The sequence below is a fragment of the Mycobacterium xenopi genome (genome assembly GCF_009936235.1).
GTDB lineage: Bacteria > Actinomycetota > Actinomycetes > Mycobacteriales > Mycobacteriaceae > Mycobacterium > Mycobacterium xenopi.
Map to the genome: position 1 here is coordinate 2,234,053 of NZ_AP022314.1, position 57,334 is coordinate 2,291,386.

Below are 57,334 nucleotides of genomic sequence, written 5' to 3' on the forward strand. Positions count from 1 at the left end.
TGGCCGCGCCACAGTGCGTCGATCGCGGTGGCGGTGCGGTCGCGCAGCCTCGCGGCGCTTTCGTAGCGACGCCGCTCGGCCAGTGCGGCGACCTGTTCGACGGCCGCGGCCAGCGCGCTGTTGTCCGAGCCGTCGATCAGGTCGGCGGCGCGACGGGCCGCCGGGGCGTACTGCTCGGCAGTGATGTCGCGGCCGGCCGGGCACGGCGACACCTCACGCCGCGGGCAGGCCGGTCCGTGCCGCGCGGAGCGCGCGAGGCGGCGGGTGCAGGTGCGGATCCCGGTGAACCGTGCCAGCAGGGCGGCGGTGTCGGCGGCGTCGGCGCGGGACCGAAACGGGCCCACCGCGCGGTCGTCGCGGGGGCCCGCACCACCGACAGCCGCGGGAACGCCTCGTCGGTCAATACCACCCACCACCAGCGGTGCGGGAACCGTGAGCGGCGGTTGTAGGGCGGGGCATGCGCGGCCAGCAGCCGCAGCTCACGCACGCCGGCTTCCAGCGCGTGCGCGCACTCGACATGGTCGATGCGGCCGGCCAGCGCGACCAGCTCCCTGGTCCGTGCACGCCGGTCCGCGCCGTTGAAGTACTGAATCACCCTGCGGCGCAAGTCGATTGCCGTGCCAACGTAGAGGACCTCGCCGGAAGGTGCCCGAAACAGGTAGACCCCGGGCCGGTGCGGCAAATCCTCGGCGAGGGTGCGTTTGCTGCGTTGAGCCGGGGTGAGGCCGGGCAGATACGCGCGCAGGTCGGCGTAGGTGTGCACACCCTGGTTGCCGACCCGCTCGAGCAGCGCATGCAACACCTCGACGGTGGCGCGGGCGTCGGCGAGGGCGCGGTGCGTGGGCTGGCTGGCGACGGCGAACAGCCGCGCCAGCGCGGCAAGCTGCACGCTGGGTGCTTCCTCGCGGCTGAGCACCCGGCGCGCCAGCCCCACCGTGCACAGCACCGGCGGCCGCGGCCAGGGGATGTGTAAGCGCTCGGCGGCGGCACGCAGGAACGCCAGGTCGAAGCGGGCATTGTGGGCCACCAGCACCGCGCCGCGGGCGAAGTCGAAAAACATCGGCAGCACCGCGCCGATCGTGGGCGCGTCGCACACCATGGCCGTGGTGATGCCGGTGAGCCGCACGATCTGCGGCGGGATGTCGCGCTGCGGGTCGACCAGCGTGGCGAACTCGCCCAGCACCGCGCCACCGCGGACCTTCACCGCTCCGATCTCGGTGATCGCGTCGGCCGCTGTCTCCGCGGCACCGGTCGCACGTCCCCCCGTGGTCTCCAGGTCGACCACGACGAACGTTGTCTCGCGCAACGGCACCTCGGCGGCCGGATCCAGCTCGGCGAAGCTCAGCTGCGTGGCACCCACAGTTGCGCACGTTAGGCACCGGCACCGACGTTTACCGGTTCCCGCGCCGGCACCGCCGCCACCGCGGCCCGCTCGTCACCAAGAAATGTCGGTGCCCGCGTTTAGCGTGCAGGTAGCCGCGGGCGCACAGACTCGAAAGGACCGACTGTCATGGCCCAAACCAGCAGAATCAGCCACATAACCAGCGCGCCACCGGAACAGTCCGGACCGGTCGTCATCGACTGCGACGCGTGCGCGGTCCGCGGCCGCGGATGCCGCGACTGCGTCGTCAGCGTGTTGTTGGGTGTGCCGGAAACGCTGCTCGCCGACGAGCGCGCCGCGTTGGAGGTGCTCGCCGACGCCGGCCTGGCACCCAGGCTGCGGTTGGTGCCGGTTCAGCGGGACTTCGGGGGCCGCCGCGACGAGGGTCCGAAATCTTGCTGATTTCTTAATGTTCCGTTGTTGGCCAATGCCTATACCATTTCGTAACCTGTCTGAGACCTAAAGCAGACTCGACGTTCTCGTCGACGGGTTAAAGGATGCGAAATTTTGGGGTCGGGGCTCGACGGTAGACGCTGGGGTACATGCGGTATCAAGCGCTCCGCCGTCGGCGTGATAGCCGGCTTCGTCGCCCTCTCCGGTGCTCTCTCCGCTAATGTGCTGGCTGACCCTTCAGATGACGCGCTAGCGAAGCTCAATGAACTGTCGCGCCAGGCCGAGCAGACCACTGAGGCCATGCACAGCGCCCAGCTCGACCTGAACGAAAAGCTGGCTGCGCAGCGCGCTGCCGAGAAAAAGCACGCCGACGCTCAGGCCGACCTGGAGGCTGCGAAGGCACGACTGGCAACCTTTCAGGCGTCTGTCAACAAGTTTGCTGCCGCGATGTATATGGGTGGTCGCACCGACGGCATGGAGGCCATCCTGACCGCCGAGTCGCCGCAGCAGCTGATCAGCAAGCTGGCCGTGCAGCGGGTGATATCGACCGAGATGGCGACCCAGATGGCGAGCTATCGGGCGGCCGGAGAGGCTGCCGCTAAGGCCGAACAGGCATCGGCCAAATCGGCGGCCGACGCCAAGACCGCCGCCGAGCAGGCCGCCGCGGTGCGGGCCAGCCTGCAATCCAAGCAGAGTCGGCTGCAGCTGCAGATCGCCGTCGTCAAGTCGCAGTATCAGTCGCTGACCCCGGGGCAGCGCGCCGCGCTGGCCGATCCCGGGCCGGCCCCGCCGCCGACGGCATTGGCCGCCGCCACCGCACCGCAGGCATTGGCACCGGGTGGTTCGCCGGCCGGCGGGGCAGCCGGAGCAGGCGTGCCCGACGCGTTACCGCCGGGCGGTTCCGGCGAGGGCGCGGCGGCGATCGCGGTGCAGGCGGCCCTCACCCAGGTCGGCCAGCCCTACGCGTGGGGTGGCGCCGCGCCCGGCGGGTTCGACTGCTCCGGCCTGGTGATGTGGGCGTTCCAGCAGGCCGGCATCCCGCTGCCGCACTCCAGCCAGGCACTGGCGCACGGCGGGCAGCCGGTCGCGCTGTCGGACCTGCAGCCCGGTGACGTGCTGACCTTCTACTCCGACGCGTCCCATGCCGGCATATACATCGGCGACGGCCTGATGGTCCATTCGTCGACCTATGGCCAGCCGGTACGGGTGGTCCCCATGACCTCGTCCGGCCCCATCTACAACGCGCGCCGCTACTGAAAATCCTGAGCGCTCTGGCCTGGTCGTTTCGCCACCGGTGGCAGCCGGCGTTACTGGCGAGCGCACTTGTCGTCGAACTGAGCCTGTCGGCAACGGTGGTGGCCACCCCCCGCGACCACCCGGCGTCCGCCACAGCCGGGGACACCGTCTCGACGCTCGTCGTCGCGGGCGAGCGCACGGTGCGACTCGTCGCCCGTGGCGGTTCGAACACCGACCGGCTTTTGAGCCGCGTCGCGGCTGGCATCGGCGCGGCCGTCGACGCCGTGGAGGCGTTTTGGGGAAAGCAGTGGACGCGTGAAATCACCGTCGTGGCAACCGGTTCGCAGCGGGAGTTTGTCGCCGCAGCCGGCGCCGGGACCGGGTCGCAATGGGCTGATATCGCGGCGGTCACCGTTGCCGACCGGGTTGACCCCGATCACCGGGTCGCGGTCGGCCAGCGCATCGTGTTCGCGCCCGGCGCCGCCGCGATGAGCGACGCGGCGTTGCGAATCGTATTGCGCCACGAGCTTTTCCACTACGCGGCGCGCGCCGACACGGCGCTTGACGCGCCGCGCTGGCTCACCGAGGGGGTGGCCGACTTCGTTGCGCGGCCACCGACGTCGGCGGCGGGGGCTGCGGCACTGGCCACGACGTTGCCGTCGGACGCCGACCTCGACGCACCCGGGCCACAGCGCTCGCTGGCCTATGACAGGGCGTGGTGGTTCACCCGCTTCGTGGCCGACGCATATGGGGCGGCGACGCTGCGTCGGCTCTATGTCGCTGCCGGCGGCGCTGGACATGTCGACGCCGTCGCCGCGATGCGCACGGTGCTGCGCGGTGACCCCGCCGACCTGCTTGCGCGCTGGCAGCGGTGGCTTACCGGCTAGCCTTTCCCGGTGGCCCGGGTCTTGCTGGTGACCAACGATTTTCCGCCGCGGCGTGGCGGCATTCAGTCCTACCTGGAGGAGCTCGTGCGCAGGATCGTCGGCACCGGGTCGCACGCGGTGACGGTGTATGCGCCCCAGTGGAAAGGCGCCGACGCCTTCGACGCAGGGGCGACCGGCTATCGGGTGGTGCGTCATCCGGGCACGTTGATGCTGCCCGGACCGGCCGTCGATACCCGCATGCGCCGGCTGATCGCCGAGCACGACATCGACACCGTGTGGTTCGGCGCGGCGGCGCCGCTAGCGCTGCTGGCGGATCGGGCTCGGCAGGCCGGGGCGACTCGGGTGCTGGCCAGCACCCACGGGCATGAGGTGGGCTGGTCGATGCTGCCGGTGGCCCGCTCGGTGTTGCGGCGCATCGGCGACAGTACCGACGTCGTCACGTACGTCAGCCGCTACACGCGCGCCCGGTTCGCCTCGGCGTTCGGGCCCACGGCCGCACTGGAATACCTGCCGCCCGGGGTGGACACCGACCGGTTCCGGCCCGACCCGGCCAGTCGTGCCAGACTGCGGGCCCGCTACGGTCTGGGCCGACGGCCCACGGTGGTATGCCTGTCGCGGCTGGTCCCGCGCAAGGGTCAGGACGTCCTGATCCGGGCGCTGCCGTCGATCCGCCGGCGGGTCGACGGCGCGGCGCTGGTCATCGTCGGCGGCGGTCCCTACCTGTCCGCGCTGCGGCGTCTGGCCCAGCGCTACCGGGTGACCGAGCACGTGGTCTTCACCGGCGCAGTATCGGGCGCCGAGCTACCCGCGCATCATGCGATGGCGGACGTGTTCGCGATGCCCTGCCGCACCCGCGGCGCCGGGCTGGACGTCGAAGGGCTGGGCATCGTGTTCCTGGAAGCGTCCGCGACCGGCGTGCCGGTGGTTGCCGGGTGCTCGGGTGGAGCGCCGGAGACGGTGCAGCACAACACAACTGGGCTCATTGTCGACGGTCGGTCGGTGGATAAGGTTGCCGATGCGGTTGGTGGGCTCCTGGCCGATCCGGGTCGGGCGGCCGTGATGGGCGCTGCCGGGCGGGACTGGGTGACGGCCAACTGGCGATGGGACACGCTGGCTGCCCGCATGGCCGCGCTGTTGGCGGGCTAAATGATGCCGCAGACGCAAAAGCCCTCAAATGCCACCAGTTTTGGGTACCTTGACGCTTCTCGCGGATCTAGGTGGCGTAGATGGCTTCGATGTCGGAGGCGAACTTCTCCGTCACCACCTTCCGTTTGACCTTCATCGTCGGGGTCAGCTCACCGGTGTCTTCGGTGAAGTCGACCGGCAGAATGCGGAACTTGCGGATCGACTCGGCATGCGAGACAGCCAAATTGGCTTGTTTGACTGCCGCGTCCACCTCGGCGACCAAGTCGGGATCGGTGGCCAGGTCACCCACCGACATGTCAGCGGCCTTGCTGTTGCGCTGTTTCCAGCCCTCGAACGCCTCAGAGTCGATGGTGATCAACGCCCCGACGAACGGCCTGGCGTCGCCGACGACCATCGCCTGGCTGATCAACGGATGAGCCCGCAACTGGTCCTCAAGTATCGCGGGGGCGACATTCTTACCGCCCCCGGTGACGATGATCTCCTTCTTGCGGCCGGTGATGGTCAAAAAGCCGTCTTCGTCGACGGCGCCGAGGTCGCCGGTTTTGAACCAGCCGTCGGTGAATGATTCTGCGGTGGCTTGCTCGTTGTGCCAGTAGCCGCCGAACACGACGCCGCCGCGAACCAGCAGCTCGTTGTCGTCGGCGATGCGCATACTGTTGCCGGGCAACAGTTTTCCGACGGTACCGATCTTCAAGTCGCCCACCCGGTTAACGGTGATGGCCGCACTGGTTTCGGTCAATCCATAGCCCTCGTAGACCGTCAGGCCGACCCCACGATAGAAGTGGCCCAGCCGGGCGCCCAATGGGGCGCCGCCCGAGATGGACGCCCGACAGTCGCCGCCCAGCGCCGCACGCAACTTGTGATACACCAGCCGATCGAATACCGCATGTTTGGCCCGTAGCAGCAGGCCCGCTCCGCCGCGGTCCTGGGCCTCACTCCAGTCGATGGCAGTCTGAGCGGCGATGTCGAAAATCCGTCCCTTGCCTTCGTTGGCGGCATTTTGTGCAGCGGTGTTGTACACCTTCTCGAAGACCCGCGGCACCGAGACCACGATCGTCGGTTTGAACACCCCGAACATCGGCACGAGATTCTTGATGTCGCTGGTAAAACCGACCGTGACCTTATTGACGAACGCGGCCATCGTGATGGCACGGGCGAGCACGTGAGCCAGGGGCAAAAAGACCAGCAGCCGCTCGCCCTTGGTCAGCAGTGTGGGCAGGACTTCTTTGGCGCCGCGGGTCTCATAGACGAGGTTGGAATGGGTGAGTTGGCAACCCTTGGGCCGCCCAGTAGTTCCTGAGGTGTAGATCAGCGTCGCCGGGTCGGCGCTGCGCAACGCCGCGACCCGACTGGAAACTTCATCAGGGTCGACCGAGGCGCCTTCCTCCGCGAGTTGGTCGAGCGCCTTGCGGCCCGAGCCGTCGATGTGCAGCACCCGACGCAATGCCGGCAGCTGTCCGGTGAGCTCGGTGACCATCGCTGCGTGCGCGTCGGTTTCCGCGAAGGCCAGCACTGCCTCGGAGTCCTGCAGCACCCAGCGCACCTGCTCGGCCGACGACGTTTCATAGATCGGAACGGTGACAGCGCCGACGGACAGGATCGCGAAATCAAGGATCGCCCACTCGTAGCGGGTGGCCGAAAAGATGGCTACCCGATCGCCAGGCTTCACTCCTAGTGCTATCAAACCGCTCGCAGCAGAACGGATTTGGGTTGCGACAGCGGAACAGGTGACATCTGTCCAAGCGCCGTCGACCAGCCGCTGGAAGATTACGTAATCGGGGTCGTCACGCTCGTGTTCAAAGATTGACGCCACGATGCTGTCGTGTTCGCCGACGGTAAATGGGGCGGGAACACTGAACTCACGCACTCTTTTGACCTCGCTTTGACCTCGCATGACGTGTCCGGCCACGCCGGTTCGATGCCACCCAGCCTAGTGGCGATCGCAAGCGCGGCGGAGCCGGGCGCGGCGGGTCGCCACCGTAGGTCTAGTGGCGATCGCAAGCGCGGCGGAGCCGGGCGCGGCGGGTCGCCACCGTAGGTCTAGTGGCGATCGCAAGCGCGGCGGAGCCGGGCGCGGCGGGTCGCCACCGTAGGTCTAGTGGCGATCGCAAGCGCGGCGGAGCCGGGCGCGGCGGGTCGCCACTGTAGGTCTAGTGGCGATCGCAAGCGCGGCGGAGCCGGGCGCGGCGGGTCGCCACATGCACAACCGCATGCGACGCGGAACGCCGTGCGTGCGCAGCCCAGGTCTGGTGGGCGTCGGCGCTGCTGTGTGAAGCTGGAATGGTGCACAGCATCCAAGTCGCCGACGAGACGTTTGTGGCTGCCGAGGCCGCACGGGTCGGGCGCGCGATCGCCGATCCGGCCAGCTGGCGGCGTTGGTGGCCTGACTTGCGTCTGGAGGTCGTTGAGGATCGTGGCGACAAAGGAATCAGATGGGCAGTGACCGGGGCGCTCAGCGGCACGATGGAGATCTGGCTAGAACCGTCGCTGGACGGGGTGTTGCTGCATTATTTCCTGCATGCTGAGCCCTCGGGTGTCTCTGCCTGGCAATTGGCTCGGATGAACCTGGCCCGTATGACCCACCGCAGGCGGGTCGCCGGCAAGAAGATGGCCTTTGAAGTAAAGGCCGCCGTAGAGCGGTCCCGGCCCATCGGGGTTTCTCCGGTGGCTTAGCCCGGTCGTAGTCGCGGGAGTACCGTTTCTGCCGAAGGGGCAGAAGGTCTCCCGCCGGACTGCTGTAGGTGAGGCCCGCGCTCACTGACGGGAGAAGGAAGCAATCAGGTGGCGGAGAAGACGACGCAGACCATCTACATCGATGCGGATCCACGCACAGTGATGGATGTCATCGCCGACATCGGCTCCTATCCCGAGTGGGTTTCGGAGTACAAAGAGGCCGAAATACTGGAAACCGACGCCGAGGGCTACCCGAAGGTGGCGCGTTTCGTGATGGATGCGGCCGTGCTCAAAGACACCCTGGTGTTCTCCTACGACTGGCCCAAAGACCGCGGCTCGGTCCGCTGGTCGCTGGTGTCGAGTTCGCTGCTCAAATCGCTCGACGGCGCATACCGTCTGGCGCCCAACGGATCTGGCACTGATGTCACCTACGAGCTCACGGTCGATTTGGCTGTCCCGATGATCGGCTTGCTCAAGCGCAAGGCTGAGCGCAGGCTGACCGATACCGCGTTGAAGGACCTGAAGAAACGAGTCGAGGCTGAGTGAGTCTGCAGCGCCTGCCCTGGCCCGAATCAGTCTCTTCGTCGGCAAGGGTGGGGTAGGAAAGTCAACCCTGGCGGCCGCCACCGCTGTGCGGGACGCCTGCGCCGGTCAGCGGGTACTGGTCGTGTCTACCGACCAAGCGCACTCGCTCGGCGACGTGCTGGGCGTCGCCGTCCCGCCGACGGGTCGGCGCGAGCCGGTTCGGGTGCTCGCCGATGACGCCGACGTTGGCGGCCGCTTCCTTGACGCGTTGGCACTGGACACGCTGGCGTTGCTGGAGGCCCGTTGGCGCGATGTGGTTGGCGCGCTGGGTCGGCGGTTTCCGGACTCGGAATTGGGCACCATCGCGCCCGAAGAACTCTCCGCACTTCCGGGCGTCCAGGAAGTGCTGGGCCTGCACGAGGTGGGCGAACTGGCGGCGGCCGGGCAGTGGGATCACATTGTGGTCGACTGTGCCTCCACCGCCGACGCGTTACGCATGCTCACCCTGCCCTCCGCGTTCGGGCTGTACGTGGAACGCGCCTGGCCGCGTCATCGCAGGCTTGCGATCACCGCGGGCGACACCCGCTCGGCCGCACTGGTGGAACTGCTTGAGCGCATCAGCGCCAGCGTTGAGCGGCTCAGCTTGCTGCTGACCGATAGTGACGTGGTCGGTGCGCATCTGGTGCTGACCGCGGAACGTGTGGTGGCGGCCGAAGCGGTCCGCACACTCGGCTCACTGTCGCTGATGGGTGTGCGCGTCCGTGAGTTGATCGTGAACCAGATTTTGGTGCAAGACGATTCGTACGAGTACCGCAACTTGCCCGAGCATCCCGCTTTCGCCTGGTACGCCGAGCGCATCAGCGAGCAGCAAGCTGTCCTCGACGAGCTCGACGCCGCTATCGGTGACGTGGCGCTGGTACTGGCTCCGCACCTGCCCGGTGAACCGATTGGCCCCAAGGCGCTGGGCGAGTTGCTCGAGAGTGTCCGGCGTCGTGACGGGTCGGCGCCGCCTGGGCCGTTGCGTCCCACCGTGGACCTCGAATCGGGATCGGGACTGCACTCGGTGTACCGATTGCGGTTAGAGTTGCCCCAACTCGATCCTGGCGCGCTCACCTTGGGCCGCGTTGACGACGACCTGATCATCGGTGTCGGCGGAATGCGGCGCCGAGTCCGGTTGGCGTCGGTGTTGCGGCGGTGCACGGTGTTGGACGCCCACCTTCGAGGCAACGAGCTGACGGTGCGGTTTCGGCCCGATCCGGACGTGTGGCCAGCATGACCGGTGACGATGCTTAAGCGATGCGAATGGGGAGGAGCGGCGCTTGTGACCGGTGTTCATCCCGACATTGGTCCAGAATTGCGCAAACTGGCGCAGACCATTCTGGACGGCATCGACCCCGCCGTGCGCGCAGCAGCCGCGCGCGCCTCGGGCGACGGAGTCGGCACCGGTAAGTGTCAGCAAGTGTGGTGCCCGGTGTGTGCGCTGGCAGCGCTGGTGACCGGTGATCAGCACCCCTTGCTGACCGTCATAGCTGACCACAGCGTCGCGCTACTGGCGGTGATCCGCGCCATCATCGACGACATGGACCGCTCCGCGCCGCCGCCGAGCCCGGAGGGGCCGCCCGGTGGCGGCGCAACCGCGGCGGCCGACGCGTCGGCGCCGAGTCGCTACCAGCCCATCCCGGTCACCGTCGAGGAATAGCTGTCGCCCGCTGTTAGTGGTCGCATCCACCCTGGGTGGGTACAGTTGGCGCAGAACACCGACAGGTGTGGGTGCGAGGGAGGGTCCATGTGGTACTGGCTATTCAAGTACATCTTCATGGGCCCGCTGCTTGCACTCCTTGGTCGACCGAAAGTCGAAGGGCTGGAAAGCGTTCCGCGCACGGGGCCCGCGATCCTAGCCAGTAACCATCTCGCTGTCGCGGACAGCTTCTACCTGCCGCTGGTGGTGCGGCGTCGGATCACCTTCCTGGCCAAGCGGGAATACTTCACCGGCACTGGGCTGAAAGGCTGGTTTATTCGGTGGTTTTACAGCACCACTGGGCAGGTGCCGATCGACCGTTCCAGTGGTGACGCGGCACAGGCGGCACTGGAAACGGCGGAGCGCCTGCTCAACGAGGGGAAGTTACTTGGCATGTACCCGGAGGGCACCCGCTCGCCTGACGGTCGGCTGTACAAGGGCAAGACCGGGCTGGCCCGGCTGGCGTTGCACACCGGCGTTCCGGTGATCCCGGTGGCGATGATCGGCACCGACAAGGTGAACCCGCCCGGCAGCAAGATGTGGCGGTTCGCCAAGGTGACCGTTCGGTTTGGCAAGCCGATGGATTTTTCCCGTTTCGAAGGGCTGGCTGGCAACCTCTTCATCGAACGAGCCGTCACCGACGAGGTGATGTACGAATTGATGCGGCTGTCGGGTCAGGAATACGTCGACATCTACGCGGCCACCGTCAAGAACGGCCACACCGCCGACGAGTCCGGCTCGGACAGCGAGACGCCCGCCCGGATTCCGGAAACTGCGGCCGGCTGATCCGGCACGTCCGCGGACTATTCAGCCAACCACCGACGCAGCGGTCCGGCGGGCTGCGGTCGGCGCGTCGACCGCTGTGGTGCGAGCAGCGGTGATGGTGATTCCGGCCGTGACAATTGCCGCCAGCGCCCACCACACGTAGGACGCGCCGAGTAGTTGACGCCACCACGCAGCAGTCGTTTCGTGGTGCTTGGGCATGAGGTCGATCGGCGTCCACACCGACAGGGCCGCCCCGGCACAACTGACCGCAGCAACAGCCGCACTGCGCCGGCGCCAGGCCAGCACCGCGGTGACCAGGATCGCCGGCAGTATCCACACCCAGTGGTGTGACCACGACACCGGGGAGACCACCAACCCGAAAAGCGCGACGCAGATGACCGCCAGGGCCGGCTCACCGGCGCGCAAGACACGCCGCGTCGCCCATACCGTCACGGCGAGCACAAGAAGGCACCCAAACACCCACAGCACGAATCGTTCCCGCTCACCCAGGCCGGACCGCGCCAGCGCGCCAGCGATGTTCTGGTTGGTGTTCAGCGTGGCCGCGCCGATCCGGTCGGTATTGCGCACCGTGTTGGTCCAGTACTCCCAGGAGTCGGCCCAGGCCAGCACGAAGCCGCCAGGGTCGCCGCCACAAAAGAGCCCAGCGCCGTCAGCGTCGCGCGTCCGTCGCGCCGCAGCGCGAAATAGAGCAGAAACACCGCAGGCGTGAGTTTCAGCGCGATGCCCAATCCCAGCAGCACGCCGCGCGGCCAGCGGGTACGGCGCGGCAGGCAGTCGGCGATCACCAGCGTCATCAGCACGACGTTGATCTGACCGTAGGCGAAGTTCGATTTGATCGGCTCCAGCCAGATCGCCGCGGCCGCCACCACGGCCAGCGCCAGCCACCATCGCCGCCACCAGGCTGGTCCGGGCAGCAGGCGGGAAAAGGTCCACACCTCCAGGCGGGTCAAGACGATCATGATCGAGACGACGAGCAGCACCAAGGTCGTGCAGGTGATCGCCACGCTGGCCGCCGGCATCCGTAACCAGGCGAACGGGCAGAACACGATGGCTGCTAGCGGCGGATAGGTGAACGGCAGGTTCAGCCCGATGGGGGTGTGGAACAAAACGTCTTTGTAGAGCGGGCGGTTGTCCAGCCATGCTCGCGCGCCCATCTGATAGACGTCGATGTCGATGCGGTACGGGATGTGTCCCAGCAGCCCCCAACCCGCGTAGCACATCGCCGCGACGACCAGCAGCGGGAGTACACACCACACGGCGATCCACCCGATGGCTGCCCGTCCGCGCCCCGCGCCCATGTCGGGCGACCGCTGTTCGCTCATGTCGGAGAACACCCTATCGGTGAGGGTGGCACCAAAGCGGCATGGTTAGCGGCGCTGGGCGCGCTGTGGGCGTACGTTTTTTAGGTGCTCGAATGGTTGCAACACGACATCATCGACCGCGGTCGCTTGCCGTTGCTGTGCTGCCTTGTCGCGTTCATCCTGACTTTCGCCGTGACGCGCAGCTTCGTGCGCTACATCCGTCATCGCGCCGATGCTGGGCTGCCCGCCAAATGGTGGCAACCCCGCAACCTCTACATCGGGTCCGTCCACATCCACCATGTGGTCGTCGGGGTCGTGCTGGTGATGATCTCCGGTGTGACGCTGGTAACGTTGTCCATCACCGGGAATCAACTCGAAATTACCTTAGCAGCAACGTTTTTCGGTATCGGTGCGGCCTTGGTTCTCGATGAGTACGCATTGATCCTGCATCTGTCGGACGTGTACTGGGAAGAAGACGGCCGCACCTCGGTCGATGCGGTGTTCGCCGCGGTGGCGGTGGGCGGACTGCTGGTGCTCGGCTTGCATCCGCTGATGTTCTTTCTGGCCGCCTGGCAGGACACGCACTCGCCGCTGATGCACGCCGCGGTTATCGCGGGTCTGGTGCTCACACCGCCGCTGGCCGTGGTGGTGTTGCTCAAGGGCAAGGTGTGGACGGGCCTGATCGGCATGTTCTTCGTCGCGCTGCTGGTCGTCGGGGCGATCCGGTTGTCTCGTCCACATGCTCCGTGGGCCCGTTGGCGATACAACACCCAGCTTGACAAGATGCGGCGGGCGCTGGAGCGGGAGCGCAACCTGCGCCGGCCCGTAATCGGGGCCAAGCTGTGGCTGCAGAACATGGTGGCCGGTGCGCCGCGGCTTCCCGACGAGCGGATGGTCGACGCGGAACTCGACCGCGAAGTCCACGCCGCGCCGCCGCCGCCCGACGGCATCCAGCGCGCCGTCGCAGCCCACAGTGGCGGCAGTTAGGCTCCGGCCGTGCGGTATTTCTACGACACGGAATTCATCGAGGACGGCCGCACCATCGACCTGATCTCGATCGGGGTGGCGGCCGAAGATGGCCGCGAATACTACGCCGTGTCCACCGAGTTTGACGCCGCCCGCGCAGGCAGCTGGGTGCGCACGCACGTGCTTCCCAAGCTTCCGCCGCCCGCGTCGCAGCTGTGGCGCTCGCGTTCACAGATCCGCATTGACCTGGAGAAATTCTTCCGAATCAATGACGGCGAGCCGATCGAGTTGTGGGCCTGGGTCGGCGCGTACGACCACGTGGCGCTGTGTCAGCTGTGGGGTCCGATGACGCAGCTGCCGGCGGCGATGCCGCGGTTTACCCGGGAGCTGCGCCAGTTCTGGGAAGACCGCGGGTCTCCGCGGATGCCGCGCCGCCCCGCCGACACCCACGACGCGCTGGTCGATGCCCGCGACCAGCTTCGGCGGTTCCGGCTAATCGCTGCGGCGGGCAACCCCCGCGCGCAAGCCGCCGCCGACTGACCGGGCCTGGCCCGGAGCGCGTTAGCCGGTCGGGCGGCCATCGTGCCCAGTTACCATGTACGGATGAACTGGACCGTCGACATCCCGATAGACCAGTTGCCGGCGCTGCCGCCGCTGCCGCCGGAGCTGCGGGCCCGGCTGGACGCTGCATTGGCGAAACCGGCCGCCCAGCAGCCCACCTGGCCGGCCGACCAAGCCAAGGCGATGCGCACGGTCCTGGAAAGCGTGCCGCCGGTGACGGTGCCGTCCGAGATCGTGCGGCTCCAAGAGCTGCTCGCCCAGGTTGCGCGCGGCGAAGCCTTTTTCCTGCAGGGCGGTGACTGCGCGGAGACGTTCACCGACAACACCGAACCGCATATCCGCGGCAATATCCGCACCCTGCTACAGATGGCGGTCGTGCTGACCTACGGCGCCAGCATGCCGGTGGTCAAGGTGGCCAGGATCGCGGGCCAATACGCCAAGCCGCGCTCCGCCGACGTCGACGCGCTGGGTCTGCGGTCCTACCGCGGCGACATGATCAACGGGTTCGCCCCGGATGCGACAGCCCGGGAGCACGACCCGTCGCGGCTGGTGCGGGCCTACGCCAACGCCAGCGCGGCGATGAACCTGGTGCGGGCGTTGACGTCGTCGGGGCTGGCGTCGCTGAACCGGGTGCTGGACTGGAACCGGGAATTCGTGCGCACGTCGCCGGCCGGTGCACGGTACGAAGCGCTGGCATCCGAGATTGACCGCGGGTTGGCGTTCATGAGCGCCTGCGGCGTGGCCGACCGCAACCTGCAGACCGCGGAAATTTACGCCAGCCATGAGGCGCTGGTGCTTGACTACGAACGCGCGATGCTGCGGCTCTCCGGGGAGCCCGACGGCGAGCCGAAGCTCTATGACCTTTCGGCGCACTATCTTTGGGTCGGGGAACGGACCCGCCAGCTTGACGGGGCGCATATCGCGTTCGCCGAAGTGATCGCCAACCCGATCGGCGTCAAGATCGGCCCCACAATGACTCCGGAGCTGGCCGTCGAATACGTCGAGCGGCTCGACCCGCACAACAAGCCGGGCCGGCTGACGTTGGTGAGCCGACTGGGCAACAACAAGGTCCGCGACCTGCTGCCGCCAATCATCGAAAAGGTCGAAGCCACAGGTCATCAGGTGATTTGGCAATGCGACCCGATGCACGGCAACACCCACGAGTCGTCGACCGGCTACAAAACCCGCCACTTCGACCGCATCGTCGACGAGGTTCAGGGCTTCTTCGAGGTGCACCGGGCGTTGGGCACCCACCCGGGTGGCATCCACGTCGAGATCACCGGCGAAGACGTTACCGAGTGCCTGGGCGGTGCCCAGGACATCTCCGACTCCGACCTGGCGGGCCGTTACGAGACCGCATGTGACCCGCGGCTGAATACTCAGCAATCGTTGGAGTTGGCATTTCTGGTCGCCGAGATGTTGCGCGACTAGCAACTCGAGCAACTGACGAGCGGTCGCCAAAGGCCCGAAATACCAACTATTTTGGGAGCTTTCGCGTCTGCTCGTCAGGCCTATCCTAGAGCAGGCCGTTCAGATTACTGCCGATCGTCCACGCCGCCGCGGCGACCAGCCCGGTGACAGCCAGCACAATAGCCAGCCAGACCAGCACCATCCGCTGAGCGTGCTGGCGAGCCAGGGCAAATTCGCTGAGCTCGATTCCGGCGAATTGGCCTGAGACCGCTTGGTAATCAACGGGATCCTCGTCAGCGGGCATTTCGCGAGTCAGTTTCCGAGTAGTCTGACGTGTGTGGCCTCCGACCTGCTCTTGCTGAATTTGGCTGTGGTACAAGGCGGCTGACCGGTGTTGCGCGGAGTTGCGAGGTGCCGGTACCCGGAATTCCGGCAGCGCCAACTCAGCGGCGATCGCATCCAGCTCCGCGCCCAGCTGCAAAGCGTCGGCATAGCGGTCAGCGGGGTCGCGGGCCGTTGCGCGTGCTACCAACTCGTCGAATTGCGGGGGAACACCGTCGATGGCGGTGCTGGGCCGCGGCACATCGGCATCCAAACGCTGGTAGGCCACTGCTAGTGGCGAATCGCCGGAGAACGGTGTGCGGCCGGTCAGCATCTCGTAAACCAGGATTCCGACCGCGTAGACGTCGCTGCTCGCCGTGGCGTCGCCGTCGCGGACCTGCTCGGGGGAGAGGTAGGCAGCGGTCCCCAGAATGACGCTGGCCGAGGTGATTTTGGCGGCCGCCACAGCGCGCACCAACCCGAAGTCGGCGATCTTGACCTCGCCGTCGTCGGAAATCAGGACGTTTTCCGGCTTGACGTCACGATGCACCAGGCCGGCGCGATGCGCGACAGCCAGCCCACCCAGCACCGGCCGCAGCACCGCGACCACCGCGTGCGGCGGCATCGGTCCGCGCTCGACCAGCAGCTCGCGCAGTGTGCCGCCCTCGATGAGCTCCATCACGAGGAAGGGGTGGCGGGCGTCGAGGCCCTGGTCGTAGACCGCGACCAGGCCGGGGTGCTTGAGCCGCGCGACCGCGCGGGCCTCCAGCCGAAAGCGGGTCAGGAACTGCTGATCACCGGCGTAGCGAGCGTCCATCACCTTCAGTGCGACCGGACGGTCCAGACGTTCGTCGAGGCCCCGGTACACCGTGGAGGTGCCGCCGCTGGCGATCTTGGCCTGTACGCGGTAGCGGCCGTCGAGTAGCGCGTTGTCCAGCGCATTCCCCGAGATAGCCGCGGCCACGGGGCCATCGTAGGTGCCGGCGGGGTGTCGGTGTGGAACGTGCCCGCAGCGCGCCGCTATCAGCTCTAGACTTGACGCGGTGAGCAGTATTCCGGCTGGCGACGACGTTCTCGATCCCGACGAACCCACGTACGATCTGCCCCGGGTCGCCGAGTTACTCGGCGTGCCCCTCAGCAGGGTTCACCAGCAGCTGCGTGAAGGCCACCTGATCGCGGTGCGCCGCCACGGTGACGTGGTGGTGCCGAGGATCTTTTTCACCGACTCCGGCGAGGTGGTCAAGAGCCTGCCGGGGTTGCTGATGGTGTTGCACGACGGTGGCTTTCGCGACACCGAAATCATGCGCTGGCTGTTCACCCCCGACCCGTCGCTGACCATCACCCACGACGGAACGCGCGACGCGGTGCCCAATGCCCGCCCGGTCGACGCGCTGCACGCCCACCAGGCCCGCGAAGTGGTGCGCCGCGCACAAGCTATGGCGTACTAAGATTTTCGGCCTTCTTGCTGTCCCGTTGCGGCGCCCGATATAGCGCACACCAGGCGACCAGCGCGCAGGTCGTCGCCAGCGACACATGCAGCCACGAATACATGCCGTGCGCGCCGTCTGGCCTGAAGATCACCATGATCCACGTCGAGAACGCCGCGATCGCGGCGATCGCCGTCCGTGACTGGGCCAGCGGGGCCGCCACCGCCAGCGGCCAGGAGTAGTACCACGGCAACGCGGCCGGCACGAACAACACCACCACCAGCATGGCCCACGCGATCCCGGTCAACGTCTCGCGGTCGTCGTGACGGAATCGCCACCAAATCAGCGGCAGCGACACCGCGATGATCACGATCCCGGCAATGCGGGTGACGTGCAGCACGGCATAGAAGTTCACCGGGAAGAACCATCCGCCGAGCGCGTGGACCAGGTTCGCGACCGCTGTGGGTACGGTCAGCCAGTTGATGATCTTCACCGAACCGGCAAGCGCGCTCAGCCATCCCAGGCTCACCCCGGCCACGGCCGACAACACCGCAAATACCGCGACGAAGATCAGCACCGACATCGCGGTCGCCGCCAGGAAGGCCCGCGGCGGCCGCCAGCCCCGCCGCTCGCTCAAGTGGCGTGTCCACACCCACACCAAAAACGGCAGCGCTATCCCGGCGGTCGCCTTGACCGCGACGGCGACCACCACCACGGTGATACCGGCGACAGGGTGGCGCTGGAAGGTCAGCGCGATACCAGCGGTCATCAGGCCGACCATCAGCATCTCGTTGTGTACGCCACCCATCAGATGGATGATCACCAGCGGGTTGAGCACGCAGATCCACAGCGCTGCAGGCGCATCCGCGCCGAGATGACGCGCGATGCGTGGTGTGGCCCAAATCAGCAATGCCAGTCCGGGCAGCATGCACAATCGCAACAGCATGGTTCCGGCGATCACGTGATTGCCGACCAGCATCGTGATGAACTTCGCGACGAGGATGAATGCCGGACCGTACGGCGCTGTGGTGATTGTCCAAATCGGACTAACGTTGTCCAGCAACGGATTCGGGTTGTCGACGGGAGCGACCACGTAGGGGTCCAGACCGTCGCGCAGCAACGCGCCCTGGGCGAGATAAGAGTAGGTGTCGCGGCTGAACACAGGCACCGACAGCAACAGCGGCGCAAGCCAAAACCCGGTCGTGGCCACCAGAGTGTATTCGGTTGCCGCTCCGGCGATCACGCGCCTGCCCAGTAACAGCCAAGCGATCAGCATCAAGCCAACGCCCAGCCACAACACGATCGACGAGAGCACCAGCCCATGCCCGAATCGCAACCACGACATGTGCATCGACTCCAGCAACGGGTCATGCGGCTTCGTGCTGCCGGCTCCGAGCCCGCCTGCCGTGATCAGGGCAGCACCCACGAAACCCAGCAGTGCCGGCCGGGCCTCCGAAGCGGAAGCGAACTCGCGCAGCCGCGAAAGATGTTGGCCTGCAAAAGAGCCCGATCTGCTCGTTGGTGTCGGCGTCGGGGTAGACATAGTTCTCACGCCGACCTGGTCGCAGCCAGCTTGGCCAGCTCGGACAGCCCCGCTTTAGCTACCGCGTGGATCGGCGCGGCGGCCAGGGTGTCTAACGCCCGCCGGGTCAGCGCGTCGATTCGCTGTTCCACCGCGGCCAGCGCCCCGAGCTCGTCGATGACGTCGCACAATTCGCGTACCTGTGTGTCGGTCAGTTCCGCGCCCATCGAAGAGCGCAACAATTTGGCGGCCACCGGATCTGACCGGTCCGCCATCGCCATCGCCTCGGCTACCAGCACGGTTTGTTTGCCCGACCTCAGGTCGTCGCCGGAGGGCTTCCCGGTGACCGCCGGGTCGCCGAACACACCGAGCACATCGTCGCGCAGCTGAAACGCCAGCCCGAGGTCGGTGCCGACTTGCTGGAAAACCGAATGCACATCGGGTCGATCCGCGGCCGCGGCCGCCCCTAACTGCAAGGGGCGCACCACGGTGTAAGCGGCGGTCTTGTAGGTATTGACTGTCATCGCCGACGCGATCGATTCGGCGGCGCTGGCCTCGGCGACGATATCGAGGTATTGCCCGCCCAGCAGTTCGGTGCGGATATCGGCCCACACGCGCCGGACCCGACGATGCGCGTCGGGCGGTAGATCAGCGTCGGCGACGATGTCGTCGGCCCAGGCCAGCGCCAGGTCCCCGAGCAGGATGGCGGCCGACGTCCCGAATTGGTCCGGCGAGCCCCGCCAGTTTCGCGCCCGGTGCAACTGCGCGAAATTCATGTGAGTGGTCGGTCGGCCGCGGCGGGTTGCCGACCCGTCGATCACGTCGTCATGCACCAGTGCGCTGGCGTGCAGCAGTTCCAGCGCCGCGAACAACAGCAGCACTTGCGGGCCGGCTTGCCGGGTGGCAACCGCGCGCCAGCCCCAGTAGGCGAACACCGGGCGCAGCCGCTTGCCTCCGCTGAGCACGAACTCCTCTAACCGGGCGATCAGGGCGTCGTAGTCGGCCCCGATGTAGGCGGCCTCGCTGCGGCGCTCACGCAGATACCGGCGCAGCTGTTCGGTGATCCGATCAGCCACCTCCACGGTTGCCGCTGCGTCGACGCTCAGTGCGACGCCCCCTTCTGCCATGTGTGTGTTCACGGTAGAGCGTACGGCTGGCATCCGGGCAGCACAGGAGTTGCTTCGACAGGCTCACTATCTCGCACCTATGCTGTCGGAGTGGTCAGCACCTTCAACACCGTTGCGCTCGAACTTGTACCACCAAACCTGGACCGCGGCACCCAGCAGGCGGTGGAAGACGCACGCAAGGTCGCGCAGTTATCCGCGGAAGCCGGTGTCGACGGCCACATCGGGCACGTGATGATTCCCGGATTGATCGCTGAGGAGGATGACCGGCCGGTCGAAATGAAACCGAAGCTTGACGTGCTCGACTTCTGGTCGCTGATCAAACCGGAGCTGCCGGGAATGCGCGGATTGTGCAGCCAGGTCACCGCTTTTATGGACGAGCCCACCCTGCGCCAGCGGCTCACCGATCTGGTCGCCTCGGGGATGGACGGCATCGTGTTCGTCGGTGTACCGCGCACCATGAACGACGGCGAGGGCTCGGGTGTGGCGCCGACCGATGCGTTGTCGATTTATCGCGAATTGGTGCCTAACCGCGGCGTGATCCTGATTCCCACCCGGGCGGGTGAGCAGGGCCGGTTTTCGTTCAAGTGCGATCGGGGCGCCACTTTCGCCCAGACCCAGCTGCTGTATTCCGACGCGATCGTGGGTTTTTTGACCGAGTTCGCCCAAAACACCGATCACCGGCCCGAGATATTGCTGTCGTTCGGCTTTGTTCCGAAGGTGGAAAACCGGGTGGGGTTCATCAGCTGGCTGATCCAGGATCCGGGCAACGCCGCCGTCGCGCAGGAACAGGCATTCGTCAAGACGCTGGCCGGCAGCGAACCGGCGCAGAAACGCCAGCTGATGGTGGACCTGTACAAGCGTGTGATCGACGGTGTCGCCGACCTCGGCTTCCCGTTGAGCATCCATCTCGAAGCCACCTACGGCGTCTCGGCACCCGCGTTCGAAACCTTCGCACAGATGCTTGACTACTGGTCGCCTGCCAAGCCGTGACCGATCATTGCGGGGGGTAATCGTCCGGCGCGGTGAACCGTGGTGAACGGTCGCGGGCCTGCCACGCCAGCAGCGCCACGACACCAGCCACCACGAACGACGAAATGCCAAGCCACACAGCCGCATTGGCGAACGATCGGGTACTGGGATCGGTGTAGCGCGCCTGGGCGTTCATGGTGCTGACCACGCCGGGCTTGAGCTTCCATGTCACCACGTCAGTGTCGACGCGCTCGCCATTAGTGGAGGTCACCGCGCCGGGGAAGGACACGCTCAGCTCGACGTCGGCTTCCGGATCGGTCAGCGACGTCAGGTCTGCCCGTCCTTCAAGGATCACCAGATTGCCGGATCGCCGCAGCGACAAGTTGACGCCCGCGGCGTCGGGGTGCATGTTCGCCAGCTGCGGTAGCTCGGCGAAGGTCAACTCGGAAAACACCGCCTCGGAGCCCACGTAGCCGTCTTTGTCGTATTTGGTGATCGCCACTTTCTGGCTAAACGGCAGGTTCGGGTCGAGCTGCGGTCCGGTGTCTTTGTCGTTGCGCGCCTTGGTCGCCGCGATGATCTGCCCGGAGACCAAGTCGTCGGGAGAGATGGTGATCGTGGCTTTGATCCGCACACATCCGGCGATCGTCGGTGTCACCAGCGCCAGCAGCGCCAGTGCCAGCAGCCGCTGGCGTCGAGGGTTGCGGAACTGTCCGGGAAAAAGCCTATCGCTGCGGGCGCGCACCAGGTCATCGTGCCAGAACTGGGGTGTCGGCACGGGCCGTACCGGGACCGTCGACGTCGCCGCCCGTTCGGGATCAAAGCGGCAGTGCCCGCCCAAGGATCGCAAAGGGTCGCGGATCGCCGGCGAAGTGGTATCCGCGGATGATGTCGGTGAAGCCCAGCCGCCGGTACAGCCGCCACGCCCGGTTGGTCTCGCCGTTGGCTTCCGGTGTCGACAGCAGCACGTTGGCTTCGCCGCGCCCGGCGAGCAGTCGCCGGGCCAGCGCCTCGCCCAGACCGCGTCCCTGCGCGCGCGGATGAATGTGCAGTTCGGTTAATTCGAAATAGCTCGCCATCAGCCGGGCGATCTCGGGGCGGGGAAAACCGCCGCGCTGCAAGCCAAGAACTACCTGCTGCTGCCACCACTGATCGGGCGCGCCGCAGTAGCCGTAGGCAATTCCGAGCAACGGCGCATTACTGAGCTCCGCCGCCGATGGCGGCTCGCCGTGATGCTCGGCCTGCACTGCGGCCACCGCCTGCCAACCGTGTCGACGAGTGTGCTCGAGCCACGTCGCGGCGCGTTGATTCTCTGTGCCGCGCGGGTATCGCATCGCGTCGACGTATACAGCCAGGGCGTCACCGAGACGGCGCTGCATATCATGCGCCGACAGGTCGATGAGGAACGTCGCCAACTCGCGGTCCCCTCCTCGGGCGCTGATCCGGTGCGCTGCTTGGATTCTCATTATCGGCCCCCGCTTCATGCGGATCGACGTCGCGGTCGGGCTAAAGCCGGTGGCCAGCCCCGGCTTCGGGCCTTTAGGCCCGCGTCGTGGCCAGACTACAATCGGCAAGCGAACCAGTGGTATGGCGCAGTTTCACCTCGTATCATCTGAGTTAGTTGCTCCGATAAAGTGGGCATCCACGCTATGCGTGACGGCTGTCGGCAAGGAGGGACGAATGCCACTCTCCGATCATGAGCAGCGGATGCTCGAGCAGATCGAGAGCGCTCTCTATGCCGAGGACCCGAAGTTCGCCTCAAGTGTTCGCGGCGCGGGGTTGCGTGCGCCGACTGCGCGCCGACGGTTGCAGGGTGCGGCGCTGTTCGTCATTGGGTTGGGGATGCTGGTTTCCGGGGTTGCCTTCAAGGCGACGATGATTGGCAGCTTCCCGATCCTGTCCGTGTTCGGCTTCGTCGTGATGTTCGGTGGTGTGGTGTATGCCATCACCGGGCCCCGGTTCCCCGGCGGGCGAGACCGCTCCGGGTCGACCGGCACGTCACGTCGCACCAAAGGTGTCGGCGGATCGTTCACCAGCCGCATGGAGGATCGCTTCCGCCGTCGCTTTGACGAGTAGCGCGGAACGCGCGGGATGCTCACGGGGTAGCCCCGGGCTGCCCCATTTTTTATGCCCTCGGCCGGATAAGTGTGGGGCGAGTAGCCGTAGATGCCCCACAATGCCCCACTTGGTGGATCGGTGCTGCCACATCGGCTGCTGAAGTCGATATTTCCCGTCGACGCGAGGACATCGAGCCACGTTCGACCCGCCCTGTTACCCGATCGAAGCCGGAAAATTTCGAATCTTGTCCCGATAAATGGAGCAAAGTGGGGGATTGTGGGGTATGGTGGCTGAAGTCGTGGGTGGGACGAAGCTCGGGGCTTCGCGCCGTGGCGGGAGGTGGCCTGATGTTTTTGGGCACCTACACGCCCAAGCTCGACGACAAGGGGCGGCTGACGCTGCCCGCGAAGTTCCGCGACGCGTTGGCAGGAGGGCTGATGGTCACCAAGAGCCAAGACCACAGCTTGGCGGTCTACCCCCGTGCCGAATTCGAGCAGTTGGCTCGGCGGGCCAGCAAGGCCTCGCGAAGCAATCCCGAAGCGAGGGCGTTCCTGCGCAATCTCGCGGCGGCCACCGATGAACAGCATCCCGATGCGCAGGGCCGGATCACGCTGTCGGCCGACCATCGTCGCTACGCCAACCTGTCCAAGGATTGCGTGGTGATCGGGGCGGTCGACTACCTCGAGATCTGGGACGCGCAGGCGTGGCGGAACTACCAGCAGACCCACGAAGAGAACTTCTCCGCGGCCAGCGATGAAGCACTCGGCGACATCATCTAAGGCGCATGTCCGTGCATCGCGGCCTCTGCCCGAACCGACCCTGGCGTACTTCCCCAACGCCAGGTTCGTGCTCTCGGACAGGGACCACGGTGCAGGGGCGGCCCGCCGGGCCCATCCGGGGGGAGGTGTTGTCATGGCCGACGGTCCAGCAGGTTTCGGTCATGTACCCGTCCTGCTTGAGCGATGCGTCGCGCTGCTCACCCCGGCGCTGACCCGCCACCACCCGGACGGCTCGGGCGCGATCCTGGTCGACGCCACCATCGGCGCCGGCGGGCACGCGGAGCGGTTCCTCACCGACCTTCCCGGGCTGCGGCTGATCGGTCTCGATCGTGACCCTAATGCATTGGACCTCACCCGGGCCCGGCTGACGCGATTCGCCGACCGGGTGAGCTTGGTGCGCACCCGGTATGACGGTATCGCGACCGCTCTGACTGAAACAGGCTGTGCTGCAACAGGTTCAGTAGATGGAATCCTCTTCGATCTGGGCGTGTCGTCGATGCAGCTCGACCGCCCCGAGCGGGGGTTCTCTTACGCACATGACGCTCCGCTGGACATGCGGATGGATCCGGATTCACCGTTGACGGCCGCCGACATCGTCAACACCTACGACGAGGCAGCGCTGGCGGACGTGCTGCGCCGCTACGGCGAGGAGAGGTTCGCGCGCCGCATCGCTGCGTATATCGTCCGCCGCAGGGCCGTCACACCGTTCACAAGGACGGGCGAACTGGTTGACCTGCTCTACCAAGCTATTCCGGCGCCGGCTCGGCGCACGGGCGGGCATCCGGCCAAGCGGACGTTTCAGGCGCTGCGCATCGCCGTCAACGACGAGCTCGAGTCGCTGCGCCGAGCGCTGCCGACCGCGTTGGATGCCCTGACCGTCGAGGGTCGCATTGTGGTGCTGGCCTACCAGTCGCTGGAAGATCGCATTGTCAAGGATGTGTTCAGGCATGCTGTCACGCCCCGTACCCCGGCTGGCCTGCCGATCGAACTGCCTGGACACGCACCGGAATTCAAGTCGCTGACTCGCGGTGCCGAACGTGCCGATCGTAACGAAACCGAGCGCAATCCACGTAGCGCCCCGGTCCGGTTGCGGGCCTTGCAGCGAGTGCGGCCGCCGCAGCAGGCAAGGAGACGTGATTGATGCAGGCGCACCAGAAAGCTGGAGCGGCCGACCACGCCGCGCCACGTCGTGTTCGACATGCAGGCAGAGCGTCGGCACCCACTCGCGAGCTCCGGGCGCCGCAGTCTGGGCCACAAACCACGCCCACGTCGCGGCCCGCTGAGCGGTCGGCGCGGCCGAAGAGTGCTAGCCAGGCTAAGGCTCGTGCTAAAGCCCGAAAGGCTAAGGCGCCCAAGGTTGTCCGCCCGTCACTGCGTGAACGTGTGCTGACCAGGCTGGCAGCCGTCGATCTTCGTCCCCGCACGCTGGCCAGCAGGGTGCCATTCGTCGTGCTGGTCATCGGTTCGCTCGGGGTGGGGCTGGGTGTCACGCTGTGGCTATCCACCGACTCCGCCGAGCGCTCCTACGAGCTGGGCAATGCGCGCCAGAAGACCCAGGTGCTGCAACAGCAGAAGGAGGCGCTCGAACGTGATGTGCTGCAAGCGCAGTCCGCGCCCGCGTTGGCGGAGGCGGCCCGCAACTTGGGCATGATCCCGAGCAGGGATACCGCCCACCTGGTGCAGGATCCGTCGGGTAACTGGGTAGTCGTCGGCACACCCAAACCCGCTCAGGGGGTTCCACCGCCACCGTTGAACACCAAACTGCCAGACGAAAAGCCCCCGCCGCCGAACCCCCCGGTGAACCCGGTGGAGATGCCGGTTCGGCTGTCGCCGGGCGCCGGCACGCCGACGATGCCGGTTCCCCCAGGACCCGAAGTGCTGTTGCGTGCCCCTGACGGTGCAACGACGTTGGGCACCCAGCACTTGCCCAGTGGCGCGACCCCGGGTGTGCCTGCTCCCCAGGTGGCCGGGCCGGGCCCGTTGCCCCCGCCCGATGCAGCGCCGGCCACGCCGGCCCCGGCTGCCGAGGTGCCCCTTGCCGCCGGACCGCCACCCGCTACCGCGCTGGCGCCAGCCGTGGTCCCCCCATCAGCGCCGCCAGCCACCGGCGAGCAGTTCGGCCCGGTAACCGTCACGGCCCCGGGCACGCCGAGGTGAAGCGCGCCGTGCGGTCGCGAGCGCACCCGTCGCAGTCGGGGCGCGCTGAACGCGGCACCACAAGAGCGCGAAAAAGCAAAGACCCCAAGCAATCCAAGAGGCTCGACAAATCCGCTAAGCCCGGGAAGGCCGGCGCTACCGTCGCGGCAAGCGTTGGCCCACAGGGTCATTCCGCACGCAGGCGGCGCACCCGCCAGGCCATGGACCTCGGCGTGCGCGGCGCGTCGTTCGTGTTTCGGTACCGGGCCGGCAACGTGGTGATCTTCGTCGCGTTGATCGTGGCGGCCGCGCAGCTGTTCTACTTACAGGTGCCGCGTGCTGCCGGACTGCGTGCCGAGGCCGCTGGACAGCTCAAGGTCACCGACGTCGAAAAAGCCGTGCGGGGAAGCATCGTCGACCGCAACAATGACCAGCTCGCGTTCACCATCGAAGCCCGTGCGCTGACCTTCCAACCGCGGCGCATCCACAAACAGCTCGCCGAAGCCAAACAGAAGAACCCCAGCGCACCCGATCCGCAGCAGCGGTTGCGCGATATCGCCAAGGAAGTCGCACTGCGGCTCAACAACAAGCCGGACGAGGCAACCGTGCTCAAGAAGCTAAAGAGCGACGAGACATTCGTGTACCTGGCTCGCGCCGTGGATCCCGCGATCGCCACCGCGATCACCGCCAAGTTCCCGGAAGTCGGTGCGGAGCGCCAGGATCTGCGCCAGTATCCGGGCGGTTCGCTGGCAGCCAACATCGTCGGCGGGATCGACTGGGACGGTCACGGTCTGTTGGGCCTGGAGGACTCGCTGGACGCCGTGCTGGCCGGAACCGACGGGTCGGTCACGTACGACCGCGGCTCTGACGGCGTGGTGATCCCGGGCAGCTATCGCAATCGGCACAAGGCGGTCAACGGGTCGACCGTGCAGCTGACCATCGACGACGACATTCAGTTCTATGTCCAGCAGCAGGTGCAGCAGGCCAAGAATCTGTCCGGGGCGCGCAACGTGTCGGCGGTGGTGCTGGACGCCAAGACCGGCGAAGTGCTGGCCATGGCCAACGACAACACCTTCGACCCGTCGCAAGACATCGGTCGCCAGGGCGACAAGCAGCTGGGCAACCTTGCAGTGTCTTCACCGTACGAGCCTGGTTCGGTGAACAAGGTCGTCACTGCCTCGTCGGTCATCGAATATGGACTGACCAACCCCGACGAAGTGTTGTCGGTGCCGGGCTCAATCCATATGGGCGGCGTCACCGTCCACGATGCCTGGAACCACGGCGTGATGCGTTACACCACAACCGGTGTATTCGGGAAGTCGTCCAACGTGGGCACGCTGATGCTGGCCCAGCGCGTGGGGCCGGAACGCTATTACGACATGCTCAAGAAGTTCGGGCTGGGCCAGCGCACCGGCGTGGGCCTGCCCGGGGAAAGCGCGGGCCTGGTGCCTCCGATCGACCAATGGTCGGGCAGCACGTTCTCTAACCTACCTATCGGGCAGGGTCTTTCGATGACTCTGCTGCAAATGACCGGCATGTACCAGACCATCGCCAATGACGGGCTGCGGATTCCGCCGCGGATCATCAAGGCGACCATCGCGCCGGACGGCACGCGCACCGAAGAGCCACGCCCGCAAGGTGTTCGGGTGGTTTCGCCGCAGACGGCGCAAACCGTACGCAACATGCTGCGCGCTGTGGTGCAACGTGACCCGATGGGCTACCAGCAGGGCACCGGGCCGGCGGCCGCGGTCGATGGCTATCAGTTGGAAACGAGGATGCAGGTATGCCGAAGGAACAGTCGCCCGGGAAGCCGACGACACGTCGATACAGTGCCGAGGAGAAGGCCGCCGCGGTGCGGATGGTCCGCACCTTGCGCGCGGAGCTGGGCACCGAGCAGGGCACAGTGCAGCGGGTCGCTCGCCAGCTCGGCTACGGAGTGGAATCGGTGCGCACCTGGGTCCGTCAGGTCGACATCGACGAAGGCCTGGCTCCTGGGGTGACGACCTCGGAGTCGAAGAAGGTGAAGGAACTCGAACAGGAGATCCGAGAACTCAAGCGTGCCAACGAGATTCTGAAGCGAGCGGCAAGTTTCTTCGGGGCGGAGCTCGACCGCCAACACAAGAAATAGTCGATTTCATCGACGACAATCGCGAGGAGTTCGGGGTCGAGCCCATCTGCACGGTCCTGCGCAGCGCAGGCTTGCAGGTGGCCCTGAGCACCTACTACGACGCCAAAGCCCGGGTCCCATCGGCGCGGGCCCTGCGCGACGCCGTCCTCGGGCCGGCGTTGTGCCAGCTCTGGAAAGACAACTACTGCGTCTATGGGGCCCGCAAACTCTGGAAAACGGCTCGTCGCGATGGTCATGACGTCGGTCGCGATCAGGTGGCCCGGCTGATGCGGGCCGCAGGCATTGAGGGGGTCCGGCGCGGCAAACGGGTGCGGACCACCAAAGCTGACCCAGCCGCGGCGCGGCACCCGGACTTGGTGCACCGCAACTTCGCCGCGGCTGCCCCGAACCAGCTCTGGGTGACCGACCTGACATTCGTGCCGACCTGGGCCGGGGTGGCGTACGTGTGCTTCATCATTGACGCACACTCGCGGATGATCGTGGGGTGGCGGGTGGCTTCGCACATGCGGACCTCGATGGTTCTCGACGCGTTGGAGATGGCGCGTTGGTCACGCGGAACTACATTGCAGGACTTGATATGTCACTCAGATGCCGGGTCGCAATTCACGTCCATTCGCTACGGCGAGCGGCTCGCTGAGATCGGCGCAGTCCCGTCAATCGGGACCGTTGGAGATAGTTTCGATAACGCTCTCGCGGAGACAGTCAACGGTTACTACAAGGCCGAGCTGATCTACGGGCCGGCTCGAAGCAGACCGTGGAAGACCGTCGAGGACGTAGAACTCGCCACCCTCAGCTGGGTCCACTGGCACAACACCAGCCGAAACCGTCTTTGACCATCTCCTTGCCGACGTTTGCTTTCACCTCTGCGCCCACGCACTGCCCAAAACTGGCCGGCGGCAAATAAGGCGGTATCGGTCCAGGCTGTTGAGGAACAAAGGGTGGGAGCGGACCCGATGACGGCATTGGAATTGGCGGTGGCGGTGTTTTGGGACCAGCTGAGGTCAACTGTTGCTCGTACTGGTCGACAAACCCGGGCGGCGGTGGCGTTCCCCCGTCGAGCTTGAACCCATGCCCAGCAAGTTGAATGGTCCCGTTGCGGGGGTCAGCGCCGACATTAATCGGTTGCTGCCCGTAATAGATTGGGCCCTCGGCAAAGTTGGTCTCGCCGACATCGCCTGCTGTTTTGACCAGGTTGGTACCGACTTCGTTATCGAGCCCAACCAATTGGGCTGTGCGGGCTCGGATGTCGGCTGCTAACACCTGAGCTTGCGATTGGCGCGCAGCCAGTTGAGCCGGATTCTTGGTTGTGCGAGTGTCGGTTACCGAAAGGTCTTCCCCTACAGTGAATCCCGCGTTGTGGGCATCCTCGACCGCGTACAGAACGCGCCTTTTGGCGGCGTCGATATCACTCGCACCACGGCGGGCAATCTTGGCTGCCTCCCGCAGCTGGTCAGCCTTGCCGAGGATTGTCGTCTTGTCGGCGGTTGTACGCATAACCAGGGCTTCGCGCGCTCGGCCTTCCCAGTCGAGGCCGTGGGATTGTTGCCAAACCTGTAGCGAGACGTTTTCCCATCGGTCTGCGGTGCCGTCCCAGTACTCTGCGGCTTCAATGAGGTGATCAACGTCCCACGCCTGGATCGTTGACAGTGTTGGCAATCCGGTAGTCAGCACTGGTGCGCCTACAGCGACTCGCCTATCGCGCGGAGTAGGTCTCGGGAATTTGCGTCCATGCTGGCGTAAGCGAAGCTTGCAGCAGCGGTTTTGACCGCCGTGATCTGGGTGCGTGCGGCAAATGCCTCAGCGGCCGCGGCAACCCCGGCATGCACCGCGTCAACCGCCGCTGCGCTGGCTTGAGATGAAAACCCCAATTCGGACGGCGTGGCAGTGGTTAGTAGCTCCGAAGTCAACCCGTGCCAGCCATTAGCAGTGGCCAGCAGCTGGTCAGCAGCCACTCGCAACTGATGCATGGTCAAAGCCTAACCCGGATTTTGCAGTAAGGGTGAAGTGCCCCGGGTTTTGTTCCGATCCCCATAGGAGGATTGGAAGCATGCCCCGACAGTATTCGCCGGAGTTTCGGCAGCGAGCGTTGCGTTTGTTGGAGACCACGATGGAGGCCTCAGATATCTCGGAGTTTGAAGGGATTAAGTCTGTGGCGAGCAAACTCGGCATCTCTGAGGAGTCGCTGCGCCGGTGGCGGCGCAAGGCTCAGGTGGACGCTGGTGAGCGCCCGGGAACGACGAGCCAAGAGCACGCCGAGATCCGCCGACTTAAGCGGGAACTTGCCGAAACACGCAGAGCACGGTTTATCTTCAGTCGACGCCCCTGTAGGGCGGTGTGGTCAGGGTGTCTGCGTCTTGGACGGTGTCTTCGATGTGCCGAGGCGGGCTGCGCGGAGTTGACCGTGGAGGTAGGCGATCTGGCCGCGTAGGCGGCCGTTTTCGTCGTCGAGTTCACGGATGCGTTCGTGGGCAAGGCTGAGCCGGTTCCGCAGGGACGCGTCGCTGGCTGGTTCTTGTCGGGGCGGGCTGGCAGGGGATCTTGGTTCGCGGAGCGCTCGTATTCTGTGGATTTCGTCTTTGAGATTGGTTTGGGTGTAGAGCCACGATCGGGATACGCCGGCGTGCTCGGCGACGGCGGCGAAACTGATCGGTGCTCCGGTCTGGTCGAGGTTATGCAGAGCGGCGATCGCTTTGGCAAGAGTCTGCTCGTGGCGTTGTTTGGCCGCTGCAATGAGGTGAATGCTGTTGTCAGCGCGCATCTTCAGCAGGTTCCTGCTCGTCGGTCTCGAGCGTGGTGATGATGGTGTTGAGGTTGGTCAGCACGGTGCGGTTGGCCTCGGCGAGGCGTTGCTGGCCGCGAGCCTCGGCGGCAGTGATCAGCTGCAGGGTCTGTTGACGTTGAGCACGGTGCTGGGGCAGGAATTCCGGTGTCGTGATGAACACCGGGCATGTCAGACACGCGTTGGCGTGCGGGCAGGACTTTTGCAGTGGAAGTCCGCAATAGCCGTTGGGCAGCGCCATTTTCGCGCGGGCCAGGTTGTGGTTCATCCACTCGGCGTCGCCGAGCAGCCCGTCGCCGCTGGTGTGGACCGGCTGGCCGTGGATGTCGATCTTGCGGGCGCGTTCCCACTGGGTGCGGATGGTGGTGTCGGCCAGGTGGGCATAGCGTGCGGTCATGGTGTGGCTGGTGTGGTCGAGCAGCCTACGCACGACCTCCTGGGAGACATCGTTGTTGATCAGCCGGGTGGCGTAGGTGTGGCGGAACTGGTGCGGGGTGACCTTGGCTGGGCGGCCCAGTTCGTCGACGACAGCTACGGCAGTCAGCCACTGCTTGAGATGCATGTCGAAGGTGTTGGGGCCGATGGGATGTCGCCCGTCGGGGTTGGCATGGGTGCGTGGGAGCAACACATTGGTGTCGGGGTGGGCGGCGCGGGTGCGGCGCTGCTGTTCGGCGATCTTGGCGGCGAGCTGTTCGTCGATGGGCACGATCGCCTCGCGGCGCATCTTGTGGTTGCGGTAGCGCAGATAAGTCGCTCCGGCGGGGTCGCAGACGAGGCAGTCGATTCCCAGGCGGGTGGCATCGCCGATGCGCAGCCCGGCGCCGATCAAGATCTCGATCAGCAGTCGGATGCGCGGGTCGCCGACGCGGCCGAGGTTGGCCGGGGCTTCAAGCTGGTTCATCACGAACTCCGGGATGGCCCGTGACAGCGTAGGTTGTTCGGGGCGTGGGCAGTCGTCGGGATAGAGGTCGACGTCGGCGGGCAGCGTCGCCCACCCGTGTTGACGGACCGCCCGCAGGAACCCGGTCACCGCGCCGATGTCACCGCGTCGAGTCTTGGGCCGGGCAACCTCGGCAGCCAGTGCGGCCAGGTAGCCCTCCAGGCTTTGGCGGGTCAATGCGGCTGGGCTCCCCGATGAGGCCAGCCGCGGGGTCAGCCGCGACAGCCGCATCACCGCGACGAGGTCACGGCGGACCTGGGTGAGCCCGATCCCGCACGACAGCCGCCACCGGCACCACCGTTTGGCCAGGTCCCGCAACCACGATGGCTGCAGCCCGGTGAAGTCGAGCCGAGCACCGTGCCCGGCCCCGGGAATCGACAGCCGCCGCAAAAGCCATACGTCGCGGCAGTATTCGGCATCCCAGCCGCCGCTGTCACGCAGGTCGAGCAGGCAGTCCACGGCGAAGCCGAGGAAGGCCCGCGCAGTGCTGGTCGCCGCGGCCGGCAGCTCGTCGAGCCAGGCATCAAGCGGCCGGTCCAACAGTGACACGTCCCCGACGCCGGCGAGATAGTCAAGCAGCGCTTTGATCGCCCTGGGTACGGCGCGGGCCCGTTGAGCGTCGACACGGCACTGGACCGCGTACTGGATCTCCAGCTGCAAGCGCGGCGGCAGCGGTCGGAAGTCGAAACGGTCCTCGCCATAGGTGGCGCAGTAGGCGATGAAGTCCTCGGGCGCGGGGCGTCCCCGCATCCGCCACCGCGTGTGGTGGCCTCGACACCATCCGGCATCGAGTTCGGCCCATAACCGGCACCCAGTCACTGCGCACACCGCGGCCGCCGTCACCACCGGCGGTGACCACCCCGCCATCTCGGGACGGCCAGCGGCATCCCACTGTCGTGAGTGCCGGTAGCACAACCGATATCGGAGCTGACCGAACTGGCAGCCGGTCACCTCGCAGGAATGCAGTGGCCGATACCCGGTCACCTCTGGGTCCGCCGTCGCGGCCCACGCCATGGGCTCGGGCCGACCGGCTTGCCTCCACCGGTGCAGATGAGCCAGGCACAACCGGTTGTAACGACTCGATCGCACGCAGCCTGCGACGATGCACGGCGGTGTCCCCAGGATCGGGTCGCCCACCGCTGGGACCAGCACCTCGACCCGGAACTCGGGTCGTACCGCCGCAGCCAACCTATCGGCGAGTCCGCCCAAGCCGGCTGCGGTCGATCTCACCGCTGTTGTGCTCATCACCGACCATCGTTTCCATCGAGAACCCCTGCGGCGACCAGCGCCCGACGCGCATCCTCGACGCTCAGATGGGAGTAGGTGTCGCCGGTGGTGCTGATCGAGGCGTGCCCGAGCAGCTTGCTCACCACCTCCACTGCAACCCCGCGTCGCAGCAGATTGGTGGCGTAGGTATGACGAAACACGTGCGGGGAGAAAGTGATTCCGGTTCGCTTGCGTATTCGCAGTACTAGGTCGTAGACGCTGCGGTAGCTCAGCGGCGCACCCACCGGGTCGGCCCACAGGTTGACGAACACATAGTCACTGTCCAGGTCGCCGTACTCGGCATGCAGGTAATCGGAATAGAGGCGAATCACCCGACCCGGCACCGGAACCTGACGCGATCCGGACTTGGCACGTGCCCCGTTGGCGTTGGCTCGCCCAACTACCGACACCAGACACGAGGCGGCGTCGATATCGTCGTGCCGCAATCCCAACGCCTCGCCGACACGCAGCCCGGTCTCGGCCAACAGCGTGAACAACATCCGGTCCCGCAGCCGTTCGCACGACCCCAACACCGTCGCGACCTGCTGCTCGTCAAGCGTCGAGGGTAGACGTTTGTCGGCACGCAACCTGATCCTTCGAACCCGCTCCGGCCGAGAACCCAAGTGCGCCAACAACGGCCGCCATGACCCGCCACCAGACCCGCGCTTCCAGGTGACCAGCAGATCGCCCAGCTCCACACCATGACGATGGTGGAATTCATAAAACGCCGACACCGCCGACAGTTTCCGGTTCACCGTCGCCTCCGAGCACCCCGCCGACGCCGATGTCGGCAATGCCACCACGTTGGGTTCGTTCCTCGCCCCCGACGCCAGCCGCAGCCAGGCGACGAACCGACCCACATCCTCGAGTCGCACGCCCGACCACACCAGCCCCGACCGATAACAGAACTCAAACCAATCCCGCAGGTCATGGGCATACGCGCGAACTGTGTTCGGCGATCGCTCCACCGCATGCAGATGCGCCAGAAAAGCCTCCACCGGCTCCACCACGCCAGCGTCGGCACCCACCACGGTCCACGACTCCGGATCGCCGAACGGCATCGCAACCCGCTGAACCACAAACGCGGCCAGCTTCGTCATCGACACCGAAGATAACCAGTCCACGACGAAACACCGGGAACGTCAAAGGGTGTGTCGACTACATCAACGACAAGCAGTCAACAGACCGGAGATAACCAACGAAGTTCTCAAGGCTGCATCAGCGTTTTTTTGCAGCGGAGCTCGACCGCCCCGCGGCGAAATGATCGCCTTCATCGACACCCACCGCGATCAGTTCGGGGTCGAGCTCATCTGCCGTGTCTTGCGGGCAGCAATCACTGGATTCCTCACATCCCGGGGCTATCGGGCGGCCAAGACCCGGCCCGGCCTGCGACCGCGAGATCCGCGACGAGCAGCTGATCGCCGACCTGCGCACCGCGCACGAGAAGAACTACTCGTGCTACGGGGTGCTCAAGATGCATCAGGCCATGAAGCGTCAGGGCTGGCGGCTGGGCCGCGAGCAGACCCGCCGGCTGATGCGCAAGGCTGGACTGCGCGGGGTGCAGCGCGGCAAGCCAGTGTTCACCACGATCACTGATCCGACCGAGCAACGGCCGGCAGACCTGGTCAACCGGCAGTTCAAGGCGGCCGCCCCGAACCGGTTATTGGTCGCCGACATCACCTTTGTGCGCACCTGGCAGGGATTCTGCTACACGGCCTTCGTCACCGACGCGTGCAGCAGAAAGATTGCCGGCTGGGCGGTCGCGGCCAGTATGCGCACCGAGGACCTACCTGTGCAGGCCTTCAATCATGCTGTGGCAGGCCAACGCAGATCTATCTGAGTTGGTTCATCATTCCGACCGCGGATCGCAATACCTATCGCTGGTATACACCGACCGCCTTGGCGAGCTCGGGATCGCCCCCTCGGTCGGCTCCCGCGGCGATAGTTATGACAACGCCCTCGCCGAGGCGGTCAACGCCGCCTACAACACCGAGCTGATCAACCGCGGCAAACCGTGGCGTTGCATCGACGACGTCGAACTGGCCACCGCCGAATGGGTGTTCTGGTACAACAAGGAACCCCTGCACGAAGCCCTCGGCTATGTCCCACCAGCTGAGTACGAGGCCGCCCTCACCGGCGCCTCACACCCCGCGAGCCAGCCAACCCCGGCCCTCGCAACCGAATAGGAACAAAACTTGGGGTACTTCAGTCGGTGGCGGGGGTGGCGTTGTGGGGTCCGCTGCTGGATCGGCTCAACGTGATTGCCGAGGCCGATCGGCGGGGGCTGGGTGGGATCGGGCCGGGCGGCTATAGCGGTGGGCAGTGTTATCGGGCGCTGACCGAGGTACTGCTGGCCGATGGGGATTTCTTGTGGGATCGGGTGGTGGCCGGCCCGGCCACCGCCGCGTTGCGCGGGGATAACCGTTGGCGTCGGTGCCCACGTGGTGGCGGTTTTTGGCGGGCGCGGATTTGGGCCGGGTGGCCAAGGCCGGCGCGGTCAACCGGGTGATGCTGCGCCGAGCCTGGGCGGCGGCGCCGCCCCTGACGGCGATCGGCTCACCATCGACCCCGATGCCACCCGGGTCGCGACCTAGGGGCCAGGCAAAGAAGGCAGCGCATTCTCGCGCACCGGACAAACCGCCCTGTCGCCGCTGGTCGGGGTGCTCGGGGAGACCGGGGACGTGCTGGCGTTGCGTGCCCGCGGCGGTGCGGCTAACGACGGTCGGGCGATGGGCAGCTTCATCGATGAGTGTGTCAGTGCGAGAGTCGCCACCGTTTTCAACGCCTCGGGCATCCGCACTAGCTTCACGACGGGAGCTCAACCGAGCGGTGGTAGAGGCGCTTGTAACGGCGGGCATTGCACGCCTGCGGGCCCGAGGCCATTTCGGGACGCCCTTGGCGAATGGGGTCAGCCCAAGCGCATCGTGGTGGCTAAACGTCGGTTCGTCCGGAGGCCGGGGGATCGGTACACGAAGTTTCATTCAAATAACCAAGGTGGTACGTGTGACGCGTGCGAGCCTCGTACCCGGTCACCGTGGGTACTGTGTCATGGCTGAAATCGTGGTGTCTGATGGCAGCGGAGGGAGGTGATGTCGGTGCCTTCCGTGCTGCGGCCCCGCGTCGGCTCCGGCGTGCCGCTGACGACGCTGGCGGCGCAGGCCGGGGCAGTACCTGCCGAGGGCAGCGTGGTCCCCGATCTTCGTATCAGCGGCATCACTTTGCGGGCCCAAGACGCGCAGCCGGGCGACCTGTTCGCGGCGCTGTCCGGCGCGACAACACACGGCGCGCGGTATGCCCGTGAGGCGGTCGAACGCGGCGCCGCCGCGGTGCTCACCGACGCCGCCGGGGTTAGCGAGATGGGTGACGACGTGGGCGTGCCGGTCCTCATCCACCCCAGGCCGCGTGAGGTGCTCGGCGAACTGGCCGGCACGGTTTACGGTCATCCCTCCCAACGGGTTTCGGTGGTCGGCGTAACCGGGACGTCGGGAAAGACCACTACGACCTACCTCATCGAAGCCGGTCTGCGCGCCGCCGACCGGGCGAGCGGACTGGTCGGCACCATCGGGATGCGCATCGACGGCAGCGACATACCCGGCGGATTGACCACCCCGGAAGCACCCGCCTTGCAGGCCCAGCTCGCGGTCATGGCCGAACGCGGCGTGGACACCGTCGTCATGGAGGTGTCCAGCCACGCGCTGGCGCTGGGGCGCGTCGACGGCATCCGGTTCGCGGTCGCCGGTTTTACCAACCTTTCCCGCGATCACCTCGACTTTCACGCCAGCATGGCCGACTACTTCGAGGCCAAGGCCCGGTTGTTCGACCCCGCCTCACCGCTGCGCGCAGGCACAGTGGTGGTCTGCGTCGATGACGACGCTGGCCGCACGATGGCGGCCCGGGCCGGTGACGCGATCACCGTCAGCGCGACAAACCAGGCCGCGGACTGGCGCGCCGAGGACGTCACGTCAACCAGTGCCGGGGGACAAGAATTCACCGCCGTCGACCCGGCGGGCGTGCACCACCGGCTTAGCATCCCGCTGCCGGGCGGCTACAACGTTGCCAACTGCCTTGTGGCACTGGCTATTTTGGATAGAGTCGGTGTTTCTCCGGAACAGGCGGCGGTTGGCCTGCGGGCGGCTCAGGTCCCCGGCCGGCTCGAACGCATTGACCGGGGCCAGGATTTCCTGGCGCTGGTCGACTATGCCCACAAGCCGGGAGCGCTCGAGGCGGTGCTGACTACGCTGCGGCGCCCCGGCGGGCGGCTGGCGGTGGTGTTTGGCGCCGGCGGCGACCGCGACCCCGGCAAGCGGGCACCGATGGGCAGGATTGCCGCCGAGCTGGCCGACCTGGTCGTGGTCACCGACGACAATCCGCGCAGCGAGGATCCCGCCTCGATTCGCCGCGAAATCCTGGCCGGGGCGGCCGAGGCAGACACCGCCGCACACGTGGTGGAAATCGGCGACCGGCGCGAGGCGATCAGGCATGCAGTCGCCTGGGCCCGCGCCGGTGATGTGGTGCTAGTCACCGGCAAAGGCCACGAGACCGGGCAGAACATCGGCGGACACATCCGCCCGTTCGACGACCGGGTTGAGCTCGCCGCCGCGCTGGAGGCGCGCCGGTGATAGCGCTGACCCTGGCGCAGATCGCCGACATCGTCGGCGGGGAGCTGGCCGATATTTCCCCGGAAGCCGCCGCGCAGGTGCAAGTCACCGGCACCGTCGAGTTCGATTCGCGCAAAGTCACCCCCGGCGGGCTGTTTCTGGCGCTGCCCGGGGCGCGCGTCGACGGCCACGACTACGCGGCCTCGGCGGTGGCCGCCGGCGCGGCCGCGGTGCTGGCTGCCCGGCCGCTCGGAGTGCCCGCCATAGTGGTAAAGCCACGGCCCCACCACACCCACGACGCGCTGGCAGGGGTGTTCGAGCATGACCACGACGGCTCGGGTGCTGCGGTGCTATCCGCGCTGGCCAAACTGGCCGCCGCGGTGGCCGCGGAGCTGATTAGCAAGGGGCTCACCGTCATCGGGATCACCGGCTCGTCGGGCAAGACCTCGACCAAGGATCTGCTGGCCGCGGTGCTGGCACCCCTCGGCGAAGTGGTGGCGCCGCCAGGATCGTTCAACAACGAGTTGGGCCACCCCTGGACGGTGCTGCGGGCCACGCCCAGCACCGACTATCTCGTTCTAGAACTGTCGGCCCGCCATCCCGGCAACATCGCCGCGCTGGCGGCCATCGCGCCGCCCAAGATCGGGGTGGTGCTCAACGTCGGCACCGCGCACCTGGGCGAGTTCGGCTCTCGAGAAGCGATCGCGGCAACCAAAGCCGAACTGCCGCAAGCTATTCCGGACGCCGGAGTGGTGATCCTCAACGCCGACGACCCGGCGGTGGCGGCAATGGCCGACAAAACCGCGGCCCGGGTGGTGCGGGTCAGCCGAAGCCAAAGCACCGACGCCGGCCCCAGTGACTTGTGGGCCGGGCCGGTCACCCTCGACGAGCTGGCCCGGCCAAGGTTCACCCTGCACGCCGGCGACTCCGCGGTCGACGTCCACCTCGGCGTGCACGGCGAGCACCAAGTCAGCAATGCGCTGTGCGCCGCAGCGGTCGCCGTTAAGTGCGGCGCCAGCCTCGAGCAGGTCGCCGAAACGCTGGCCAACGCCGGACCGGTGTCCCGGCACCGCATGCAGGTGATCACCCGCGCCGACGGGGTGACCGTCATCGACGACGCCTACAACGCCAACCCGGATTCGATGCGCGCCGGATTGCAAGCACTGGCCTCGATCGCCCATCAGGCACCCCGGCCGCGTCGCAGCTGGGCGGTGCTGGGGGAGATGGCCGAACTCGGCGACGACGCGATAAACGAGCATGACCGCATCGGGCGGTTGGCGGTGCGCTTAGATGTGTCTCGTCTCGTTGTCGTCGGAACGGGGAGGTCTATGAGCGCCATGCACCACGGCGCGGTCATGGAGGGCTCGTCGGGGGCGGAGGCCACCATGGTCGCCGACGCCGACGCCGCCCTGGCATTGCTGCGGGCCGAACTGCGGCCGGGGGACGTGGTGCTGATCAAGGCGTCCAACGCCGCCGGCCTGGGCGCGCTGGCGGATGCGCTGGTCGCGGACGCAGCCGGCGTCGGCCGGGGCGTTGGCCGATGATCGAGATCCTCATCGCCGTCGGCATTTCGCTGACGGTGTCCATCCTTTTGACCCCGGCGCTGATCAGGCTGTTCACCAGGCAGGGATTCGGCCACGAGATCCGCGAGGACGGCCCTCCCACCCATCGCACAAAACGCGGCACGCCGTCGATGGGCGGGGTGGCGATCCTGACCGGCATCTGGACCGGCTATCTGGGCAGCCACCCGGCGGGGCTGGCCTTCGACGGCGCCGCCCCGTCGGCGTCGGGCCAGCTGGTGTTGCTGCTGGCCACCGCGCTGGGCGCGGTTGGCTTCGTCGACGACCTGATCAAGATCCGGCGCGCGCGCAACCTGGGGCTGAACAAGACGGCCAAGACGGTCGGGCAGATCACCGCGGCGGTGCTGTTCGGGATACTGGTGCTGCAATTCCGCAACGGCGATGGCCTGACACCGGGCAGCACCGACCTGTCCTACGTACGCGAAATCGCTACTGTCACACTGGTTCCCGCACTGTTCGTGCTGTTCTGCGTGGTCATGGTCAGTGCGTGGTCGAACGCGGTCAACTTCACCGACGGCCTTGACGGGCTGGCCGGCGGCTGCATGGCGATGGTCGCCGCCGCCTACGTGCTGATCACCTTCTGGCAGTACCGCAACGCCTGCGCCAGCGCGCCCGGGCTGGGCTGCTACAACGTGCGCGACCCGCTGGACTTGGCGCTGGTCGCGGCGGCCACCGCGGGTGCCTGCATCGGATTTCTGTGGTGGAACGCCGCACCGGCCAAGATCTTCATGGGCGACACCGGATCGCTGGCGTTGGGCGGAATTCTCGCGGGCATCTCGGTGACCAGCCGCACCGAGATCCTCGCCATCGTGCTCGGTTCGCTGTTCGTGGCCGAGATCACCTCGGTCGTGCTGCAAATACTGGCCTTCCGCACCACCGGTCGCCGGGTGTTCCGGATGGCGCCGTTCCACCATCACTTCGAGCTCGTCGGCTGGGCCGAAACCACGGTGATCATCCGGTTTTGGTTGCTGACCGCGATCAGCTGTGGTTTGGGTGTGGCCCTGTTCTACAGCGAGTGGTTGGCCGCGATCGGCGACTGACATGGGGCACGAGGCTGGCCTGGACGCGCTCGCACCGGATGCGGCGGTGCTGGTCGCCGGCGCCGGTGTGACGGGCCGTTCGGTGCTTGCGGCGCTGGCCCCGCTGGGTGTCAGGCCGACCCTGTGCGACGACGATCCGGCCGCGCTGCAGCGCCACGCCGATGCCGGGATAGCCACCACGAGCCCGTCCGCGGCCGCACGGCACGTCGGCGACTATGCGCTCGTCGTGACCAGCCCAGGCTTTAGGCCGACCGCGCCCGTGCTGGTCGCCGCCGCCGAGGCCGGCGTGCCGATCTGGGGTGACGTGGAGCTGGCCTGGCGGCTCGACAGCTGCGGCCGCTACGGGCCGGCGCGTCGGTGGCTGGTGGTCACCGGCACCAACGGCAAGACCACCACCACCTCGATGCTGCACGCCATGCTCACCACCGCCGGCCTCAACGCCCGGTTATGCGGCAACATCGGTAACCCGCTGCTGGACGCGCTGGCCGAGCCCGCCGACCTGCTGGCCGTGGAACTGTCCAGTTTCCAGCTGCACTGGGCGCCGTCGCTGCGACCTGAGGCCGGCGTCGTGCTGAACATCGCTGAAGACCACCTCGACTGGCACGGCAGCATGGCCGCCTACACCGCCGCGAAGGCGCGCGTACTGAATGGCCGGGTGGCGGTAGCCGGGCTCGACGACGAGCGCGCAGCGGCGCTACTGGACACCGCGGGCGCGTCCGTGCGGGTCGGCTTCCGGCTGGGCGAACCGGCAGCCGGCGAGCTCGGAGTGCGCGGCGGGCAGCTCGTCGACCGGGCGTTCGCCGACGACCTGGCGCTGGCGCCGGTCACCGCGATACCGGTGCCCGGGCCGGTGGGGTTGCTTGACGCGCTGGGCGCTGCGGCGCTGGCCCGCTGCGTCGGGGTGCCGGGGCCGGCGATCGCCGGCGCGCTGGCGTCATTTCGCGCTGGCGGCACCGCGCCGAGGTGGTCGCCGTCGTCGACGGCGTCCGCTACGTCGACGACTCCAAGGCCACCAACCCGCACGCGGCCGAGGCCTCGGCGTTGGCCTATCCGCGGGTGGTGTGGGTCGCCGGTGGTCTGCTCAAGGGTGCCGCGGTCGACACGACCGTCGCCAGGATCGCAAACCGGCTGGTCGGAGCGGTTTTGATCGGCCGTGACCGCACCGAGTTTGCCGAGGCGTTATCACGACACGCGCCCGATGTCCCCGTCGTACACGTTGTGACAGGCGAGGATGCTGATGTGCATGCGACTGATGAGACTCCTGTGGCCTGTGTGACAGCCGGCGCTGCAGCTTCCGGCGCAAGCGTCGGCGCCCGGGTGATGACCGCCGCCGTGGCGGCCGCGCGGGAAATGGCCAAGCCCGGCGACACTGTGCTGCTGGCGCCTGCGGGTGCGTCGTTCGACCAGTTCACCGACTACGCCGACCGCGGTGAGGCGTTCGCTGCCGCTGTGCGCGCCCTAACCCGGTAGGCGGTGGTGAGCAGCGTGCTGGCCAGGCTGCGGCGCCGTGGCAACAAGTCGGCACAGGCGAGCGACTCGGCGCCGGCCGAGGCCGAGCAGCAGACCGGGTCAGGCAGCAAGCCGCGCGCCGTGATTAGAGCGGTCGGCGGGCCATGCAGCCGAGTGGGCGCCTGGCTGGGCCGGCCCATGACATCGTTTCACCTGATCGTCTCCATTGCCGCGCTGCTGACCACGTTGGGTTTGATCATGGTGCTGTCGGCATCCGGGGTGCGTTCCTATGACGACGACGGCTCGGCGTGGGTCATTTTCGGCCGGCAAGTGTTGTGGACGCTGATCGGGCTGGTGGCGTGCTACCTGGCCCTGCGGGTGCCGGTGCGGTTCATGCGGCGTGCCGCGTTCTCCGGTTTCGCGTTGACCATCGTGTTGCTGGTGCTGGTGCTCGTCCCCGGAATTGGCCACTATGCCAACGGCTCTCGCGGCTGGTTCGTGGTCGCGGGCTTTTCGATGCAGCCCTCGGAGCTGACCAAGATCGCCTTCGCCATCTGGGGCGCGCATCTGCTGGCCGCCCGGCGCATGGAGCGAGCGTCGTTGCGGGAGATGCTCATTCCCCTGGTGCCGGCCGCCGTGATCGCATTGGCGCTGATCGTGGCCCAGCCCGACCTCGGCCAGACCGTGTCGTTGGGCATCATTCTGCTGGCCCTGCTGTGGTATGCGGGCCTGCCGCTGCGAGTGTTTGTGAGTTCGCTGTTCGCGGTCATCGTCTCCGGGGCGATCCTGGCGGTTTCCGAAGGCTACCGCTCCGACCGCGTGCGCTCGTGGCTCAACCCCGGACAGGATCCGCAGGACACCGGCTACCAGGCCCGCCAGGCAAAGTTCGCGCTGGCCAACGGCGGCATCTTCGGTCACGGTCTCGGTCAGGGCACCGCGAAATGGAACTACTTGCCCAACGCCCACAACGACTTCATTTTCGCGATCATCGGCGAAGAGCTGGGCTTTGTCGGCGCGTTCGCGCTGCTGGCGTTGTTCGGTCTGTTCGCCTACACCGGGATGCGCATCGCCCGCCGGTCGACCGACCCGTTCCTGCGGCTGCTGACCGCCACCACCACGATGTGGGTGATCGGGCAGGTGTTCATCAATGTCGGCTACGTCATCGGCCTGCTGCCGATTACCGGCCTGCAGCTGCCGCTCATCTCAGCTGGTGGAACATCAACGGCGACAACACTTCTCATGATCGGAGTGATGGCCAACGCGGCTCGCCACGAACCGGAGGCGGTGGCGGCGCTGCGCGCCGGACGCGACGACCGGATGAACCGGCTGTTGCGGCTGCCGCTGCCCGAACCGTATACACCGAGCCCGGTGGAGGCGCTGCGTGACCGGCTGCGCTCTCGAGCGCAACCGGTCACGCGGCAACGCAAGCCCGACCGCGCACCCGCGACACCGCGGGCGGCGCGATCGGCAAAACCCCGCACGACCCATCGGCCGGCCCGCCACTCGGGGCATCATGGAGGGCGTCAGCGCCACACCGGGCAGCGTCAGCCACGCAACGGGCGGACTCGTGCACTGGAAGGTCAGCATTATTGAACGACTCGGTCACTCGGCCAGGCGAACATGCCCCGCTGTCGGTCGTCCTCGCCGGTGGCGGCACGGCCGGTCACGTCGAGCCCGCCATGGCCGTCGCCGACGCGCTGACGGCGCTCGATCCGCGGGTGCGGATCACCGCACTGGGCACACCGCGCGGGCTGGAGACCAGGCTGGTGCCCGAGCGGGGCTACCGGCTCGAACTGATAACCCCCGTTCCGCTGCCGCGTAAGCTCAGCGCCGACCTGGCCGGGCTGCCGACCCGGGTAGTGCGGGCCGTCCGGCAGACCCGGGCGGTGCTCGACGAGGTGGACGCCGACGTCGTGATCGGGTTCGGTGGATACGTCGCGCTGCCGGCGTATCTGGCCGCCCGCGGCGCGCTGGCTGGTCGACGGCGCGTGCCAGTGGTGATCCACGAGGCCAACGCCAGCGCCGGGCTGGCCAATCGGGTCGGGGCTCCGCTCGCGCAGCGGGTGCTGTCGGCCGTGCCGGATTGCGGGCTACGCGGCGCCGAGGTGGTCGGCGTGCCGGTCCGGTCGGCGATTACCGGGCTGGACCGCGCGGCGTTGCGGTCGGCCGCGCGGGCCCACTTCGGTTTCGCCGAAGACGCCCGGGTGCTGCTGGTGTTCGGCGGGTCGCAAGGCGCGGCGTCGATCAACCGGGCGGTTGCGGGGGCGGCCGCCGACCTGGCCGCCGCCGGTGTGGCCGTGCTGCACGCCTACGGGCCCAAGAACACCGTCGAGCTTCGCACGCCCGAGCCGGGGGACCCGCCCTACGTGGCGGTGCCCTACCTGGACCGCATGGAATTGGCTTATGCCGCGGCCGATTTAGCGATCTGCCGGTCCGGGGCGATGACGGTCGCCGAAGTCTCGGCCGTCGGGTTGCCCGCCGTCTACGTCCCGCTGCCCATCGGCAACGGCGAACAGCGGCTCAACGCGCTGCCGGTGGTCAACGCCAGCGGCGGGATGCTGGTCGCCGACGCCGATTTGACGCCACGCTTCGTGGCCGACCAGGTGGCTGGGCTGCTTAACGACCCCGCGCGGCTGGCGGCGATGACGGCGGCCGCGGCGCGCGCCGGGCACCGCGATGCGGCGCATCAGGTGGCTCGGGCCGCCGTCGATGTGGCGCGAGGCGCGCGCCGGTCGCGTGAGCGTCGGCCTGCGGGCACGGGGCGACGATGAGCGACATCTCGCTGCCACCCGAGCTGCGCCGGGTGCACATGGTTGGCATTGGGGGAGCGGGCATGTCGGGCATTGCCCGCATTTTGCTGGACCGCGGCGGAATGGTATCGGGCTCTGACGCCAAGGAGTCGCGCGGCGTGCGTGCGCTGCGCGCCCGGGGCGCGGTGATCCGGATCGGCCACGACACGTCTGCCCTGGATCTGCTGCCCGGCGGGCCGACAGCGGTCATCACCACCCACGCCGCGATCCCGAAGACCAATCCCGAACTCGTCGAGGCCCGCCGCCGCGGCATCCCGGTGGTGCTGCGTCCGACGGTGTTGGCCAAGTTGATGGCCGGGCGCACCACCCTGATGGTCACCGGCACGCACGGCAAGACGACGACGACGTCCATGCTCATCGTGGCGCTGCAACACTGCGGGTTTGATCCGTCCTTTGCGGTGGGAGGCGAGCTGGGTGAGGCCGGAACCAACGCCCACCACGGCAGCGGCGACTATTTCGTCGCCGAGGCCGACGAAAGTGACGGCTCGCTTTTGGAATACAGTCCCGACGTCGCGGTGGTTACCAACATCGAGTCCGATCATTTGGACTTCTTCGGCAGCGCCGAAGCTTATGCCGCGGTGTTTGATTCCTTCGTGGAACGGCTCGCCCCTGGCGGAGCGCTGGTGGTCTGCACCGACGATCCGGGTGCGGCGGCGTTGGCGGAACGCACTGCGGCCCTGGGTATTCGGGTGCTGCGCTACGGCAGCACCCCGGCCGGCGAGCTGACCGGCACGCTGCTGTCGTGGGAGCAGCAGGGTACCGGCGGGGTGGCGACCTTTCAGCTGGCCGGCGACCCCAACCCGTGGGCGATGCGGCTGGCGGTGCCGGGCCGGCATATGGCGCTCAACGCGTTGGGCGCATTCTTGGCCGCGATCGAAATCGGCGCCCCGGCCGAAGCGGTGCTTGACGGGCTGGCCGGTTTCGAAGGCGTGCGTCGCCGGTTCGAGTTGGTCGGCACCGCGGGGTCGGTGCGGGTTTTCGACGACTACGCCCACCATCCGACGGAGATCAGCGCGACACTGGCAGCGGTCCGCACGTTGCTGGAGCAAAGCGGCGGTGGACGTGCGGTGGTGGTGTTTCAGCCCCATTTGTATTCGCGGACAAAGACTTTCGCCGCCGAGTTCGGTCATGCTCTTGATGCTGCCGACGAGGTCTTCGTGCTCGACGTCTACGGGGCGCGGGAGCAACCGTTGGCAGGCGTGAGCGGCGCGAGCGTCGCCGAGCACGTCAGCGTGCCGGTGCACTACATGCCGGACTTCTCCGCTGTCGCCGAGGCGGTGGCCGCGGCGGCCCGGCCCGGCGACGTGGTCGTCACGATGGGTGCCGGCGACGTGACCATGCTGGCGCCGGAAATCGTCACCGCCCTGCGGGTGCGGGCCAACCGAACCGTGCCCGGTCGGGCGGGGGAGCGATGGTGAGCGAGCCGACGGGCGGGCCGGCGGCCGAGGCGGTGACCGAGCCGATGGCCACCCCGGAGGGCGAAACTGTCGACTCGGCGGAAGTGCGCTTCGAGGGCCCGCGGCGGCGGGCGCGCCGGGAGCGGGCCGAACGGCGCGCCGCCGAAGCGCGGGCCAGGGCTATCGAAGAGGCCCGCCGGGAGGCCAAGCGCAGGGCGCTTGGACGAGCTGCCGGCGAGACCAAACCGCTTCCCCGAGGCGCCGTTCGCGGTTTGAAGACGCTGCTGGCGACGGTGCTGCTGGCGGGGGTGACCTTCGCGCTCGGGCTGATCCTCTACTTCACGCCGGTGATGTCGGCGCGCAGCATCGTCGTCACCGGAACCGGCGCGGTCACGCGCGAGGAGGTGCTCGACGCGGCGAAGGTGCGTCCCGGCACACCTTTGCTGCAGATCGACACCGACCAGGTCGCCGACCGGGTGGCCACCATCCGGCGGGTAGCCAGCGCGCGGGTACAGCGCCAGTACCCGTCAACGTTGCGAATCACCATCGTCGAGCGAATTCCCGTGGTGGTCAAGGACTTTCCCGACGGCCCGCACCTCTTCGACCGTGACGGAGTCGACTTCGCGACCGCCCCGCCGCCGTCGTCACTGCCCTACATCGACGTGGACAATCCCGGCCCGACGGATCCGGCCACCAAAGCCGCTTTGGCGGTGCTGACCGCGCTGCGCCCCGAAGTCGCCGGCCAGGTGGGACGGGTCGCGGCTCCCTCGGTCGCCTCCATCACGCTCACCCTGGTCGACGGGCGGACGGTGATCTGGGGAACCACCGACCGCACGGAGGAGAAGGCCGAGAAACTGGCCGCGCTGTTGACCCAGCCCGGGCGCACCTACGACGTGTCCAGCCCGGATCTACCGACGGTCAAATAGCGCGGCTCGTCGCGCCCAGGGCCGCGAAAAATGGCCGAAATTCACCGCAACACGTCGGCGCGCCTGCATCGCTAGCACGCGCCGCGGCCATACCGTTCTGTGTGCGTGGAACTACTTGACATAACTCTAAGCCTTAGGTTGAGGTTGAGGGTTTTCCGACTCGCCGAGGGTCGCCAAGTGTTTCACCACCAGGCCAAGCCCACCAGGGAGGAAGACTTCAAATGATGACCCCCCCGCATAACTACCTGGCCGTCATCAAAGTCGTGGGTATCGGCGGCGGCGGCGTCAACGCCGTCAACCGGATGATCGAGCAGGGCCTGAAGGGTGTGGAGTTCATCGCGATCAACACCGACGCGCAGGCGCTGCTGATGAGCGACGCCGATGTCAAGCTCGACGTCGGTCGCGACTCCACCCGCGGCCTTGGCGCAGGCGCCGACCCGGAGGTGGGCCGCAAGGCCGCCGAGGACGCCAAGGACGAGATCGAAGAGCTGCTGCGCGGCGCCGACATGGTGTTCGTCACCGCGGGTGAGGGCGGTGGCACCGGAACCGGTGGGGCGCCCGTCGTGGCCAGCATCGCCCGCAAGCTCGGTGCGTTGACGGTCGGGGTGGTCACCCGGCCGTTCTCGTTCGAGGGCAAGCGGCGCAGCCAGCAGGCCGAGGCCGGCATCGCCGCGTTGCGGGAAAGCTGCGACACGCTGATCGTGATCCCCAACGACCGTCTGCTGCAGATGGGCGACGCCGCGGTGTCGCTGATGGACGCCTTCCGCAGTGCCGACGAGGTGCTGCTCAACGGCGTGCAGGGCATCACCGACTTGATCACCACGCCGGGCCTGATCAACGTCGACTTCGCCGACGTCAAGGGCATCATGTCCGGTGCCGGCACCGCGCTGATGGGTATCGGCTCGGCCCGCGGCGAGGGCCGCGCGCTCAAGGCCGCCGAGATCGCGATCAACTCGCCGCTGCTGGAGGCGTCCATGGAAGGCGCGCAAGGCGTGCTGATGTCGATCGCCGGCGGCAGCGACCTGGGCCTGTTCGAGATCAACGAGGCGGCCTCGCTGGTGCAGGACGCCGCCCACCAGGACGCCAACATCATCTTCGGCACGGTCATCGACGACTCGCTGGGCGACGAGGTGCGGGTCACTGTGATCGCGGCCGGCTTCGCCGCCAACTCTCCCGGGCGCAAGCCGATCAGCAGCGCTGGCCAGGGCCAGAACATCGCACCGGGCAAGGCAGGCAAGGTCACCTCGACGCTGTTCGAGCCGGCCGACGCCGTCAGCGTGCCGCTGCCCACCAACGGCACCGCGATCAACATCGGCGGCGAGGACGACGACGAGGACGTCGACGTGCCGCCGTTTATGCGGCGCTGATACTGGGCAGGTGGGCGGGTATCGCATCCGGCGAGTGATCACCACCCGGGCAGGCGGCGTCTCGGCGCCGCCCTTCGACACGTTCAACCTCGGCGATCACGTCGGAGACGACCCCGCGGCAGTGGCGGCCAACCGGGCTAGGCTGGCCGCGGCGATCGGGCTCGGCGCAAACCGGGTGGTGTGGATGAATCAGATCCACGGCGATCACGTCGAGGTGGTCGACGGGCCGCGCGACGGCCCGGTCGACGCCACCGACGCGTTGGTCACCGCCACGCCGCGGCTGGCGCTGGCCGTGGTGACCGCCGACTGCGTGCCGGTGCTGATGGCCGACGCGCGGACCGGGGTCGTCGCCGCAGTTCACGCCGGCCGCGTCGGTGCCCAGCGGGGAGTGGTGGCGCGGACGCTGGAGGTGATGCTGGCCCTCGGCGCCCACGCCGACGACGTCTCGGCGCTGCTCGGCCCCGCGGTCAGTGGGCGCAACTACGAAGTGCCCGCGGCGATGGCCGACGAGGTCGAGGCGGCACTCCCGGGCAGCCGTACCACGACGTCGACAGGCACTGCCGGGCTCGATCTTCGGGCTGGAATCGCTTGTCAGCTAAGCGAATTGGGAGTCACTGCCATCGACATCGATCCGCGCTGCACGGTGGAGGACCCGAGCTTGTTCAGCCACCGCCGGGACGCGCCGACGGGGCGGATGGCCTCACTGGTGTGGATGGAATGATCGCCATGGCCGATGTCGGGTGGGGCGCGGAGGCCCGAGATGACCGCGAATCGCGATTGGCCCAAGCCCTAGCAACGGTGCAATCCCGATTGGCGGCAGCCGCCGAGGCGGCCGGGCGCAAAGTCGACGAAATTGAACTTTTGCCAATTACGAAATTTTTTCCAGCAACCGATGTGGTGATTTTGTCGCGGCTGGGTTGTACGTCGATAGGCGAATCCCGCGACCAGGAAGCGTCGGCGAAGGTTCGTGAAGTCGCCCGATTATTGGGCCCGGGGTCACCGCCGGTGCGCTGGCACATGGTCGGCCAAGTCCAACGCAACAAGGCGCGGTCGCTGGCGCGCTGGGCGCACACCGTCCACTCCGTCAGCAGCGTGCGGGTGGCGACCGCGCTCGACCGCGCCGTAGGCGCGGCCCGCGCCGAAGGTCGTCGCCGAGACCCGCTGCGGGTCTACGTCCAGATCAGTCTCGACGGCGACGTGGCACGCGGTGGCGTCGATGTCTCGACGCCCGACGCGGTGGACGAGGTCTGCGCCCGGGTGGCGGCCGCGGAAAATCTGGAGCTGGTCGGATTGATGGCGATCCCGCCGCTGGACTGGGATCCGGATGTGGCCTTCGAACGCCTGCAGTCGGAGCACCAGCGGGTGCGCCGGTCGCACCCGAGCGCGGTCGGGCTGTCCGCGGGGATGTCGAACGACCTGGAAGCAGCGATAAGACATGGTTCGACCTGTGTGCGTGTCGGTACAGCGTTATTGGGTCCGCGACCGCTACGGTCACCCTGAGTAGTCACTGTCGTCACACCTTCATCACAGACACCGCATCCAGAAGGGGTCCCGCGATGAGCACACTGCACAAGGTCAAGGCCTACTTCGGTATGGCGCCGATGGAGGACTACGAGGACGAGTACTACGACGACGACCGGGCCCCGACCCGCGGCGGCTACTCGCGGCACCGGTTCGACGACGGATACAGCCGCTATGACGGCCGTGACTATGACGGCCCGCGCGCCGAGCCCGACGACTACCCGCCGGGCGGCTACCGCGGCGGCTACGCCGACGACCACCGGTTCCGGGCCCGCGAATACGACCGTACCGAGTTGGCGCGCCCGCGCTTCGGGCTGCTGCGGGGCTCGACCCGAGGCGCGCTGGCGATGGATCCGCGCCGGATGGCGATGATGTTCGACGAGGGCAGCCCGCTTTCGAAGATCACCACGCTGCGGCCCAAGGATTACACCGAGGCCCGCACCATCGGCGAGCGCTTCCGCGACGGCACCCCGGTGATCATCGACCTGGTGTCGCTGGACAACGCCGAAGCCAAGCGGCTGGTCGACTTCGCCGCCGGTTTGGCGTTCGGGCTGCGGGGATCGTTCGACAAGGTCGCCACCAAGGTGTTTTTGCTCTCACCCGCCGACGTCGAGGTTTCGCCGGAGGAGCGCCGGCGAATCGCCGAGACCGGGTTCTACGCCTACCAGTAGCGGCGAGGCCTGTCGGCGTCGAAAAGACGGCCACGGCGGTGTGTTCCGGCGTCGGGACTCGGTAGGCTGGCGCTCGTCGTCGTGGTCGCGGGCGGCGACGTCGTCGAAGTCACATTCTCAGTAGTAAGGTCGGGCTGTCGTTGGCGCTGTTCTTCGAAATCCTCGGTTTCGCGCTGTTCGTTTTCTGGCTGCTGTTGATCGCGCGGGTCGTTGTCGAGTTTGTCCGCTCGTTCAGCCGCGACTGGCATCCGCGCGGCGCCACCGTGGTGATCCTGGAGATCATCATGTCGGTTACCGATCCGCCGGTAAAGCTGCTGCGCCGGCTGATCCCGCAGCTCACCATCGGCGCGGTCCGCTTCGACCTGTCCATCATGGTGCTGTTGCTGGTCGCGTTCATCGGTATGCAGCTAGCGTTCGGCGCCGCGGTGTAAGAGGTGGCTGCTCATAGGAGTTGCGTCGAAAAGTGTTCGCGGCGTGGTTTTCTCCGGCCTTTAAGGGCGCGATTTGATAAACCTTAAAATTTGAAATTCGTTCTTAATTATCGGTCTAATCTGCAACCGCCGGGTCTGGTGTGACAGGATGGGCGGCAGTTGCGGTACGGCTACCACGCCGTCCTACACTTTCCAGACCGGTTTAACCGTACAGAGTCGAGGGGGCAAAGAATGCCGCTCACACCAGCCGACGTCCACAATGTGGCGTTCAGTAAGCCGCCGATCGGCAAGCGCGGCTACAACGAAGACGAGGTCGACGCCTTCCTCGACCTAGTGGAGGCCGAACTGACCCGGCTCATCGAGGAGAACTCCGATCTGCGCCAACGGGTCAGCGAACTCGAGCAGGAGTTGGCGACTGCCCGCGCCGGTGGCGGTGCGCAACCGACCGAGGCCATGCCGCTGTATCGCCCGGAGCCCGAACCCGAACCCGCACCTGCCGCTCCCGTCGACATCGGCGAGGACCAAGCCATCAAGGCCGCCAGGGTGCTGAGTTTGGCGCAGGACACCGCCGACCGGCTGACCCGCACGGCCAAAGTGGAGGCGGAGAAGCTGCTGGCCGATGCCCGCGCCAACGCCGACCAGATTGTCGCGGAGGCCCGGCGGGAAGCCGACGCCACGATTGCCGAGGCTCGCCAGCGCGCGGACGCGATGCTGGCCGATGCGCAAACCCGCTCCGAGGCCCAGCTGCGCCAGGCCCAGGAGAAGGCTGACGCGTTGCAGGCCGACGCCGAACGCAAGCATTCCGAAATCATGGGCACCATCAACCAGCAGCGCAGCGTGCTGGAGGGCCGCCTGGAGCAGCTTCGGACGTTTGAACGCGAGTACCGCACCCGGCTGAAGACCTACCTGGAATCCCAACTCGAAGAACTCGGCCAGCGTGGCTCGGCCGCACCGGTTGATTCCAGCGCCACCAACGAGGCCGGTGGATTCAACCAGTTCAATCGGGGTACTAACTAGCGTAGGGGCCTGGCCTGCATGGCCCGCGGTGGCTCGTTGACAGGCGTAGCAGTCGCCGCCCCGTCGGCTGGAGGATGACCGATGCTGATTATCGCGCTGGTGCTTGCGGTGATAGGCCTTGCCGCACTGGTTTTCGCGGTCGTCACCAGCAACGCGTTGGTGGCGTGGGTGTGCATCGCTGCCAGCGTGCTGGGCGTGGTGCTGCTGATCATCGACGCGCTGCAGGAACGCCAGCGACGTCAGGCGCGGGTCTCCGCCGGTGAGCCGGTCTCGGTGACCGTCGAGTCGGAATCCGTGACGGGCCCGAGCGACCACGACGCCGGTGCCGCCGACCGCGGCAGCCAGGAAGGGTTCTACGCCGACTATCCTGAGGACGTCGCGGACGAGGACATCGTCGAGTCCGGCGAGCATCCCGCCCCCGGCAGCGACCAAGGCGGCAAGGACGACGACACCCGTTAGGTATCGGCGCCCTGCCACGGCGGGGTCGCGAGCAGCTCACGAACCTCGTCGTCGGTGACCTGGTGGAAGTCCTCGTAGACCTGCCCCACGGCCTCGAAAGCGGGCGGCATCATCGCGCACACCACGTCGTCGGCTTCTTCGGCGAGCTGCTGGCATGCCGACGGCGGGCCAACCGGGACTGCGACCACCACCGATTCCGGGCCGGCCGCCCGGACTGCGCGCACGGCGGCGAGCATGCTGGCACCGGTGGCAATGCCGTCGTCGACGAGGATCACGGTTTTGCCGCGCGGATCGGCAACCGGCCGCCCGCCACGATAGGCCTGCTCGCGCCGCTTGAGTTCGGCGGATTCGCGTTCGATGACCGCGCGCACCTGCTCCTCGCTGATGCGCAGGCTAGAGACCACGTTGTCGTTCATCACCACCCCGCCGCCGCTAGCCAACGCGCCCATCGCCAGCTCGCTCCACTGCGGCACGCCCAGTTTGCGGACTAAAAACACGTCCAATTCTGCGTGCAGCGCGGCAGCGACCTCCCAGCCGACCGGCAGGCCGCCCCGTGCCAGCCCATATACCAGCAGTCGGTCCCGGCCGCGGTAGGAGGCGAGTTCTTCGGCCAGCACGCGGCCGGCTTCGCGACGATCGCGGAAGGTGCGTCGCGATGTTCGCCCAAGAAAGCCACTCGATCGGTTCATTGGCCGCACTCTCGACTGCTGTGGTATCCAGCCTACGACTGCGATGACGCCGGGACATGGGTTCCAGCACTGCGGCTTCCCTGCGCGCTGGAAGCTCAAACCGAACCCCGTCGTCTGCGCCGGTGCGGCGGTTTCACGTCGAAAGCTTGATGGCAAAACCGATCAGCGCATCGATCAGTCGATCCGGCGCGACGCGGCGCGCCACCGCACTTGTCCGCGAATCCGCGCCCACCCGGTAGCGGGTTTTCGGCCGCTTGGCGACCACCGCGGCAGCAACCGCGTTGGCGTAGTGCATCGGCGTGGTCTTGGTAGCGTGTGCCCGAGTTTCGCAGGCGGCTAGAACGGCGGTAAATCGGCTCCGATAAATCGCGGCGATTTCGGCGGGTGCCGACGCGATGGCCTGCTCGGCCCAGGCATGCAGCTTGCGCCAAATTGGTGTCTCGACCACACCGGGTTGGATGATCGACACGCGCACCCCGAGCGGCCGCAATTCACGGCGCAGCGCATCGCTTAGCCCTTCTTTAGCGAACTCGGCGGCCGCATACGCACCCAAAAACGGCGGTGTCACCGTGCCGATACCAGAACTGACGTTGACGACCCGGCCCTTCGACGCCCGCAGCAAGGGCAGAAACCGTTGTGTAACCGCAAGGCTCCCAACAAGATTCGTTTCGAGTTGAGTGCGCATCAGGTTTATGGGCACACATTCCAGCGGCGCGCCGATGCAGATGCCGGCGTTGTTCACCAGCGCCCACAGCCCGGTGTCAGCGCAGCGCAATTCCACGTAGTCGCCAGCGCGGGCGATCGAGGCCGCATCGGTCACGTCTAGCACCACCGGAATTAATTCACCGGCCGACGGAGGCAGGTTGGCCAGCTGCTCGGCGATCGATTTCGATCGCACGCCGGCGAACACGCGGTAACCCAGATCGTTGAGGTGCATGGCCGCTGCCCGGCCGAGTCCGCTTGACGCGCCGGTGATTACCACCGACCTGTGCTGCGGCCGGTGCAGCGCCGAGGACGTCATCGCATGATCTTAGCGGCGCCGGCTATCCGGATTCGGGCGAAAAAAGCAAGTGGCGGCGTTGATTTCGGCACCAGCAGCGCCCGCCGACCTGCGGTGGTGCCGACGGTGAGGGGGTCGACAGCCCCTGACAAGCGTGTCCGAGGGGGGACTTGCCCACCTACGACACGGGTTGAGGTCTTTGAATTGGGTCGTTGACCAGCCGGCTTTCTGCGGCGGTCGAATGGCGTGTGCTGGCAACTGGCATCCATGGTGGCCGCCATCGGTTATTGGTGCGCTCACCGGGTGATCGAGGAGTCGTGTCAGGTTCGGCGGACACGGTTCCACGTCGCCAACGTGAACCGCCTCGGCGCGGTGCCCCGCCGATGCTCCCTATGGGGAAGAGGCGACTCGAGGCTGCGCGCCTCGCCGCGTGTCGCTATGTGACCCCACGGCGTCTATGTGCGATTCTGTTGGGCTACCCAAGGGGAGGGAGCCACGACTGCCGTGACCATATGGGGAAGGAACGAGCATGGAGAACGATGAACAGGAAGGCACTGTCGCCCTGCTGGGAGAGTGGATCGGCCGGCTGGAGGCGTTCAGCGAAGCGCTAGAAGACTTGGAAGGTGAGTCGCCAAGCGACTTCTGCGAAAGCGCTTGTGACGCTTGGAAGAACATCGCCATGATCGATAGCCCTCCATCGACAACTCCGGCAATGCTGGTTGTCACGGAGTCGTTCGCCGTACTGACCAAAGTGATGACCAAGGTGTCCACTGACTGGGCTGACACGCCTGATGTTCGGGACCGCCTGACGCGCAGTGACATTGAGCAGCAGCTGCGAGACGGGTTGGCAAGCATCCTCGGCGAGGCGCGGCAGTGGCTGGCAGAGGGCCTGCCTTCGGTCGACGAAATCAGTGACCGCAACGCGTCAGCTCGTGCAGTCGTAAGTGAATCACTGAAGTACCACGAGTCTAGGAACGCAGAGATGGACGCCGACGACGCGGAAGCTCAGGCTGATCCGTACGGAGCGGTTCTGCTGTGCCGGGACCGCACGGTCTCCGATGCTGCCATCTTCACAAAGCTGTGTTCCTTCACGGAAGACGAACACCAGCGTTACGTAGATGCGCACGAACGGATTCGGCGCATGCTCGACAGTGAACTACTGCAGCACATCTCCGATGAGAGCGACCGATTGTTGGACGTACTGATCGCCGTAATGCGCGAACTTCAGAGCCAACATGTGTCGCTAGGGGATCAGGACGCCATGGACGAGCGTCGGCGCAGGATTCGTTCGGCCCTGATCTCGTTCACCGCTGCGTTGCAGATCCATGAGTACCAGACGATCCGCAGTGTGCGGCAAACACATGGGTTAGGTCGTGAACAGGTGGCTGAAGTCAAGGCCTTGTTCGATGACCTGAAGACGACTTCGTTTGCGTACCGTTGGTTGGAGGCCTTGCGTGATGCCCTGCAGCATGGCGATATTGATGCGTTCAAGTGGAGCTTCAACGTGAGTATGCACGCTGAGCCTGAGGTCACGATCAACCTGGACCGAGGGTTCATGCTGGAGTTCATCGGTCGTGAGAACCGAAGCAAGCCGTGGCTGAAGCCTCGCGAACTCCAGGAGTTGGATGGCGATCCGAGTGTGCTGGACATGATCCAGGCTGTCCAGCCGCTCATGGGTCCGCTGCAGGAAAAGCTAGACAAAGTGTTGTACCCCAATGTTGCCAACGATGCTGCGACGGTACGAGAGCTGATCGCGCGATTTGAGGGCAGACAGGGTATGTACTTCCTGCAGACCGGCCCCGGCTTCACCCGCCGTCGTTTGGCCCCGCCGACAACGCCCCTGGCCCCGCGCGTGCTGTATTTCGCAGAGAACTATGAGCCCGACAACGGCAGTGGTGATGGGGACATGACAGCAGCGTGACAGCAGCGCAGCGGCAATCCATGTATGGGGCAACGTTGGCCCAGCAGCTGCATTGCTCCGAAACGGAGCCGTAAAGCACCGCTGAACTCGTCATTTAAGCCGCTGAAGAATCGCGCGGAGTCGCAGCGGCTGGCCGGAGCGGTAGCTAACTCAGGGAGGAAGCGGCTTCCAGTCGTCCTCGACCCACAAGATGACGCCGTTGGTGATTCTCCAGTCGAAGCGCTGAATGCATCGCACGCAGGCTGCCGTGTGGTAGCCCGAGCCGTTGCGATATCAGCCGGACGAGAATCTAGTCAATCGGAGTTGCGCATTGCTTTTTAGCGCAACGCCCAGAAAATTGGGGCCTATGAAGGGTGTCACAATCCGGGAAGCGTGTCCCGACGAGGTGCCTGCGTTAGTTCAATTGACGTCGGAATACGTTGGTACCAGTTACAAGTGGGCTGACCGTCTCGGCGCCGGGAGGAGCGCCACTGAGAGTCTGGCGCTAGTCGCGGTTGATGCGGACGGTTGTATCCACGGGGCGGTAGGCGTACCCCAGTGCCGGCCAGCTCAACCCAGATCGTTTGGCAGCGAGACCCTGGCGCGTTTGATTTTGGCAAGGTGCCCTGGTGGAAGATTAACGTTCTGGCGGTTGATTTCGAGCATCGTGGACAGGGTGTCGGACGAGCATTGCTGCGGGAAACCGTTCGCAGGCTACCGCGCCGCCATGTTGGGCTGTATGGAAATCTCGACGAAACACGCGTTGACTCGATTCGGTGGTATCGGCGCCAGGGTTTCTACATCAATCCGTCGTCCGGGCTGACAATGAGCGAACGGGTGAAGCCCTTAGATCGAGACGCGATGGGAATCACAGCGGTTCCTGGGGAAGTGATCTTCCGGGGCTTCCGTTCGATCCTTCGCGATCATCTGGATGAAAAAGCCCGCCCCCGCTGGGAGGATCGGACCGCTGAAGCTGAATATCGCTGGCAGGTTGCGCTGCGCTCTGTAATTAGTCCATTTTCTCCTGATCTTGGCTACAGGCTGTATGCCCGGCGTATCGCCGAAGACTTCACACCTGAACTTTGCCACCATGCAGAGATGGGACCGCGTCCGATGTTTGTATTCGGGTGGGATCCAGATCGCGTCCGTGTGTGCAACGAGTGCATGACCCTACACCTTGAGCGAATCCGAAAGTACGACGCCGATACGCATTGCGATGGCTGCGGCATCGAACACAGCGACGTTCGGCTGTCATGGGCAAGCGACGACGAGTGCCTCCTTCTCGTCTCGGCAGGGCTATGCCCAAGATGTCGGTCAGGCGACTCTTGACCCGTCGGGCTTCGACCACGCACCGGCTTCCCACGTCTTCGGTGCCATTCGAGTGTCGTGGCTATCCGCGCGGACTCATAATCGGTGTACACGGGCGTTTGCTGCGTCGGCTAGCGTTGGTGCGTTCGGGGTATACCGGTTCTAGCTGCGTCGATAGGGCTTGTGGCGTTGGCTGGAGCTGGACGGGTCTGGGAGCGCTGCGGTATCGACTGCGGTATCGGCTGGACAGCCTCACTCATACGCAACAGCGGCACCATCGCCATGAATTCACACCCATGCGCGCCTCCTCGACTTTTCGTTTCTTTCGTTTTAGCCTGGGTGTATGGCAGCCACGCTAATCCTTGAAGAACGCACCGTTTTACCACCTCAACAGCCCGAGGACTTCTCGGCGCTGCTGGCGGCGCTGGGCTCGGACCAGGTTTCCGTGTGCGGCGGCGACGGCCATCCGATCACCCTCCCCGATCCTGTCCGGGAGGCGCTGTACAACGTCGTGCTGGCCCTCTCGCAGGGCAAGGGCATCACGCTAGTGCCGCGCCAGAGCAAGCTCACCACTCAGGAGGCAGCCGACCTACTGAACATCTCTAGGCCGACGCTGGTGAAGCTTCTCGAAGAGGGCCGCATCCCTTTCGAGAAGCCAGGGCGGCACCGCAAGGTCAGCCTCGACGCGCTGCTGCAGTATCAGCGGGAGACGCGGG

Annotated in this window: 52 protein-coding genes, 5 pseudogenes and 2 other annotated features (1 of these 59 cut by a window edge); of the genes and pseudogenes, 42 read left to right on the forward strand and 15 right to left on the reverse strand. The window is 66.7% G+C overall.

Translation table 11 applies throughout. From position 1 onward, the window contains the following. Positions 1-136: 136 nt before the first annotated feature. Positions 137-1,360 carry a DEDD exonuclease domain-containing protein gene (locus MYXE_RS10355; RefSeq protein WP_232061783.1) on the reverse strand — a complete coding sequence of 408 codons (1,224 nt, stop codon included), beginning with the start codon at positions 1,358-1,360 and terminating at the stop codon, positions 137-139. 150 nt (positions 1,361-1,510) lie between these two features. On the opposite strand from MYXE_RS10355, the gene MYXE_RS10360 reads away from it, so the two are divergent. The 4 genes from MYXE_RS10360 to pimB all read left to right on the forward strand — a co-directional run bounded on the left by MYXE_RS10360 (position 1,511) and on the right by pimB (position 5,043). Next, positions 1,511-1,783: a hypothetical protein gene (locus MYXE_RS10360; RefSeq protein WP_003918750.1), complete on the forward strand. Its 273-nt coding sequence runs from the start codon at positions 1,511-1,513 to the stop codon at positions 1,781-1,783. Positions 1,784-1,930: 147 nt separating this feature from the next. Then, positions 1,931-3,031 carry a peptidoglycan hydrolase RipC gene (gene ripC, locus MYXE_RS10365; protein WP_112650028.1) on the forward strand — a complete coding sequence of 367 codons (1,101 nt, stop codon included), beginning with the start codon at positions 1,931-1,933 and terminating at the stop codon, positions 3,029-3,031. Positions 3,032-3,126: 95 nt separating this feature from the next. Further along, on the forward strand, positions 3,127-3,897 hold the full coding sequence (locus MYXE_RS10370) for a hypothetical protein (protein ID WP_003918748.1): 771 nt from the start codon (positions 3,127-3,129) through the stop codon (positions 3,895-3,897). A gap of 9 nt (positions 3,898-3,906) precedes the next feature. Next, positions 3,907-5,043: a GDP-mannose-dependent alpha-(1-6)-phosphatidylinositol monomannoside mannosyltransferase gene (gene pimB / locus MYXE_RS10375; protein WP_003918747.1), complete on the forward strand. Its 1,137-nt coding sequence runs from the start codon at positions 3,907-3,909 to the stop codon at positions 5,041-5,043. A gap of 67 nt (positions 5,044-5,110) precedes the next feature. On the opposite strand, the gene MYXE_RS10380 is transcribed toward pimB, so the two are convergent. Beyond that, positions 5,111-6,910, reverse strand: coding sequence for an AMP-dependent synthetase/ligase (locus MYXE_RS10380; protein ID WP_085194506.1), 1,800 nt, complete (start codon positions 6,908-6,910; stop codon positions 5,111-5,113). A 416-nt stretch (positions 6,911-7,326) separates the two neighbouring features. On the opposite strand from MYXE_RS10380, the gene MYXE_RS10390 reads away from it, so the two are divergent. The 5 genes from MYXE_RS10390 to MYXE_RS10410 all read left to right on the forward strand — a co-directional run bounded on the left by MYXE_RS10390 (position 7,327) and on the right by MYXE_RS10410 (position 10,765). Next, positions 7,327-7,716, forward strand: a complete 390-nt coding sequence (locus MYXE_RS10390) for an SRPBCC family protein (protein WP_003918745.1) — start codon at positions 7,327-7,329, stop codon at positions 7,714-7,716. A gap of 108 nt (positions 7,717-7,824) precedes the next feature. Further along, positions 7,825-8,262: an SRPBCC family protein gene (locus MYXE_RS10395; protein ID WP_003918744.1), complete on the forward strand. Its 438-nt coding sequence runs from the start codon at positions 7,825-7,827 to the stop codon at positions 8,260-8,262. Continuing rightward, positions 8,255-9,517 carry an ArsA family ATPase gene (locus tag MYXE_RS10400; RefSeq protein ID WP_112649951.1) on the forward strand — a complete coding sequence of 421 codons (1,263 nt, stop codon included), beginning with the start codon at positions 8,255-8,257 and terminating at the stop codon, positions 9,515-9,517. Before MYXE_RS10395 ends, MYXE_RS10400 begins: the two co-directional genes overlap by 8 nt. 45 nt (positions 9,518-9,562) lie before the next feature. Next, positions 9,563-9,940 carry a hypothetical protein gene (locus tag MYXE_RS10405; RefSeq protein ID WP_003918742.1) on the forward strand — a complete coding sequence of 126 codons (378 nt, stop codon included), beginning with the start codon at positions 9,563-9,565 and terminating at the stop codon, positions 9,938-9,940. 87 nt (positions 9,941-10,027) lie between these two features. Further along, complete coding sequence (locus MYXE_RS10410; RefSeq protein ID WP_003918741.1) at positions 10,028-10,765, forward strand: lysophospholipid acyltransferase family protein; 738 nt, start codon at positions 10,028-10,030, stop codon at positions 10,763-10,765. A gap of 21 nt (positions 10,766-10,786) precedes the next feature. Here MYXE_RS10410 and MYXE_RS10415 read toward each other — a convergent pair. Further along, positions 10,787-12,087 (reverse strand): annotated as a pseudogene (locus MYXE_RS10415) (glycosyltransferase 87 family protein). 84 nt (positions 12,088-12,171) lie between these two features. Here MYXE_RS10415 and MYXE_RS10420 point away from each other — a divergent pair. The 3 genes from MYXE_RS10420 (at position 12,172) to MYXE_RS10430 (ending at position 15,024) form a co-directional block, all read left to right on the forward strand. Next, positions 12,172-13,053 (forward strand): hypothetical protein, encoded by an 882-nt coding sequence (locus tag MYXE_RS10420; protein WP_085194454.1) that lies wholly within the window; start codon positions 12,172-12,174, stop codon positions 13,051-13,053. 9 nt (positions 13,054-13,062) lie between these two features. Further along, on the forward strand, positions 13,063-13,572 hold the full coding sequence (locus tag MYXE_RS10425) for a polyadenylate-specific 3'-exoribonuclease AS (RefSeq protein ID WP_003918738.1): 510 nt from the start codon (positions 13,063-13,065) through the stop codon (positions 13,570-13,572). A 63-nt stretch (positions 13,573-13,635) separates the two neighbouring features. Continuing rightward, entirely contained in the window at positions 13,636-15,024 is a 1,389-nt protein-coding gene (locus MYXE_RS10430) for a class II 3-deoxy-7-phosphoheptulonate synthase (protein ID WP_003918737.1), read from the forward strand. An 85-nt stretch (positions 15,025-15,109) separates the two neighbouring features. On the opposite strand, the gene MYXE_RS10435 is transcribed toward MYXE_RS10430, so the two are convergent. Further along, positions 15,110-16,288 (reverse strand): protein kinase domain-containing protein, encoded by a 1,179-nt coding sequence (locus MYXE_RS10435; RefSeq protein ID WP_003918736.1) that lies wholly within the window; start codon positions 16,286-16,288, stop codon positions 15,110-15,112. Positions 16,289-16,367: 79 nt separating this feature from the next. Between MYXE_RS10435 and MYXE_RS10440 the strand changes: the two genes are divergently transcribed. Next, positions 16,368-16,772, forward strand: coding sequence for an Rv2175c family DNA-binding protein (locus MYXE_RS10440; protein WP_003918735.1), 405 nt, complete (start codon positions 16,368-16,370; stop codon positions 16,770-16,772). On the opposite strand, the gene MYXE_RS10445 is transcribed toward MYXE_RS10440, so the two are convergent. Together MYXE_RS10445 and idsA2 are read right to left on the reverse strand one after the other, a co-directional pair. Then, a complete protein-coding gene (locus MYXE_RS10445) occupies positions 16,759-18,294 on the reverse strand; it encodes an alpha-(1->6)-mannopyranosyltransferase A (RefSeq protein WP_085194456.1) in 1,536 nt (511 codons plus the stop codon). The genes MYXE_RS10440 and MYXE_RS10445 overlap by 14 nt on opposite strands. Positions 18,295-18,299: 5 nt before the next feature. Beyond that, on the reverse strand, positions 18,300-19,349 hold the full coding sequence (idsA2, locus tag MYXE_RS10450; protein WP_085194508.1) for a bifunctional (2E,6E)-farnesyl/geranyl diphosphate synthase: 1,050 nt from the start codon (positions 19,347-19,349) through the stop codon (positions 18,300-18,302). A gap of 141 nt (positions 19,350-19,490) precedes the next feature. Between idsA2 and MYXE_RS10455 the strand changes: the two genes are divergently transcribed. Then, on the forward strand, positions 19,491-20,390 hold the full coding sequence (locus tag MYXE_RS10455; protein WP_085194458.1) for a mycobacterial-type methylenetetrahydrofolate reductase: 900 nt from the start codon (positions 19,491-19,493) through the stop codon (positions 20,388-20,390). A gap of 4 nt (positions 20,391-20,394) precedes the next feature. Here MYXE_RS10455 and MYXE_RS10460 read toward each other — a convergent pair whose 3' ends face one another. Together MYXE_RS10460 and MYXE_RS10465 are read right to left on the reverse strand one after the other, a co-directional pair. Beyond that, positions 20,395-21,114, reverse strand: coding sequence for an LppM family (lipo)protein (locus tag MYXE_RS10460; protein ID WP_172468562.1), 720 nt, complete (start codon positions 21,112-21,114; stop codon positions 20,395-20,397). A gap of 73 nt (positions 21,115-21,187) precedes the next feature. Further along, positions 21,188-21,784: a GNAT family N-acetyltransferase gene (locus MYXE_RS10465; protein WP_003918728.1), complete on the reverse strand. Its 597-nt coding sequence runs from the start codon at positions 21,782-21,784 to the stop codon at positions 21,188-21,190. A gap of 265 nt (positions 21,785-22,049) precedes the next feature. Here MYXE_RS10465 and MYXE_RS10470 point away from each other — a divergent pair, with 265 nt between their 5' ends. The 6 genes and pseudogenes from MYXE_RS10470 to MYXE_RS10495 form a co-directional block, all read left to right on the forward strand. Continuing rightward, positions 22,050-22,445 (forward strand): DUF3040 domain-containing protein, encoded by a 396-nt coding sequence (locus MYXE_RS10470; RefSeq protein WP_003918726.1) that lies wholly within the window; start codon positions 22,050-22,052, stop codon positions 22,443-22,445. Positions 22,446-22,774: 329 nt separating this feature from the next. Further along, positions 22,775-23,206 carry a division/cell wall cluster transcriptional repressor MraZ gene (gene mraZ / locus MYXE_RS10475; protein WP_003918724.1) on the forward strand — a complete coding sequence of 144 codons (432 nt, stop codon included), beginning with the start codon at positions 22,775-22,777 and terminating at the stop codon, positions 23,204-23,206. Then, positions 23,181-24,347: a 16S rRNA (cytosine(1402)-N(4))-methyltransferase RsmH gene (gene rsmH / locus MYXE_RS10480; protein WP_086009130.1), complete on the forward strand. Its 1,167-nt coding sequence runs from the start codon at positions 23,181-23,183 to the stop codon at positions 24,345-24,347. Before mraZ ends, rsmH begins: the two co-directional genes overlap by 26 nt. Further along, positions 24,347-25,363 (forward strand): cell division protein FtsL, encoded by a 1,017-nt coding sequence (gene ftsL, locus MYXE_RS10485; protein ID WP_112649952.1) that lies wholly within the window; start codon positions 24,347-24,349, stop codon positions 25,361-25,363. Before rsmH ends, ftsL begins: the two co-directional genes overlap by 1 nt. A 200-nt stretch (positions 25,364-25,563) precedes the next feature. Next, positions 25,564-27,109, forward strand: a pseudogene (locus MYXE_RS10490) (peptidoglycan D,D-transpeptidase FtsI family protein); the annotation flags it as partial. A gap of 16 nt (positions 27,110-27,125) precedes the next feature. Continuing rightward, positions 27,126-28,291 (forward strand): annotated as a pseudogene (locus MYXE_RS10495) (IS3 family transposase); the annotation flags it as partial. After that, positions 27,425-27,556, forward strand: a sequence feature (AL1L pseudoknot). Its footprint overlaps the pseudogene before it by 132 nt. On the opposite strand, the gene MYXE_RS10500 reads toward MYXE_RS10495, so the two are convergent. Then, positions 28,260-29,141 (reverse strand): hypothetical protein, encoded by an 882-nt coding sequence (locus MYXE_RS10500; RefSeq protein WP_161552083.1) that lies wholly within the window; start codon positions 29,139-29,141, stop codon positions 28,260-28,262. The pseudogene MYXE_RS10495 and the gene MYXE_RS10500 sit on opposite strands and share 32 nt — an antisense overlap. Positions 29,142-29,149: 8 nt before the next feature. Further along, positions 29,150-29,437 carry a hypothetical protein gene (locus tag MYXE_RS10505; RefSeq protein WP_085194462.1) on the reverse strand — a complete coding sequence of 96 codons (288 nt, stop codon included), beginning with the start codon at positions 29,435-29,437 and terminating at the stop codon, positions 29,150-29,152. A gap of 140 nt (positions 29,438-29,577) precedes the next feature. On the opposite strand from MYXE_RS10505, the gene MYXE_RS25275 reads away from it, so the two are divergent. Next, positions 29,578-29,898, forward strand: coding sequence for a transposase (locus MYXE_RS25275; RefSeq protein ID WP_415624485.1), 321 nt, complete (start codon positions 29,578-29,580; stop codon positions 29,896-29,898). Here MYXE_RS25275 and MYXE_RS10515 read toward each other — a convergent pair. Genes MYXE_RS10515 through MYXE_RS10525 form a run of 3 tightly spaced genes read right to left on the reverse strand, consistent with a single transcriptional unit; the run spans position 29,809 to position 33,555 of the window. Continuing rightward, positions 29,809-30,228: a DUF6262 family protein gene (locus MYXE_RS10515; RefSeq protein WP_085194467.1), complete on the reverse strand. Its 420-nt coding sequence runs from the start codon at positions 30,226-30,228 to the stop codon at positions 29,809-29,811. The two genes, MYXE_RS25275 and MYXE_RS10515, sit on opposite strands and share 90 nt — an antisense overlap. After that, positions 30,218-32,419 carry a tyrosine-type recombinase/integrase gene (locus MYXE_RS10520; RefSeq protein WP_232061784.1) on the reverse strand — a complete coding sequence of 734 codons (2,202 nt, stop codon included), beginning with the start codon at positions 32,417-32,419 and terminating at the stop codon, positions 30,218-30,220. The genes MYXE_RS10515 and MYXE_RS10520 overlap by 11 nt, the downstream gene beginning before the upstream one ends. A gap of 14 nt (positions 32,420-32,433) precedes the next feature. Further along, entirely contained in the window at positions 32,434-33,555 is a 1,122-nt protein-coding gene (locus MYXE_RS10525) for a tyrosine-type recombinase/integrase (RefSeq protein WP_085194472.1), read from the reverse strand. A 120-nt stretch (positions 33,556-33,675) separates the two neighbouring features. Continuing rightward, positions 33,676-33,794: a sequence feature (AL1L pseudoknot), on the forward strand. On the opposite strand from MYXE_RS10525, the gene MYXE_RS10530 reads away from it, so the two are divergent. The 18 genes and pseudogenes from MYXE_RS10530 to MYXE_RS10615 all read left to right on the forward strand — a co-directional run bounded on the left by MYXE_RS10530 (position 33,771) and on the right by MYXE_RS10615 (position 51,721). Then, positions 33,771-34,295, forward strand: a complete 525-nt coding sequence (locus MYXE_RS10530; RefSeq protein ID WP_161552084.1) for an IS3 family transposase — start codon at positions 33,771-33,773, stop codon at positions 34,293-34,295. (Overlaps the previous feature by 24 nt.) Next, positions 34,264-34,641, forward strand: coding sequence for an integrase core domain-containing protein (locus tag MYXE_RS10535; RefSeq protein WP_085194477.1), 378 nt, complete (start codon positions 34,264-34,266; stop codon positions 34,639-34,641). The genes MYXE_RS10530 and MYXE_RS10535 overlap by 32 nt, the downstream gene beginning before the upstream one ends. A gap of 35 nt (positions 34,642-34,676) precedes the next feature. Then, complete coding sequence (locus MYXE_RS10540) at positions 34,677-34,964, forward strand: hypothetical protein (RefSeq protein WP_161552085.1); 288 nt, start codon at positions 34,677-34,679, stop codon at positions 34,962-34,964. 580 nt (positions 34,965-35,544) lie between these two features. Next, entirely contained in the window at positions 35,545-37,074 is a 1,530-nt protein-coding gene (locus MYXE_RS10545; RefSeq protein ID WP_085194479.1) for a UDP-N-acetylmuramoyl-L-alanyl-D-glutamate--2,6-diaminopimelate ligase, read from the forward strand. Then, the gene (locus tag MYXE_RS10550) at positions 37,071-38,597 is read left to right on the forward strand and encodes a UDP-N-acetylmuramoyl-tripeptide--D-alanyl-D-alanine ligase (protein ID WP_085194481.1); all 1,527 of its coding nucleotides are present in this window, start codon (positions 37,071-37,073) and stop codon (positions 38,595-38,597) included. The genes MYXE_RS10545 and MYXE_RS10550 overlap by 4 nt, the downstream gene beginning before the upstream one ends. Continuing rightward, positions 38,594-39,673, forward strand: coding sequence for a phospho-N-acetylmuramoyl-pentapeptide-transferase (gene mraY / locus MYXE_RS10555; protein ID WP_161552086.1), 1,080 nt, complete (start codon positions 38,594-38,596; stop codon positions 39,671-39,673). The genes MYXE_RS10550 and mraY overlap by 4 nt, the downstream gene beginning before the upstream one ends. 1 nt (position 39,674) lies before the next feature. Next, a pseudogene (gene murD / locus MYXE_RS10560) lies at positions 39,675-41,143 on the forward strand (UDP-N-acetylmuramoyl-L-alanine--D-glutamate ligase). A 6-nt stretch (positions 41,144-41,149) separates the two neighbouring features. Continuing rightward, the gene (ftsW, locus tag MYXE_RS10565; RefSeq protein ID WP_039889462.1) at positions 41,150-42,715 is read left to right on the forward strand and encodes a putative lipid II flippase FtsW; all 1,566 of its coding nucleotides are present in this window, start codon (positions 41,150-41,152) and stop codon (positions 42,713-42,715) included. Further along, entirely contained in the window at positions 42,712-43,893 is a 1,182-nt protein-coding gene (gene murG / locus MYXE_RS10570) for an undecaprenyldiphospho-muramoylpentapeptide beta-N-acetylglucosaminyltransferase (RefSeq protein WP_085194487.1), read from the forward strand. The genes ftsW and murG overlap by 4 nt, the downstream gene beginning before the upstream one ends. After that, positions 43,890-45,350, forward strand: a complete 1,461-nt coding sequence (gene murC / locus MYXE_RS10575; protein ID WP_003919031.1) for a UDP-N-acetylmuramate--L-alanine ligase — start codon at positions 43,890-43,892, stop codon at positions 45,348-45,350. The genes murG and murC overlap by 4 nt, the downstream gene beginning before the upstream one ends. Then, positions 45,344-46,255: a cell division protein FtsQ/DivIB gene (locus MYXE_RS10580; protein WP_085194490.1), complete on the forward strand. Its 912-nt coding sequence runs from the start codon at positions 45,344-45,346 to the stop codon at positions 46,253-46,255. The genes murC and MYXE_RS10580 overlap by 7 nt, the downstream gene beginning before the upstream one ends. Before the next feature lie 224 nt (positions 46,256-46,479). Continuing rightward, positions 46,480-47,622: a cell division protein FtsZ gene (ftsZ, locus tag MYXE_RS10585; protein WP_085194512.1), complete on the forward strand. Its 1,143-nt coding sequence runs from the start codon at positions 46,480-46,482 to the stop codon at positions 47,620-47,622. 10 nt (positions 47,623-47,632) lie between these two features. After that, a complete protein-coding gene (pgeF, locus tag MYXE_RS10590) occupies positions 47,633-48,343 on the forward strand; it encodes a peptidoglycan editing factor PgeF (RefSeq protein WP_086009133.1) in 711 nt (236 codons plus the stop codon). A 5-nt stretch (positions 48,344-48,348) separates the two neighbouring features. After that, the gene (locus tag MYXE_RS10595) at positions 48,349-49,122 is read left to right on the forward strand and encodes a YggS family pyridoxal phosphate-dependent enzyme (protein WP_232061785.1); all 774 of its coding nucleotides are present in this window, start codon (positions 48,349-48,351) and stop codon (positions 49,120-49,122) included. 56 nt (positions 49,123-49,178) lie between these two features. After that, positions 49,179-49,814: a cell division protein SepF gene (locus MYXE_RS10600; protein WP_003919026.1), complete on the forward strand. Its 636-nt coding sequence runs from the start codon at positions 49,179-49,181 to the stop codon at positions 49,812-49,814. A 140-nt stretch (positions 49,815-49,954) separates the two neighbouring features. Next, positions 49,955-50,245, forward strand: coding sequence for a YggT family protein (locus tag MYXE_RS10605; RefSeq protein ID WP_003919025.1), 291 nt, complete (start codon positions 49,955-49,957; stop codon positions 50,243-50,245). A 231-nt stretch (positions 50,246-50,476) separates the two neighbouring features. After that, the gene (wag31, locus tag MYXE_RS10610) at positions 50,477-51,262 is read left to right on the forward strand and encodes a DivIVA-like cell division protein Wag31 (protein WP_003919024.1); all 786 of its coding nucleotides are present in this window, start codon (positions 50,477-50,479) and stop codon (positions 51,260-51,262) included. 81 nt (positions 51,263-51,343) lie between these two features. Further along, positions 51,344-51,721 carry a phage holin family protein gene (locus tag MYXE_RS10615; protein ID WP_003919023.1) on the forward strand — a complete coding sequence of 126 codons (378 nt, stop codon included), beginning with the start codon at positions 51,344-51,346 and terminating at the stop codon, positions 51,719-51,721. On the opposite strand, the pseudogene MYXE_RS10620 reads toward MYXE_RS10615, so the two are convergent. Further along, positions 51,718-52,452: pseudogene (locus MYXE_RS10620) on the reverse strand (phosphoribosyltransferase); the annotation flags it as partial. The gene MYXE_RS10615 and the pseudogene MYXE_RS10620 sit on opposite strands and share 4 nt — an antisense overlap. Positions 52,453-52,543: 91 nt before the next feature. Further along, positions 52,544-53,431: an SDR family NAD(P)-dependent oxidoreductase gene (locus tag MYXE_RS10625; RefSeq protein ID WP_085194494.1), complete on the reverse strand. Its 888-nt coding sequence runs from the start codon at positions 53,429-53,431 to the stop codon at positions 52,544-52,546. Positions 53,432-53,939: 508 nt separating this feature from the next. Between MYXE_RS10625 and MYXE_RS10630 the strand changes: the two genes are divergently transcribed. From MYXE_RS10630 to MYXE_RS10640, 3 genes are all read left to right on the forward strand, one after another. Further along, entirely contained in the window at positions 53,940-55,331 is a 1,392-nt protein-coding gene (locus MYXE_RS10630; protein WP_085194496.1) for a hypothetical protein, read from the forward strand. A gap of 537 nt (positions 55,332-55,868) precedes the next feature. After that, complete coding sequence (locus MYXE_RS10635; RefSeq protein WP_161552087.1) at positions 55,869-56,639, forward strand: GNAT family N-acetyltransferase; 771 nt, start codon at positions 55,869-55,871, stop codon at positions 56,637-56,639. A gap of 322 nt (positions 56,640-56,961) precedes the next feature. Next, positions 56,962-57,334 carry the 5' portion of a helix-turn-helix domain-containing protein gene (locus tag MYXE_RS10640; RefSeq protein ID WP_085194500.1) on the forward strand. Its footprint extends 77 nt past the window's final position, so the window shows 373 of its 450 coding nt (coding positions 1-373); the start codon lies at positions 56,962-56,964; its stop codon lies off the right edge, out of view.

Bases quoted from the DNA above. Each gene is read 5' to 3' on its own strand.
- MYXE_RS10470 (WP_003918726.1), top strand. From the start codon at position 22,050: ATGCCACTCTCCGATCATGAGCAGCGGATGCTCGAGCAGATCGAGAGC.
- MYXE_RS10515 (WP_085194467.1), bottom strand. From the start codon at position 30,228: ATGCGCGCTGACAACAGCATTCACCTCATTGCAGCGGCCAAACAACGC.
- MYXE_RS10360 (WP_003918750.1), top strand. From the start codon at position 1,511: ATGGCCCAAACCAGCAGAATCAGCCACATAACCAGCGCGCCACCGGAA.
- murC (WP_003919031.1), top strand. From the start codon at position 43,890: ATGAGCGACATCTCGCTGCCACCCGAGCTGCGCCGGGTGCACATGGTT.
- wag31 (WP_003919024.1), top strand. From the start codon at position 50,477: ATGCCGCTCACACCAGCCGACGTCCACAATGTGGCGTTCAGTAAGCCG.
- MYXE_RS10505 (WP_085194462.1), bottom strand. From the start codon at position 29,437: ATGCATCAGTTGCGAGTGGCTGCTGACCAGCTGCTGGCCACTGCTAAT.
- MYXE_RS10630 (WP_085194496.1), top strand. From the start codon at position 53,940: ATGGAGAACGATGAACAGGAAGGCACTGTCGCCCTGCTGGGAGAGTGG.
- MYXE_RS10625 (WP_085194494.1), bottom strand. From the start codon at position 53,431: ATGACGTCCTCGGCGCTGCACCGGCCGCAGCACAGGTCGGTGGTAATC.
- ftsL (WP_112649952.1), top strand. From the start codon at position 24,347: ATGCAGGCGCACCAGAAAGCTGGAGCGGCCGACCACGCCGCGCCACGT.
- MYXE_RS10600 (WP_003919026.1), top strand. From the start codon at position 49,179: ATGAGCACACTGCACAAGGTCAAGGCCTACTTCGGTATGGCGCCGATG.
- MYXE_RS10545 (WP_085194479.1), top strand. From the start codon at position 35,545: ATGTCGGTGCCTTCCGTGCTGCGGCCCCGCGTCGGCTCCGGCGTGCCG.
- MYXE_RS10410 (WP_003918741.1), top strand. From the start codon at position 10,028: ATGTGGTACTGGCTATTCAAGTACATCTTCATGGGCCCGCTGCTTGCA.
- MYXE_RS10595 (WP_232061785.1), top strand. From the start codon at position 48,349: ATGGCCGATGTCGGGTGGGGCGCGGAGGCCCGAGATGACCGCGAATCG.
- MYXE_RS10525 (WP_085194472.1), bottom strand. From the start codon at position 33,555: ATGACGAAGCTGGCCGCGTTTGTGGTTCAGCGGGTTGCGATGCCGTTC.
- mraY (WP_161552086.1), top strand. From the start codon at position 38,594: ATGATCGAGATCCTCATCGCCGTCGGCATTTCGCTGACGGTGTCCATC.
- mraZ (WP_003918724.1), top strand. From the start codon at position 22,775: ATGTTTTTGGGCACCTACACGCCCAAGCTCGACGACAAGGGGCGGCTG.
- ftsZ (WP_085194512.1), top strand. From the start codon at position 46,480: ATGACCCCCCCGCATAACTACCTGGCCGTCATCAAAGTCGTGGGTATC.
- MYXE_RS10445 (WP_085194456.1), bottom strand. From the start codon at position 18,294: ATGTCTACCCCGACGCCGACACCAACGAGCAGATCGGGCTCTTTTGCA.
- MYXE_RS10430 (WP_003918737.1), top strand. From the start codon at position 13,636: ATGAACTGGACCGTCGACATCCCGATAGACCAGTTGCCGGCGCTGCCG.
- MYXE_RS25275 (WP_415624485.1), top strand. From the start codon at position 29,578: ATGGAGGCCTCAGATATCTCGGAGTTTGAAGGGATTAAGTCTGTGGCG.
- MYXE_RS10535 (WP_085194477.1), top strand. From the start codon at position 34,264: ATGCTGTGGCAGGCCAACGCAGATCTATCTGAGTTGGTTCATCATTCC.
- MYXE_RS10580 (WP_085194490.1), top strand. From the start codon at position 45,344: ATGGTGAGCGAGCCGACGGGCGGGCCGGCGGCCGAGGCGGTGACCGAG.
- MYXE_RS10615 (WP_003919023.1), top strand. From the start codon at position 51,344: ATGCTGATTATCGCGCTGGTGCTTGCGGTGATAGGCCTTGCCGCACTG.
- rsmH (WP_086009130.1), top strand. From the start codon at position 23,181: ATGAAGCACTCGGCGACATCATCTAAGGCGCATGTCCGTGCATCGCGG.